Source organism: Amycolatopsis vastitatis (assembly GCF_002234595.1).
GTDB lineage: Bacteria > Actinomycetota > Actinomycetes > Mycobacteriales > Pseudonocardiaceae > Amycolatopsis > Amycolatopsis vastitatis.
This window is the reverse complement of sequence record NZ_NMUL01000031.1, coordinates 1-56289: the sequence shown is the minus strand read 5'-3', so window position 1 is coordinate 56289 and position 56289 is coordinate 1. Positions and strand designations below refer to the sequence as shown.

General features: G+C 71.3%; 57 protein-coding genes (1 of these 57 only partly in view). 30 read left to right on the top strand and 27 right to left on the bottom strand.

The window, feature by feature from the left end; translation table 11 throughout:
* Together ilvA and ybiA are read left to right on the top strand one after the other, a co-directional pair.
* Positions 1-40 carry the 3' portion of a threonine ammonia-lyase IlvA gene (gene ilvA / locus CF165_RS28615; protein ID WP_093950691.1) on the top strand. It extends 1217 nt beyond the left edge of the window, so 40 of the gene's 1257 nt are visible here — the last part of the coding sequence; the start codon falls outside the window, past its left edge; its stop codon occupies positions 38-40.
* 20 nt (positions 41-60) lie between these two features.
* Entirely contained in the window at positions 61-627 is a 567-nt protein-coding gene (gene ybiA, locus CF165_RS28610) for a riboflavin biosynthesis intermediates N-glycosidase (protein ID WP_093950690.1), read from the top strand.
* Between the two features lie 17 nt (positions 628-644).
* Here ybiA and CF165_RS28605 read toward each other — a convergent pair whose 3' ends face one another.
* Positions 645-1040, bottom strand: a complete 396-nt coding sequence (locus CF165_RS28605; RefSeq protein ID WP_240521840.1) for a DUF6234 family protein — start codon at positions 1038-1040, stop codon at positions 645-647.
* A gap of 141 nt (positions 1041-1181) precedes the next feature.
* Positions 1182-1937, bottom strand: coding sequence for an acyltransferase (locus CF165_RS28600; protein ID WP_003058890.1), 756 nt, complete (start codon positions 1935-1937; stop codon positions 1182-1184).
* A 52-nt stretch (positions 1938-1989) separates the two neighbouring features.
* On the opposite strand from CF165_RS28600, the gene CF165_RS28595 reads away from it, so the two are divergent.
* Together CF165_RS28595 and CF165_RS28590 are read left to right on the top strand one after the other, a co-directional pair.
* Positions 1990-2952, top strand: a complete 963-nt coding sequence (locus CF165_RS28595) for a nucleoside hydrolase (RefSeq protein ID WP_093950689.1) — start codon at positions 1990-1992, stop codon at positions 2950-2952.
* A 65-nt stretch (positions 2953-3017) separates the two neighbouring features.
* On the top strand, positions 3018-4100 hold the full coding sequence (locus tag CF165_RS28590) for a C40 family peptidase (protein WP_093950882.1): 1083 nt from the start codon (positions 3018-3020) through the stop codon (positions 4098-4100).
* Between the two features lie 6 nt (positions 4101-4106).
* Here CF165_RS28590 and CF165_RS28585 read toward each other — a convergent pair whose 3' ends face one another.
* The gene (locus CF165_RS28585; protein ID WP_093950688.1) at positions 4107-5252 is read right to left on the bottom strand and encodes an FAD-dependent oxidoreductase; all 1146 of its coding nucleotides are present in this window, start codon (positions 5250-5252) and stop codon (positions 4107-4109) included.
* Positions 5253-5319: 67 nt separating this feature from the next.
* On the opposite strand from CF165_RS28585, the gene CF165_RS28580 reads away from it, so the two are divergent.
* Entirely contained in the window at positions 5320-5997 is a 678-nt protein-coding gene (locus CF165_RS28580) for a TetR/AcrR family transcriptional regulator (protein ID WP_158226845.1), read from the top strand.
* 36 nt (positions 5998-6033) lie between these two features.
* Here CF165_RS28580 and CF165_RS28575 read toward each other — a convergent pair whose 3' ends face one another.
* Positions 6034-6948, bottom strand: coding sequence for an oxidoreductase (locus tag CF165_RS28575; protein ID WP_093950686.1), 915 nt, complete (start codon positions 6946-6948; stop codon positions 6034-6036).
* A gap of 91 nt (positions 6949-7039) precedes the next feature.
* Entirely contained in the window at positions 7040-7408 is a 369-nt protein-coding gene (locus tag CF165_RS28570) for a VOC family protein (RefSeq protein WP_093950685.1), read from the bottom strand.
* A gap of 82 nt (positions 7409-7490) precedes the next feature.
* Between CF165_RS28570 and CF165_RS28565 the strand changes: the two genes are divergently transcribed.
* Positions 7491-8120 (top strand): winged helix-turn-helix transcriptional regulator, encoded by a 630-nt coding sequence (locus tag CF165_RS28565; RefSeq protein WP_093950684.1) that lies wholly within the window; start codon positions 7491-7493, stop codon positions 8118-8120.
* A gap of 4 nt (positions 8121-8124) precedes the next feature.
* On the opposite strand, the gene CF165_RS28560 is transcribed toward CF165_RS28565, so the two are convergent.
* Positions 8125-8976, bottom strand: coding sequence for an SDR family oxidoreductase (locus tag CF165_RS28560; RefSeq protein ID WP_093950683.1), 852 nt, complete (start codon positions 8974-8976; stop codon positions 8125-8127).
* 78 nt (positions 8977-9054) lie between these two features.
* On the opposite strand from CF165_RS28560, the gene CF165_RS28555 reads away from it, so the two are divergent.
* Complete coding sequence (locus CF165_RS28555; RefSeq protein ID WP_093950682.1) at positions 9055-9855, top strand: helix-turn-helix transcriptional regulator; 801 nt, start codon at positions 9055-9057, stop codon at positions 9853-9855.
* Here the strand turns inward: CF165_RS28555 and CF165_RS28550 are convergent.
* Positions 9845-10999 (bottom strand): MFS transporter, encoded by a 1155-nt coding sequence (locus tag CF165_RS28550; protein WP_093950681.1) that lies wholly within the window; start codon positions 10997-10999, stop codon positions 9845-9847. The genes CF165_RS28555 and CF165_RS28550 overlap by 11 nt on opposite strands.
* Positions 11000-11116: 117 nt before the next feature.
* Here CF165_RS28550 and CF165_RS28545 point away from each other — a divergent pair, with 117 nt between their 5' ends.
* The 3 genes from CF165_RS28545 to CF165_RS28535 all read left to right on the top strand — a co-directional run bounded on the left by CF165_RS28545 (position 11117) and on the right by CF165_RS28535 (position 14008).
* Positions 11117-11893, top strand: coding sequence for a maleylpyruvate isomerase family mycothiol-dependent enzyme (locus tag CF165_RS28545; protein ID WP_093950680.1), 777 nt, complete (start codon positions 11117-11119; stop codon positions 11891-11893).
* An 80-nt stretch (positions 11894-11973) separates the two neighbouring features.
* On the top strand, positions 11974-12546 hold the full coding sequence (locus CF165_RS28540) for a PadR family transcriptional regulator (RefSeq protein ID WP_093950679.1): 573 nt from the start codon (positions 11974-11976) through the stop codon (positions 12544-12546).
* Positions 12547-12556: 10 nt separating this feature from the next.
* Positions 12557-14008: an FAD-dependent monooxygenase gene (locus CF165_RS28535; protein ID WP_093950678.1), complete on the top strand. Its 1452-nt coding sequence runs from the start codon at positions 12557-12559 to the stop codon at positions 14006-14008.
* Between the two features lie 769 nt (positions 14009-14777).
* Here the strand turns inward: CF165_RS28535 and CF165_RS28530 are convergent.
* A complete protein-coding gene (locus tag CF165_RS28530; RefSeq protein ID WP_093950677.1) occupies positions 14778-15296 on the bottom strand; it encodes a GNAT family N-acetyltransferase in 519 nt (172 codons plus the stop codon).
* A 10-nt stretch (positions 15297-15306) separates the two neighbouring features.
* Positions 15307-16194 carry a TetR/AcrR family transcriptional regulator C-terminal domain-containing protein gene (locus CF165_RS28525; RefSeq protein ID WP_093950676.1) on the bottom strand — a complete coding sequence of 296 codons (888 nt, stop codon included), beginning with the start codon at positions 16192-16194 and terminating at the stop codon, positions 15307-15309.
* A gap of 144 nt (positions 16195-16338) precedes the next feature.
* On the opposite strand from CF165_RS28525, the gene CF165_RS28520 reads away from it, so the two are divergent.
* Both CF165_RS28520 and CF165_RS28515 read left to right on the top strand, forming a co-directional pair.
* Positions 16339-17010 (top strand): DUF2306 domain-containing protein, encoded by a 672-nt coding sequence (locus tag CF165_RS28520; RefSeq protein ID WP_167441591.1) that lies wholly within the window; start codon positions 16339-16341, stop codon positions 17008-17010.
* Positions 17011-17114: 104 nt separating this feature from the next.
* Complete coding sequence (locus tag CF165_RS28515; protein WP_093950675.1) at positions 17115-18080, top strand: chitinase; 966 nt, start codon at positions 17115-17117, stop codon at positions 18078-18080.
* Between the two features lies 1 nt (position 18081).
* Here the strand turns inward: CF165_RS28515 and CF165_RS28510 are convergent, their stop codons facing one another.
* The 7 genes from CF165_RS28510 to CF165_RS28480 all read right to left on the bottom strand — a co-directional run bounded on the left by CF165_RS28510 (position 18082) and on the right by CF165_RS28480 (position 24007).
* Complete coding sequence (locus CF165_RS28510; protein ID WP_093950674.1) at positions 18082-18912, bottom strand: LysR family transcriptional regulator; 831 nt, start codon at positions 18910-18912, stop codon at positions 18082-18084.
* Between the two features lie 16 nt (positions 18913-18928).
* On the bottom strand, positions 18929-19306 hold the full coding sequence (locus tag CF165_RS28505) for a DUF427 domain-containing protein (protein WP_093950673.1): 378 nt from the start codon (positions 19304-19306) through the stop codon (positions 18929-18931).
* Between the two features lie 62 nt (positions 19307-19368).
* Positions 19369-20133, bottom strand: coding sequence for an HAD family acid phosphatase (locus CF165_RS28500; protein ID WP_093950672.1), 765 nt, complete (start codon positions 20131-20133; stop codon positions 19369-19371).
* A gap of 80 nt (positions 20134-20213) precedes the next feature.
* Positions 20214-21380: a THUMP-like domain-containing protein gene (locus CF165_RS28495; RefSeq protein ID WP_093950671.1), complete on the bottom strand. Its 1167-nt coding sequence runs from the start codon at positions 21378-21380 to the stop codon at positions 20214-20216.
* Between the two features lies 1 nt (position 21381).
* Entirely contained in the window at positions 21382-22347 is a 966-nt protein-coding gene (locus CF165_RS28490) for a class I SAM-dependent methyltransferase (protein WP_093950670.1), read from the bottom strand.
* 4 nt (positions 22348-22351) lie between these two features.
* Positions 22352-23131: an enoyl-CoA hydratase/isomerase family protein gene (locus CF165_RS28485; RefSeq protein ID WP_093950669.1), complete on the bottom strand. Its 780-nt coding sequence runs from the start codon at positions 23129-23131 to the stop codon at positions 22352-22354.
* A 54-nt stretch (positions 23132-23185) separates the two neighbouring features.
* Entirely contained in the window at positions 23186-24007 is an 822-nt protein-coding gene (locus CF165_RS28480; RefSeq protein WP_167441590.1) for an ABC transporter ATP-binding protein, read from the bottom strand.
* 318 nt (positions 24008-24325) lie between these two features.
* Here CF165_RS28480 and CF165_RS28475 point away from each other — a divergent pair, with 318 nt between their 5' ends.
* Together CF165_RS28475 and CF165_RS28470 are read left to right on the top strand one after the other, a co-directional pair.
* Complete coding sequence (locus CF165_RS28475; RefSeq protein ID WP_093950668.1) at positions 24326-24871, top strand: cysteine dioxygenase; 546 nt, start codon at positions 24326-24328, stop codon at positions 24869-24871.
* A complete protein-coding gene (locus tag CF165_RS28470) occupies positions 24868-25263 on the top strand; it encodes a rhodanese-like domain-containing protein (protein ID WP_093950667.1) in 396 nt (131 codons plus the stop codon). Before CF165_RS28475 ends, CF165_RS28470 begins: the two co-directional genes overlap by 4 nt.
* On the opposite strand, the gene CF165_RS28465 is transcribed toward CF165_RS28470, so the two are convergent.
* Together CF165_RS28465 and glgP are read right to left on the bottom strand one after the other, a co-directional pair.
* Complete coding sequence (locus tag CF165_RS28465) at positions 25260-26246, bottom strand: LLM class F420-dependent oxidoreductase (RefSeq protein WP_093950666.1); 987 nt, start codon at positions 26244-26246, stop codon at positions 25260-25262. The genes CF165_RS28470 and CF165_RS28465 overlap by 4 nt on opposite strands.
* Before the next feature lie 64 nt (positions 26247-26310).
* Positions 26311-28839 (bottom strand): alpha-glucan family phosphorylase, encoded by a 2529-nt coding sequence (gene glgP / locus CF165_RS28460; RefSeq protein ID WP_093950665.1) that lies wholly within the window; start codon positions 28837-28839, stop codon positions 26311-26313.
* A gap of 133 nt (positions 28840-28972) precedes the next feature.
* Here glgP and CF165_RS28455 point away from each other — a divergent pair, with 133 nt between their 5' ends.
* Positions 28973-30415, top strand: a complete 1443-nt coding sequence (locus CF165_RS28455) for a neutral zinc metallopeptidase (RefSeq protein WP_093950664.1) — start codon at positions 28973-28975, stop codon at positions 30413-30415.
* 43 nt (positions 30416-30458) lie between these two features.
* Here the strand turns inward: CF165_RS28455 and CF165_RS28450 are convergent, their stop codons facing one another.
* The gene (locus CF165_RS28450) at positions 30459-31124 is read right to left on the bottom strand and encodes a DUF4097 family beta strand repeat-containing protein (RefSeq protein WP_093950663.1); all 666 of its coding nucleotides are present in this window, start codon (positions 31122-31124) and stop codon (positions 30459-30461) included.
* Between the two features lie 155 nt (positions 31125-31279).
* A complete protein-coding gene (locus CF165_RS28445) occupies positions 31280-32251 on the bottom strand; it encodes a tetratricopeptide repeat protein (RefSeq protein ID WP_093950662.1) in 972 nt (323 codons plus the stop codon).
* 101 nt (positions 32252-32352) lie between these two features.
* On the opposite strand from CF165_RS28445, the gene CF165_RS28440 reads away from it, so the two are divergent.
* Positions 32353-32760 carry a Cif family virulence factor gene (locus CF165_RS28440; RefSeq protein ID WP_093950661.1) on the top strand — a complete coding sequence of 136 codons (408 nt, stop codon included), beginning with the start codon at positions 32353-32355 and terminating at the stop codon, positions 32758-32760.
* 83 nt (positions 32761-32843) lie between these two features.
* Here CF165_RS28440 and CF165_RS28435 read toward each other — a convergent pair whose 3' ends face one another.
* The gene (locus tag CF165_RS28435; protein WP_205661000.1) at positions 32844-33656 is read right to left on the bottom strand and encodes a transposase family protein; all 813 of its coding nucleotides are present in this window, start codon (positions 33654-33656) and stop codon (positions 32844-32846) included.
* 293 nt (positions 33657-33949) lie between these two features.
* Positions 33950-34252, bottom strand: a complete 303-nt coding sequence (locus CF165_RS28430; RefSeq protein WP_093950659.1) for a thiamine-binding protein — start codon at positions 34250-34252, stop codon at positions 33950-33952.
* Between the two features lie 78 nt (positions 34253-34330).
* Here CF165_RS28430 and CF165_RS28425 point away from each other — a divergent pair, with 78 nt between their 5' ends.
* Positions 34331-34831, top strand: a complete 501-nt coding sequence (locus CF165_RS28425; protein WP_093950658.1) for a MarR family winged helix-turn-helix transcriptional regulator — start codon at positions 34331-34333, stop codon at positions 34829-34831.
* A gap of 81 nt (positions 34832-34912) precedes the next feature.
* Here CF165_RS28425 and CF165_RS28420 read toward each other — a convergent pair whose 3' ends face one another.
* The 3 genes from CF165_RS28420 to CF165_RS28410 form a co-directional block, all read right to left on the bottom strand.
* Positions 34913-35278, bottom strand: coding sequence for a DUF3817 domain-containing protein (locus tag CF165_RS28420; protein ID WP_093950657.1), 366 nt, complete (start codon positions 35276-35278; stop codon positions 34913-34915).
* Between the two features lie 212 nt (positions 35279-35490).
* The gene (locus CF165_RS28415; RefSeq protein WP_093950656.1) at positions 35491-37884 is read right to left on the bottom strand and encodes a GH92 family glycosyl hydrolase; all 2394 of its coding nucleotides are present in this window, start codon (positions 37882-37884) and stop codon (positions 35491-35493) included.
* 66 nt (positions 37885-37950) lie between these two features.
* Positions 37951-41175 (bottom strand): GH92 family glycosyl hydrolase, encoded by a 3225-nt coding sequence (locus CF165_RS28410; protein WP_093950879.1) that lies wholly within the window; start codon positions 41173-41175, stop codon positions 37951-37953.
* Positions 41176-41489: 314 nt separating this feature from the next.
* Here CF165_RS28410 and CF165_RS28405 point away from each other — a divergent pair, with 314 nt between their 5' ends.
* The 12 genes from CF165_RS28405 (at position 41490) to CF165_RS28350 (ending at position 53309) form a co-directional block, all read left to right on the top strand.
* Positions 41490-42473, top strand: a complete 984-nt coding sequence (locus tag CF165_RS28405) for a LacI family DNA-binding transcriptional regulator (RefSeq protein ID WP_093950655.1) — start codon at positions 41490-41492, stop codon at positions 42471-42473.
* Entirely contained in the window at positions 42470-43507 is a 1038-nt protein-coding gene (locus CF165_RS28400; protein ID WP_093950654.1) for a class I mannose-6-phosphate isomerase, read from the top strand. The genes CF165_RS28405 and CF165_RS28400 overlap by 4 nt, the downstream gene beginning before the upstream one ends.
* On the top strand, positions 43504-44268 hold the full coding sequence (locus tag CF165_RS28395) for an ATP-binding cassette domain-containing protein (RefSeq protein WP_093950653.1): 765 nt from the start codon (positions 43504-43506) through the stop codon (positions 44266-44268). The genes CF165_RS28400 and CF165_RS28395 overlap by 4 nt, the downstream gene beginning before the upstream one ends.
* A complete protein-coding gene (locus tag CF165_RS28390; RefSeq protein ID WP_093950652.1) occupies positions 44265-45317 on the top strand; it encodes an ABC transporter permease in 1053 nt (350 codons plus the stop codon). Before CF165_RS28395 ends, CF165_RS28390 begins: the two co-directional genes overlap by 4 nt.
* Before the next feature lie 30 nt (positions 45318-45347).
* Positions 45348-46343, top strand: a complete 996-nt coding sequence (locus CF165_RS28385) for an ABC transporter substrate-binding protein (RefSeq protein ID WP_093950651.1) — start codon at positions 45348-45350, stop codon at positions 46341-46343.
* A 198-nt stretch (positions 46344-46541) separates the two neighbouring features.
* Complete coding sequence (locus tag CF165_RS28380) at positions 46542-47243, top strand: hypothetical protein (protein ID WP_093950650.1); 702 nt, start codon at positions 46542-46544, stop codon at positions 47241-47243.
* A 40-nt stretch (positions 47244-47283) separates the two neighbouring features.
* On the top strand, positions 47284-48330 hold the full coding sequence (locus tag CF165_RS28375) for a sensor histidine kinase (protein ID WP_093950649.1): 1047 nt from the start codon (positions 47284-47286) through the stop codon (positions 48328-48330).
* Positions 48327-49082, top strand: coding sequence for a LytR/AlgR family response regulator transcription factor (locus tag CF165_RS28370; protein ID WP_093950648.1), 756 nt, complete (start codon positions 48327-48329; stop codon positions 49080-49082). Before CF165_RS28375 ends, CF165_RS28370 begins: the two co-directional genes overlap by 4 nt.
* Positions 49079-49429: a hypothetical protein gene (locus CF165_RS28365; protein WP_093950647.1), complete on the top strand. Its 351-nt coding sequence runs from the start codon at positions 49079-49081 to the stop codon at positions 49427-49429. Before CF165_RS28370 ends, CF165_RS28365 begins: the two co-directional genes overlap by 4 nt.
* A gap of 130 nt (positions 49430-49559) precedes the next feature.
* The gene (locus CF165_RS28360; RefSeq protein WP_093950646.1) at positions 49560-51284 is read left to right on the top strand and encodes a sodium/solute symporter; all 1725 of its coding nucleotides are present in this window, start codon (positions 49560-49562) and stop codon (positions 51282-51284) included.
* A 70-nt stretch (positions 51285-51354) separates the two neighbouring features.
* Positions 51355-51702, top strand: coding sequence for a DUF485 domain-containing protein (locus CF165_RS28355; RefSeq protein WP_093950645.1), 348 nt, complete (start codon positions 51355-51357; stop codon positions 51700-51702).
* A complete protein-coding gene (locus CF165_RS28350; protein ID WP_093950644.1) occupies positions 51699-53309 on the top strand; it encodes a monocarboxylic acid transporter in 1611 nt (536 codons plus the stop codon). The genes CF165_RS28355 and CF165_RS28350 overlap by 4 nt, the downstream gene beginning before the upstream one ends.
* Before the next feature lie 66 nt (positions 53310-53375).
* On the opposite strand, the gene CF165_RS28345 is transcribed toward CF165_RS28350, so the two are convergent.
* Positions 53376-54113 (bottom strand): isocitrate lyase/PEP mutase family protein, encoded by a 738-nt coding sequence (locus CF165_RS28345; RefSeq protein ID WP_093950643.1) that lies wholly within the window; start codon positions 54111-54113, stop codon positions 53376-53378.
* A complete protein-coding gene (locus CF165_RS28340) occupies positions 54110-54571 on the bottom strand; it encodes a carboxymuconolactone decarboxylase family protein (RefSeq protein ID WP_167441589.1) in 462 nt (153 codons plus the stop codon). The genes CF165_RS28345 and CF165_RS28340 overlap by 4 nt, the downstream gene beginning before the upstream one ends.
* A gap of 46 nt (positions 54572-54617) precedes the next feature.
* Between CF165_RS28340 and pdxR the strand changes: the two genes are divergently transcribed.
* Entirely contained in the window at positions 54618-56000 is a 1383-nt protein-coding gene (gene pdxR, locus CF165_RS28335) for a MocR-like pyridoxine biosynthesis transcription factor PdxR (RefSeq protein WP_093950641.1), read from the top strand.
* The last annotated feature ends 289 nt before the right edge of the window (positions 56001-56289 follow it).

Here is a 56289-nt window from a genome sequence, read left to right as displayed (position 1 = left end):
GATCGAGCCCGGCAGCCCCCTGTTCCACTTCCTGCTGTGACGGCGTGGTCCACTAGGCGGATGGTGAAGGTCGACGGGGTCCGCAGTGTCGAGGCGTTGCGCGAAAAAGTCCACGAGGGTGCGGAGCCCGAGTACCTGCTGTTCTACGGGCACACGCCCTCGAAGTCCGGGCGGGTGACGGCGAGCTGCCTGAGCCAGTGGTGGGTCGACCCGTTCGAAGCCGCCGGTCTCGTCTACCCGACCGCCGAGCACTACATGATGGCCGGCAAGGCGTCGCTGTTCGGTGACCACGAGAAAGCCGAGCTGATCCGGCAGACCCCCGACCCGAAGACCGCGAAGGTGCTCGGGCGTGAGGTCGACGGGTTCGACGCCGCCACCTGGGAGCGGCACCGGTTCGACATCGTCGTCGACGGCAACCTGGCCAAATTCCGGCAACACCGCGACCTGCGCCGGTTCCTGCTCGGCACCGGCGACGCCGTGCTCGTCGAGGCGTCCAAGAAGGACCTCGTCTGGGGCAGCGGGCTCGCCCGCGAAGAGAAGAACGCGACCAAGCCGGACTACTGGCGCGGGCTGAACCTGCTCGGCTTCGCGCTGATGGAAGTCCGCGAGCAGCTGCGCGTCCGGTAGCAGCAGCGGCCCGGAAGTCAGGGACAGTCGGAGTCGCCGCCGCTCCGCTCGACGCAGTGCGTCGGCTCCGGCGGCGGTGGCGGATGGGGACGGGTCTGGGCCCACCGGACCGCCGCCACCACGGCGACCACGACGACGCAGGTCCCGTAGAACCAGGTCCAGCGCCATCGCCGCGTGACCGCGGAAACGACCACGCCGAGGACCGGGATGCCCGCGCCGAGCCAGGACGCCCACTCGAAGGTGCCGCTCGCCGCGGCGGGATTGCCGGGTCCCAGTCCCATGCCGTCCGCCGTCAGCGCGCCCCGGACGAACATCAGCGGGACGACGACCAGCCACGTCAACGCCCCCAGGGCGAGGAGGGCGGCCACGGCCACGTCGCGGAAGTCACGCCACACGGTCAGCCGCCCGCGCATTCGCCGCCGCCAGCGTGCTCGACCCAGTGGCGCGTGGTCGCCGCGACGACCACGCCCGGCAGCAGGCCACGGCGCACAGCGCGAGCGCGGCCGGCGTCAGGACGGTCCGGTTCTCCCCCACCGGGCCAGTATCGCCGACCGCTACTGCTCGCCGAGGGTCTTTTGGAGTGCCTTGTTCGCCTTCCGCGCCATGTCCGCGACAGCCTCGCGACGTGCGGCGTCGGCGGCGTAGTCGTCCTCACGGTTGCGGACCACCCGGGCCGGCGCGCCGACCGCGATCGAGTAGTCCGGAATGTCACCACGGACGACCGCGTGCGCGCCCAGCACGCTGCCGCGGCCGATGCGGGTGCCCTTCAGCACGCTGACCTTGGTGCCGAGCCAGGTGTCCGGCCCGATCCGCACCGGCGACTTCACGATGCCCTGGTCCTTGATCGGCACGTGGATGTCCGAAATGACGTGATCGAAGTCACAGATGTAGACCCAGTCGGCGACAAGCGTGGCCGCGCCGAGCTCGATGTCGAGGTAGCAGTTGATGACGTTCTGGCGGCCGAACACGGACTTGTCGCCGATCCGCAGCGAGCCCTCGTGGCAGCGGATCGCGTTGCCGTCGCCGATGTGGACCCAGCGGCCGATCTCCAGCCGCCCGTAGCCGGGGCGGCAGTGGATCTCGACGTCCTTGCCGAGGAAGAGCATGCCCCGCAGGATGATGTGCGGGTTGGCGAGCCGGAACTTGAGCAGCCGGTAGTACCGGACCAGGTACCAGGGCGTGTACGCGCGGTTGCGCAGCACCCAGCGCAGCGAGTCGGCGGTCAGGAACTTGGCCTGCCGCGGGTCTTGCCGGGCACGGCGCCAGGCCCGCACCCGCGACAGCGCGGGCGCACCCCACATCGACGTCATGCCCGTGACCGTAACCTGTGTGCGGGACGGGTTCGCAGGCAAGGGGAGCTGGATGGGCACGAAGCTGATCATCGACACCGACCCAGGCGTCGACGACGCGCTGGCGATCGCGCTGGCGGCGCTGTCCCCGGACGTCGACCTGCTGGGCGTGACGTCGGTTTTCGGCAACGTCCCGCTGGAGCGCACGACGTCCAACGCGCAGCGCCTGCTGGAGCTGTTCGGCCGCGCCGACGTGCCCGTGGCGGCCGGGGCCGCGCGGCCGCTGGTGTACTCCAAGCCGCGTGACGCGAAAGCGGTCCACGGCGGTGACGGCCTGTCGGGCCACTCCTACACGCTGCCCGAGGCGACGCGGCCCCAGGACGAGCGCGACGCCGTCCGCCTGATGCTGGACCTGCTGGAGTCCTCGGACGATCCGGTGACCATCGCCCCGATCGGGCCGTTGACGAACATCGCCGCGCTGCTCGCGGCGCACCCGGGCGCGGCGGCGAAGATCGCGCGGCTGGTGATCATGGGCGGCGGGGTGACGTTCGGCAACAGCACGACCGCCGCGGAGTTCAACATCTGGAGCGACCCCGAAGCGGCGCGCCGCGTGCTGGTCGAGGAGGACGTGCCGGTCGTGCTGGTGCCGCTGGACCTCACCCACCGCTGCGCCGTCGACGGCGAGTGGCTGGCGAAGCTGGCCGCGTCGGGCCCGGTCGGCGCCACGCTCGAAGGACTGACGTCGACCTACCGGCAGCACTACACGCGCGTGTTCGGCGAAGACCGCATGGTCATGCACGACGCGGTCGCGGTCGCCGAGGCGATCTCGCCGGGCATCCTGCGCACCGAGACCTACCGCGTCGACGTCGACTGCGGGCTGGGCCCGGCCCGCGGGCAGACCCTGGTCGACCGGCGGCGGCTCGGCGAAGACGATCCGCAGTTCGTGCCCGGCCGGCCGATCGAAGTGGCCGTGGACACCGATCTCGACGGCCTGCGCGGCTTCGTCCTCGACCGGCTGACCGGGGCCGCCCGGTGAGCGAGGAGCCCGAGGCCGCCCCGGAAGAGACGGCCGGAGAACCCCGTCGCCGCAAGCCCGTCGTCGTGGTCGCCGCGGTGGTCGTCGTCGCGGCCGCGCTGGTGACCGGCGTCCTGCTCGCGCCGAAGCAGCAGGAGACCACGAACGCCGCCGCGACGGTCACCTCGGCGCCGCCGAAGCCGTCGTCGAGCGCGCCACGGACCTCGCCGCAGACCTCGGCGCCGCCGAAGGTGCCGGAAGCGAGCGAGTTCGACGCCTGGGCGTCCAAGACCAGCCAGTGGCTCGACGTCCCGCTGCGCGCGATGGTCGGCTACGCGAAGGCGACGACGAAACTGGGCAAGGACGTCCCCGGCTGCCACCTTTCGTGGGTCACGCTGGCCGCGGTCGGAAAGGTGACCACGGACCACGGCCGTGCGCGCGGCGGCCAGTTCGGCACCACCGGCGTGCTGGACAAGCCGCTCGGCACCATCGAGGTGCGCGACTTCTACAACAAGGTCGTCTCGACGGCGAACGCGGCCGGGCCGATGCAGCTGTCCCCGGCGATCTGGGGCAAGTACCAGGCGAGCGCGTCGGGCGGGAAGCCCGATGTGCAGAACATCGACGACGCGGCCCTGACCACCGGCCGCGCGCTCTGCGCCGACGGCCACGACCTGTCCCAGGGCCAGGTGTGGTGGAACTCGGTCAGCACGCTGCAGCCGGCGCCGCTGTTCCTGCACCGCACGCTGGCCACGGTGAACGTGTACGGCACGGTCGGCCAGGGCTCGGCGGCGCCGAACGCGGCGGTGCTGAGCGCGGTGAACTTCGCCATCGACAAGATCGGGCTCCCCTACATCTGGGGCGGCAACGGCACCGGCGGCAACGACCCGGGCTTCGACTGCTCGGGCTTGACGACGGCGGCGTACGCGAGCGCCGGCGTCAAGCTGATGCGCACGGCCGACACGCAGTTCCGGAGCGTGCCGCACGTGACCGACCCGCAGCTGGGCGACCTGATCTTCTACGGCGAGCCGTCGACGAAGATCCACCACGTCGGTCTCTACATCGGCAACCAGCAGATGATCGACGCCCCGCAGACCGGCCAGGCGGTGCAGGTCCACTCGTACCGCCGTGACGGCGACGACTACGCGGGAGCTGGCCGCCCGACGCAATAGCGTCGTTCAGGCCTCTTGCCGGAAGGACGCGAACCGGTCGACGAGGCGGGTGACCGGGTCGGGGCCGAACATCAGCTCCAGCGAGGCGGCCGACTCGGCGGCCGAGTCCTCGCTGCGGGGGAAGAGCGCTTGTTCGTAGGCGGCCAGCGCCGTCTCGGTGTCGCCGGGGTGGGCGGCGATGGCCTGGGCCAGCTCGGCGCCGTCGAGCATGGCGAGGTTGGCGCCTTCGCCGGCGAACGGCGACATGAGGTGGGCGGCGTCGCCCAGCAGGGTGACGCCGGGGACGCGGTCCCAGCGGTGCCCGACCGGGAGCGCGTTGACGCGGCGCGGCACCAGTGCGCCGTCGGCGTCGGTCAGCAGCGTGTGGAAGCGGTCGTGCCAGCCGGCGAAGTGGGTCAGCAGCGCGGCCTTCGCCGCCGCGGTGTCGGTGAAGTCGATGCTGTCCAGGTAGTCCTCTTCGGCACGCAAGCCGGCGTAGACGTGCAGGCTGCCGTCGGTTTCGCGGTGGGCGAGGATCCCCCGTTCGCCGTCCAGGGCGATGAAGAAGCCGCCGCCGATGAGGTCGGCGCTGCCGGGGTGGCGGGTGTCCGCGTCGAGCAGGTCGGCCTCGACGAAGGAGATGCCGGTGTAGGCGGGGTGGGCGGCCGAGACGAGTGGCCGGATTCGCGACCACGCGCCGTCGGCGCCGACGAGCAGGTCGGTGGTGATGGTGCGGCCGTCGGCGAAGGTGACCTCGTGGCGGCCCTCGCCCAGCGGCCTGGCCTCGGTGGCTTGGGCGCCCCAGCGGATCGCGTCGTCCGGGAGGGCGTCCAGAAAGAGGTCACGCAACTGGCCACGGTCGACTTCGGGGCGCCCGCCGGTGGTGTCGTCCGCTTCCTGCAGGGCGACGTTCGCGTCGCGGTCCAGCAGGCGCAGCGCCTCCCCGCCGGGGTGGATGATCGCGCGGAACGGCTCGTCCAGGCCCGCGGCGCGCAGGGCGAGCCGGCCGGAGTCCTCGTGGATGTCGAGCATGCCGCCCTGCGTGCGGACGTGCCGGCCCGCTTCCCGCTCGAACACCGCCGCCTCGATGCCGCGGGTGTGCAGGACCCGCGCGAGGGCCAGGCCGCCCAGGCCGGCGCCGATGATCGCGATCGGGTGATGGGGGGTTCTCATGGAGCATCTCCTTGCGTACGTTGTACCTGTTGAGTACAACGTACGCGCAGCGTACGATCTGCGGCAAATGGTCGCCTGGAATCGTGTTGAAGAAGCCACGCGGGATACGCGCACCCCGCTGTCCTACGAGCGCATCGCCCAAGCGGGGATCCGCATCGCGGACGCCGAGGGGCTCGACGCGGTGACCATGCGCCGGGTCGCCAAAGACCTCGGCGCGGGCACCATGTCCCTGTACCGGTACGTCGACCACCGCGACGACCTCCTCGCCCTCATGTCCGACCTGGTCAGCGCGGAGGCCATCGCGCCGCCACCCACCGGCGAGTGGCGCACCGACCTGTCCGAAATCGCCCACACCCTGCGCCGCGTCACCCTGCGGCACCCGTGGATGGCCGGCCGGATCCTCCGCGCGACGAGCTTCGGCCCCCACACCCTCGCCATGGCCGAATCGACGCTGACGCTGATCGACGGCCACGGCCTGTCCATGCCGCAGCTGCTCGACATCTGGCGCACCATCGTGACCTTCGTCCGCGGGTTCGCCCTCGCCGAATCCGTCAGGGCGGCAGCAGAGCCCGCGCCGCTGGACGACACCGCCGGCGACTACGTGCGGTCCGCGCTCGACAGCGGCAGATACCCCCTGGTCAGCAGATGGTTCACCAACACCGGGCCATCCGAAAGCCCGGACGAGGCCTTCGAACGACGCCTGTCCTATGTCCTGGACGGCATCAGCGCGAACTTCCCCCTCTGAGGTTCACCAGTCCCCGGCGGCCGGATTCCCCGTGGTTCACCGCTCCGGGGCCGCCCGGTGAACGGCGTCGAGCCGGGACAGTTCGTCCGCGGTGAGCCGGAGAGCGCCGGCCGCGACGTTGTCCTCCAGGTGGTCCGGGCTTCCGGTCCCCGGGATGACGAGGACGTGCGGTCCTCGCCGCAGCGCCCAGGCGAGCCGCACCCGCACCGGGCTCGCCCCGTGGTCCCGGGCGATGGCGAGTACTTCCTCGTGCTCGTCGCCGCCGGTCCCCGCCTCGCGCCCGGCGCCGGCGATCGCGAAGAAGGGCACGAACGCGACACCCTGCTCGCCGCAGGTGTCGACGAACGCGTCCTGTCCCCTGCGGTAAGCGAAGCCGTACGCGTTCTGCACGCACACCACGGGCGCGACGGTCTGCGCTTGCGCGAGGTGCTCCGGCCGCGCGTTGGAGATGCCGAGGTGCCGGATCAGGCCCGCGTCCCGCAGCCCGGCCAGCACCCCGAAGTGCTCGGTGATCGAACCGAGCCCGGCGACGCGCAGGTTGACCAGGTCGAGGTGGTCGCGGCCGAGCTGACGCAGGTTCTCTTCGACCTGCCCGCGCAGCTGCTCCGGGGTGGCCAGGGGCAACCACTCACCGGAGGGATCACGGGATGGTCCTACCTTTGTCGCGATGACCAGGCCGGCCGGGTACGGCGCCAGCGCGCGGTTGATCAGCTCGTTGGCCGACCGCAGCCGGGAGAAGTAGAACGCTGCCGTGTCGATGTGGTCGACACCGAGCTCGACGGCCCGGCGCAGCACGGCGATCGCCTGCTCGCGGTCGCGCGGGACGGCGCCGGGCGCGAACGCCTGGCCGTATTGCGGCAAGCGCATCGCGCCGAAGCCGATGCGGTTGACCGTCAGGTCGCCGAGTGTCCAGGTGCCGGCGGCCGCCGCCCCGAGCAGGTCCGAAGTCATGATCGAAGTCTGGCACGCGGCAGCCGGGGTGGTGCCCCGCCCAGGCGGCAGGGTTGCTCCGCGTCTGCGCGGCCGAGCAGCGCCCGCGCGCCTAGGCCGGGCCCGCCAGTCCCACCAGGTTTCCGTCGGGGTCGGCGAAGTGGGCGACCACCAGGTCCCGGCCCGCCACGCGGTCCGGGCCCATCCGGCGAGTACCGCCGAGCCGCTCGGCCTCCGCCAACGCCGCCGCGACGTCCGGGACGCCCACGTAGAACACGACGTGGCTCTCGTGTTTCGCACCGCCGCCGACGCCGCCCGGGATGCCGCCGGTTTCCACGAACCCGTAGCCGCCGGGCTCGGACACCTGGTCCGACACCGGCCCGGACGTGTCGAACTCCCAGCCGAACAGCTCGCCGTAGTACCCGCGCAGCCGCGTCGGGTCGGTCCCGATGATCTCGAAGTGCACAACCGGTCGGCTCATGACGTTCCTTCCGTCGGATCGAGTCACCCACCGTACGCCGATCAAGTTGTTAAAAACAACCTTACAGTGGTAATTTGAAACCATGCCGACGAGCCGGAGCTACGAGGACGCCTGCACCATCGCGCGCGCGCTGGACGTCGTCGGCGAACGGTGGGCGCTGCTCGTGGTGCGCGAGCTGCTGCTCGGGCCGCAGCGGTTCTCCGACGTCCGGCGCGCGCTGCCGGGCGCGAGCTCGAACCTGGTCACCGACCGGCTCCGGGAGCTCGAGGGCCACGGCGTCGTCGCCCGCCGGAAGCTGCCACCGCCGGCGGGCTCGACGGTCTACGAACTGACCGGGTGGGGCCGCGAGCTGGAGCCGGTCGTGCTCGCCCTCGGCGCGTGGGGCGGCCGCGTCCCGCTCCCCCGGTCCGCGCACCTCGGCACCACGTCCGTGCTGCTGTTCCTCCGCGGTGCCGCCCGGCCGCGCGGCACCGCCTGCTACCGCGTCGAACTGGACGCTCGCGTGTGGACGATCCGGACCGAACCGGGCCGGCTCACCGTCGAGCCGGGCGAACCGGCCGCCCCGGACGCCGCGATCCGGACCGACCCGCCGACGTTGAACGCCCTGCTGGAAACGCCGTCGGACCTCGACGCCGCGATCGGCGACGGCCGGGTCGAGATCGACGGCGACCGGAAAGCCGTCCGGCGGCTCCTGCGCGAGCGCGAGAGCTGACCGCTCAGGCGAAGTCCGCCGCGTGGTCGGCAGCCCACCCGGCGAAACCCCGGGCCGGGCGGCCGGTGACTTCGCGGACCGTCTCCGTCGTCGGCTGAGGCCGGTCGACAAGCGCGGCCAGCCGCCGGATCCGCGCTTCGACGACGTCGGCCGCACCCACGCGACCGAGGCCGCGGGCCGCGAACAGCGCGGTCAGCTCGCGGCGGTAGTCGTCGAGATCCTGCCTCTCGACGCGGACCTCGCGCCCGGCCGCCCGGCCGATCAGCGCGGCCTGGTGCCGCACAGTGGACGACTCCGGCCCGGTCAGCGTGTACTCCGCACCGACATGGCCGGACGACGTCAGCGCGCACGCGGCGACGGCGGCGATGTCCGCCTCGTGGATCAGCGCCGCGTGCGAGTCCGGGAACGGGTCGCGCACCACGCCCGTCGCGCGGATCGGCTGCGCCCACACCAGCCGGTTGGCCGCGAAACCGCCTGGGCGCAGGAACGTCCACGGGATTCCCGAATCGCGCACCGCCTGTTCGGCTTCGCCGTGGGCGCGGGCGATGGCGTCGTCGGCTCCGGGATCGGCGCCCGCGGCCGACAGCACGACGACGTGCGCCAGGCTGCCCGCCCGGGCGAGGAACCCGCCCAGACCGGCGGTTCCCGCGTAGAGGAACGCCGCCGACACGCCGTTCAGGGCCGCGTCCCAGTTCCCGGGCCGGGCCAGGTCGGCCGCGACCACCTCGACACCGGCGGGCATCCGGGCGCGGCCCGGCTCCCGGCCGGCGGCGCGCACTTCGTGTCCGGCATCGAGCAGTTGTCCCACCAGCGCGCGAGCGATCGTCCCGCGGGCGCCGGTCACCAGAATCGTCATGCGCCCAGGCTCGTCCGGCGCGGACGGCGCGGGGTAGGCACTGGCGGTACCACCCCGCCACGGGGTGATGATGGGATCATGGACCGGATCGAGCTGGGCGGGTTCCTGCGCAGCCGGCGGGCCCGGCTGCGCCCCGCCGACGTCGGCCTGGCTCCCGGCGGCCGTCGGCAAACGCCCGGGTTGCGGCGCACCGAAGTGGCGCTGCTGGCCGGGATTTCCGTCGACTACTACGTGCGGCTCGAACAGGGCCGGGGCCCACGGCCGTCGGAGCAGGTCCTCGGCGCGCTCGGGCGTGCGCTGCGGCTGACCGCCGACGAGCACGCCTACCTCCGGCGGCTGGCCGGTCCGGTGGCCGTGCCGGCGCCACGGCCGGTGCCCGGGAACGTCCTGCGCCTGCTGGACCGCCTCGACGACGTGCCGGCGATGGTGATCGACGCGCGCTACGACCTGCTGGCCTGGAACCGGATGCTGGTCGCGCTGATCGGCGACCCGGCGGCGCTCCCGGCCCCGGACCGCAACCGGCTGCGCCGGCTGTTCGACACCGGCGACACGATCACCGGCAACCGGCTCGAACTGGCCCGGCTGTGCGTCGCCGACCTGCGTGCGGGCGGGCGGTACCCGGCCGATCCGGCGGTCCGATCGCTCGTCGACGAACTTCTGGCGGAGAGCCCGGAGTTCGCCCGGCTGTGGGCGGAACGGGAGGTCGTCGTCCAGCGGACGCTGACCAAGCGGACCGTCCACCCGGTCGCGGGCCCGCTGGAGCTCGACTGCGAAATCCTCGCCGTCCCGGGCCACGAGCACCGGCTCCTCGTCTACACGGCGGCGCCGGGCACCTCGTCGGCCGAGGGCCTGCGCCGGCTTCGGGCTCTCACCGCGTGAGCGCCGCTTCGCGCACCCGCAGCGAAGGTGCGAGGAACAGGATCCCGAAAGTGACCACGGCCGCCGACGACAACGCCCAGTGCAGGCCGACGCGGGTGGCGAGTGCCCCGACCAGCACCGGTTCGACCAGGAAGCCCAGGTACCCGCAGGCCGCGACGGCGGCGACCGCCCGGCCCGGCGCGTCCGCCTGCTTCCGGCTCGCCACGCTCCATGCGATCGGCACGATCCCGGCCACGCCGAGCCCGGCCACCGCGAAGCCGAACACCCCCGCGACCGGCCACGGCACGGCGAGGACCACGGTGAAGCCCAGTACCGCGACGATGGTCGCGACGCGGACGAACCGCACCGCGCCCGTCCGCGCCACGACACGGTCGGCGACCAGGCGGACCGCGATCATCGTCACGGAGAAGGCGAAGTAGCCGAGCGAGGCGAGCGCGGGCGTCGCACCGGTGACGTCGGCGAGGTACACCGCGCTCCAGCTGTTGACCGCGCCTTCCGCGACGAACCCGCAGAACGCGATCGCGCCCAGCGGCACCAGCGCCCGGCTCGGCCACGCGAACGCCGCGTCGCCCTGGCCGCGGTCGGCGCCGTCGAGGAACCGGGTCCGCGCCGCCCACAGCGCGAGCGCGAGCAGAATCGCGCCGGCGACCGGGAAGTGCACGGACACCGGAACGTGCGCGGCCTCCATCAGCGCGTCGACGCCTGAGCCGGCGAGGCCGCCGATGTTCCAGAAAGCGTGGAAGCCGGCGAAGATCGGGCGCCCGTAGCCGTCCTCGACGCGGGCCGCGTGCGCGTTCATCGCGACGTCGAGCAGGCTGTTGCCCACCCCGAGCACGACGAGCGCGGCGACGAACACCGGCGCCGCCCACGCGAACGCGACCAGCGGCAGCCCGGCGCACAGGACGACGGCGCCCAGCACGACGGCCGCGCGGCTGCCGATCCGGGCGAGCAGCGCCCCCGCGCCCAGCAGCGCCAGCACCGACCCGGCGGCGAGGCCGAACAGCCCGGTCGCCAGTTCGCCCGTGCTCAGCCCGAGCTGCCCCTGCACCGCCGGGACCCGGGCCAGCCAGGTCGCGAACGCCGCACCGCACACCGCGAACACGACCGAAACGCCCACCCGGGCTCGTTTCAGTTCCCCAGTCACCCGGCCACTCTACGGATCATCCGCCACCCCGCGGTGACCGTCGAGGTCCCGCGAGGTGACCTTCGGGGCAGACGATCACGCCCCCACGGACCCCGCCGGAACACCTACGGTGGCCTGGTGAACCCCTTGAGCCACGACCGGCTGGCCGTCGCCCTCGTCCACGAAGCGGAGCGGTTCGGGACGGCGATCGCGGGCGCCGATCCGGAGCTGCGCGTCCCGAACTGTCCCGAGTGGACACTGCGCGACCTGGCCTGCCACGTCGGGCTGGCGTACCACAAGGCCGCCGCGATCGTCGCGAGCCGGCCCACCGGCTATGTGCCGTTCGACGCCGTCACCGTCGACGACCCGCCCGGGTTCGAAGCGCTCGGCGGCTGGCTCCGCGACGGCGCGGAACGGCTCGTCGCCGCGGTGACCGAGGTCGGCCCCGAGACGCCGACGTCGACCTGGACGCCCGACCGGCGCGCCGGGTTCTGGACGCGGCGCCTGACCCACGAAACGGTCGTCCACCGCGCGGACGCGGCCTTCACCACGGGCACCCCGTACGACGTCGACGCCGAGCTCGCCGCGGACGGGATCTCCGAGGGCCTCGACCTGGTGGCCGTCTTCTCGCGGTTCCAGCACCCGGCGCTGGACCGGACGCCGCTGCGGGGAACCGGCGAGACCTTGCTGTTCCAGGCCACCGAACCCGGGTTCGGGTGGGTGGCCCGGCGGACGCCGTCGGCGGTCGAGGTGAGCCACGAACCCGCCGATGCCCAGGCCGACGTCGTCGTCGAAGGCCGCGCGGCCGACCTGCTCCTCGCGCTGTCCCGGCGCCTCGCCGCGGACGACCCACGGCTGACCGTGTCCGGCGACGCGGCCCTTTTCCACCATTGGCAGAAGAACACACGCTTCTAGGCGGATCTGCTGCGCACCTGCGTCGAACACCTGGCTTGACGGACGTCGTATAGTCGGTTCCGACTAATAGGGAGCGACTAGTGCCGCGCAAGATCCGCAACACCCTCGCCCTGGCCCTGCTCGGCCTGCTGCTGGAACGCCCGATGCACCCGTACGAAATGGCGTCCACGCTGCGCGAGCGGTACAAGGACTCGACGTTCAAGATCAACCCCGGCTCGCTCTACGACACGGTGGAGTCGCTGGCGAAGCACCGCTGGATCGAGCCCGTCGAAACGGTCCGGGAAGGCAACCGGCCGGAACGGACCGTCTACGCCCACACCGAACTCGGCCGCCAGGAGTTCGTCGCCTGGCTCGACGAACTGGTCCGCGAGCCGGTGGCGGAGTACCCGAAGTTCGTCGCGGCCGTGAGCTACCTCGGCGCGCTCGGCCCGGAACGCGCCGCCGACGCACTGGAGGAACGCGCGCGTCACCTCGCCGAACGCATCGACGGCGCGGACACGGCGCTGGCCGGGACCGTCGGCAAGGGGGCGCCTCGGCTGTTCATGATCGAGGTCGAGTTCGTCCGGCACGCCTGGCGGGCCGAACTCGACTGGGCCCGCCGGACCGCCGCCGAAATCCGGTCCGGCTCCCTGCCCTGGCCCGAACACTTCTGAGGGGAAGCCCATGCCCGAAACCGACGTCCTCATCGCCGGCGCCGGCCCCGCCGGCCTGCTGCTCGCCGCGGAGCTCGCGCTGGCCGGCGTCCGCACCACGATCGTCGAACGCCACCCCGAGCGCCCGCCGTACTGCCGCGGTTTCAACCTGAATGCGCGCTCGCTGGACCTGCTGGCCCGCCGAGGGCTGGCCGAAGGACTGGTCGCGGAGGGCCACCGGGTGCCGCACGCGCCGGTCACCGGCCTGCCCGGGCCGTTGCTGCTCGCGGACGCGGCGACGGACCACCCGTTCTCCCTGGGCATCCCGCAGACCCGCGTGGAGGAGGTCCTGGAGGCGCGGGCCCTCGCCCTCGGCGCCGAAATCCTGCGCGGGCACGAACTGCGGTCGTTCACCCAGGACGACGACGGAGTCACATCCGAGGTCCACAATGGACGATTCCGGTCCCGGTACCTCGCGGGGTGCGACGGCGGGCGCAGCACGGTGCGCAAGCAGGCGGGCATCGCCTTCCCCGGCGTCGACGCGCGCTGGTTCGCGCTGCTCGGCGACGTCGAATGCGAACTGCCCTACGGGCCTTCGGCGGGGCCGGACGGCCGAAGCGTGTTCGTCATCCCGCGGCCCGGGTACGTCCGGATCGTCGTCCGGGAGGACGACCCGCCGTCGGACAAGGACACGCCGGTCACGCTGGACCGCCTCCAGGCGCAGGTGGACGCCGTGCTGGGCCGGCACGTCGAACTGCGGGCCCCCCGCTGGCTGAGCCGGTTCGGCGACGCGGCACGGCTGGCCTCCCGGTATCGCGCCGGACGCGTCCTGCTCGCGGGCGACGCGGCGCACATCCACCCGCCGGCGGGGGCGATCGGCGTGAACGTCGCCCTCGATGACGCGTTCAACCTCGGCTGGAAGCTCGCGGCGACGGTACTCGGAACGGCGCCGCCGGGCCTCCTCGACACCTATCACGAGGAGCGGCACGCGGCGGGCGAGCGGATCCTCGCGAACACGCGGGCCCAGGTGGCGCTCGAGGAGGCCGGCGCGGAGCCGTGGGCCGACCTGATGCGCCGCGTCGCCGCGCACCCGGCGGGCAACCGCGCGCTCGCCGAGATCATCACCGGGCTGGACGCCTGCTACGAGCCGGGCGGGCACCCGTGGCTGGGCCGCTTGGCACCGGACGTGCCGTTGACGGTCTCCGGGACGGAAACGCACCTGGCCGCGCTGCTGCGTTCCGGGCGGCCGGTGCTGCTGGACCTGACGGGCGCATTCGCGTCATGGTCGACGGCGGTCGACGTGGTCACGGCGTCGAGTCCGTCCACTTCGGACATCGACGCGGTGCTGCTGCGACCGGACGGCCATGTCGCTTGGGTTGCGTCGTCTGGTTCCGGTGATGCGGGTCTGGCCGAGGCGGTGCGCCGGTGGATCGGGGATGTCCCGGTGCCGGACGTTTCCCTCCACGCCGCTGCGACGTCGTGACCTTGCGGCCGGTCACAACCGGCTCACTGTGGCCCCGCCTTCCCGGCAGAGTCGTGCCCCCGGACTCCGGAAACGCACGTCCGCTTGGCGTGTGGCGGCCGCTGGGATGTCATGAACGAGTCGTTCATGACGTCCGACGACAGGAACGAGTCGTTCATGACACCCAGCGCATCGCCCGGCTCGGCCCCTTGGCCGCCGGTCGTCGAGCGCGGCCGTGGTTCCGAAGGTCGTGAATGAGTCATTCAGGACCTCCGCACGTCCTGAATGACTCATTCACGACACCGGCGAGCAGCTCGAAGCACCCGCTTCCACCACCGGAACACCGCAGCAGTAACCGACTTTGCCGAAGCCCCGCCCCGAGAACATCCCCCACCGCTCCCAGGCAGGGTTCCGGCAAAGTCGTAGCGCCTCCTTTCAGGTGCCTCACCGGCGTGAGAGCACGTGGATGGCATGACCGGCGCCCCACCCAGACCCCTCCCCGCAACCCCGATACGAAGCCAGAACACGGACGGTAGTGCCGGGTCAAGGCACGCTTTCCCGCCTTGACGCGGTACTGCCGTCCGTAGTCACGATCCGGCTTCGGGGTGGTGGGCCAACGAGTGTTTTGCGGACTTCGCCGAAGCCCCGCCCGGAGAACCTCCCCCACCGCTCCCAGGGGGGGCGTCCCCAAGTCCAGTCTATCGGCGGGCTCCGACAAACCCGGGAAAAACCGTCGACGGCGGCCCGGTTGTCCACATCTCCGCTCGCCTGTGGACAACCCGGAAACGGGTCAGCTCGGGCGGTTCAGGACCGCTCGCTGCTCGACCCGGCCGTCCAGGGTGAACTTGCTGTGCGGGGTGAAGCCGAGCTTCTCCACCACTCGGGCCGACGCCTTGTTCGCCGGTTCGTACACCGCCAGCAGCCGGTCTGCCCAGCCCGCCTCGAAGGCTTTGTCGCGGACCGCCGTCGTCGCTTCCGTCGCGTAACCGCGGCCCCAGCCCGATGCGGCTATCCACCAGCCCATTTCCACCGCCGGGAAGCCGAGGCCCGACTCCGTCGCGCTGCGGCGGACCAGGGACACCACGCCGTCGAACGAGCCCGGTGCCGTTGATACCGCGAACCAGCCGAAGCCGTGCTCAGCCCAGTGCGTGAGCGTCGCCTGGTGCTTGGCGAGCGTGTACTCGCGGGTCCACGGCTCGCCCGTGCCCACGTACCGGACCGTCTCCGGGAACTGGGCCATCGCGAACAGGTCGTCGAAGAAGTCTTCGGACCACGCGTGCAGCGTGAGCCGTTCCGTCGTGATCAGCACCGCGGCCAGTCTAGTGTTCGCCCAGCAGCACGGCGATTCCGTCGAGCTGGCGGCGCAGGCCGAACTCGAAGGCCTCGTCGAGGCCGACGTCCTCGAGGCCGGTCAGCACCTCCGCGAGCACCGGGAACCGGCCCGATTCCAGGTAACCGGCGAGCAGGGCCATGTCCGACGCCAGCCGCTGGTCGCCCGTGATGCCGGTGTCCTGCTCGGCCTGCACCTCGAACGCGTTGCTCACCGCCAGCCCGCCGACCCAGCCGTTGAGCGTCATGACCACCTGCAGCTTCACCCGCCGCTTCAGCCCGGTGCCGGCCAGCGCGCGCAACGACCAGTCGACCAGCCGCAGCCCGGCCGCCAGCACCGGCGCGCGGACCAGCGAATTGAGCAGGATCGGCGCGAGCCACGGGTGGCGCCGGTAGGCCCGCCACTGCGCGCGGGCGGCCAGCTCGAGCCGCGGCCGCCACCGCGCCGGGCCCGGTTCCGGCAGCTCCGCCTCGCCGAGCGCCACGTCGGCCATCAGCCGGAGCAGCTCATCCTTGTCGGGGACGTGCCGGTACAGCGCCATCGGGCCGACGCCCAGCTCGGCGGCGAGCCGTCGCATCGACAGCGCGGCGAGGCCTTCGGCGTCGGCGAGCGCGATGGCCGCGCGCACCAGGCTGTCCCGGCCGAGCGGCGGCTTGACCGGCGTCCGGTCGGCGACGACCGTGCCGCTGCCCGGCACCGCGCGCACCCAGCCCTGCTCGCCCAGCGCGGACAGCGCTTTCGCCGCCGTCGCCATCGCGACGCCGAACTCGCGCACCAGCGCGCGGGTCGACGGCACGCGGTCACCCGGGCGCAGCTCCCCCGCGGTGATCCGGCGACGCAGGTCCGCCGCGATCCGCAAGTACGGCGCTTCGGCCACGAACCCCCCTCCATCCGTACTAGAACGGTTGACCGGCGGACCTAGAACGGTTTCAGGGTACTCCCCCATTACGCCCCGAATGGATTGTCGACCGACGGTCACCGTTCATACGGTGCGGATACACCGTACGAACGAGGGGGAATCGTGACGACGATCGAACAGCACACGAAGCCGTGGTGGCGACGCCCCTGGGTCTTCCCGCTGGGGCTGCTCGTCACGGTGTTCCTGGTGTATTCGCTCCCGCCCTACCTCGGGCTGGACCCGGCTCGCTCCCGGATCCCGGGCCCCACCGCTTGGTACTACCCGGTGCTGGTCACGCACATCGGCTTCGCGACGATCGCGATGGTCACCTGCGCCCTGCAGATCTGGCCGTGGCTGCGGCAGAAACACCCGGCACTGCACCGCCGCACCGGGCGCGTCTACGTGTTCGCCGGCGCGATCCCGGCGTCGATCGCGGGGTTCACCGTCGCGCTCGCGGCACCGTTCGGACCGGTCGGCGCCGTGTCGAACGTCCTGCTCGCGACGCTCTGGTTCGGCTGCACCGTGCAGGGCTACCGGATGGCGCGGGCCCGCCGGTTCGGCGACCACCGCCGCTGGATGGTCCGCAGCTTCGCTCTCTGCATGTCGATCATCAGCAACCGGATCTGGGGCGTGGTGTGGGCGCTCGTCCTCGCCCCGCAGGTTGACACCACCTTCGGCGGCAGCGAACTGGCGATGGGCCAGGCGATCGCCGGGATCACCACGTGGACCGGCTGGGTCGTCCCGCTTCTGGTGGCCGAGTGGTGGCTGACGCGGAGCCGGGGACGCCGGGCCTGAGCAGGTTCCCGGTCAGCGGGGTACCCCGATCGGCCTATGGTCCGGACCATATTAATGGTCTATACCAATCATGACCGGAACTCCTTCGTCGTGGAGGTTTCCCCATGCGTCTCCGTTCCCTGCTGGCCGCACTGGCCGGCGTCACCCTGCTGAGCGCCGGGCTCGCCACCCCGGCCGGCGCCGCGGCCGGCTCGCCGATCCCGGTCGGGCCCTACGTCGACATGGGCGCCTGGCCGACGCCCAGCCTGTCGGCGATGTCCGCCGCGAGCGGCGTCAAGGGCTTCACGCTCGCGTTCGTCAACTCCTACGGCTGCAAGGCCAGCTGGTTCGGCGCCTACGACCCGCGCACGGCGTGGCAGAAGGACGAAATCACCAAGATCCGCAACGCCGGCGGCGACGTCAAGATCTCCTTCGGCGGCGCGTCCGGCATCGAGCTGGCCCAGGCGTGCAGCACGTCCGCGCAGGTCGCGGCCGAGTACGACGCCGTCGTCAAGGCGTACGGCCTGAAGTACGCCGACTTCGACATCGAAGGGGCGGCCGTCGCCGACCCGACGTCGATCGCGCGCCGGTCCCAGGCCTTGAAGACGCTGCAAAACAACAACCCGGGCTTGAAGATCTCGCTGACGCTGCCGGTGCTGCCGAACGGCCTCGACGCGAACGGGCTCAACGTCGTCAAGGCGGCCAAGAACGCCGGCGTGAACCTCGACCTGGTGAACATCATGGCCATGGACTACTACCAGGGCGCCGGCGACCAGGGCGCGAAGGCGATCTCGGCGGCGAAGGCGACGCAGGCGCAGCTGAAGTCGCTGTACGGGCTGAGCGACGCGGCGGCGTGGAAGAAGGTCGGCGTGACCCCGATGATCGGCGTCAACGACTCGCAGAACGAGATCTTCTACCAGAAGGACGCGAAGGCGCTGGTCGCCTTCGCCAAAACCGTCCACCTGGGCATGCTGTCGTTCTGGGAGCAGGGCCGCGACGCCAACGCCTGCACCGGCGCGCTCTACAAGTGCACCAACGTGCCGCAGGCGAAGTACGAGTTCGCGAAGATCTTCGCCGGCTACACCGGGTGAGTCACCACCGGGCGGCGTCCGCGAGCAGTGCGTCCCGCACCGCCGCCGGGCCCGCCCGGCACGGCTCGGTCCGCGTCACGGCGAAGAGCGTGTTGATCGGCGGCTCCTCGGGCTCCAGCAGCGCGACCAGCTCGCCGGACGCCAGCTCGTCCGCGCACAGGTACCGCGGGAGGACGCTGACGCCGAACCCGGCCAGCACGCACGTCAGGACGGCGCGCAGGTCCGGGACGACGACCGCGGGACCCGACGGCGGGCGCCCTCCGAGCACCGCGCGCCAGTAGCGGCGGATGATCGGGAGGTCTTCGGCATAGGCCACGAGCGGCGCCGTCCGGGGGTCGCCGTCGAAGCCGCGGCGGGCGACCAGGACGAACTCCTCGTCGGTCAACGGCGTCGCCGTGAACCCGCGGCCGCGGGGCCGGATCGTGGAGACCACCAGGTCGAACCGCCGCTGGGCGAGGCCCGTGAGCAGGTCGTCGGCCAGTCCGAACGTCACTCGCAGCTTCAGCCCGGAAGCGACCAACCCGCTCAACGCGGGCAGCACCCGCACGGTGGTCAGCTCGGCCGGACCGGCCAGGTGCACCGGCACCGCGAACGGGTCCGCCGGACCCGGCGCGACCTCGGACAGCGCGTCCACGTGCGGCGCCACCCGGGCGGCCAGCTCGTCGGCCGCCGGGGTCGGCGTGACACCCCGGGCGCGGCGGACGAACAGCTGCCGCCCGAGCTGGTCCTCCAGGGCCCTGACCTGCGCGGTCACCGTCGGCTGGGACAACCCCAGCGCCGGCGCCGCGCCGGTCAGCGAGCCTGCCCGGTGCACGGCCAGGAACGTCCTCAGCAGGTCGAGGTCCAGCTCAGTCCTCGACCAGCTCGATGGAGTCCACGACGTTCGGGTAGAACGCCACGTGGTCCTTGATCGGCGCGACCGCGTCGTACGGCTTCTCGTACGTCCAGACCGCGTTCTCGGCCTTCACGTCACCGACGTTGAGGCTGTAGTAGCCGGCCTCGCCCTTGTACGGGCAGTACGTCTCGTGGTCGGTCCGCTCCAGCACGCCCGCGTCGACGTCCGCCAGCGGGATGTACTGGACCGCCGGGTAGGTGGATTCCTGCAGGGTGAACGCGTTGCGGCTGTCCGCGACGACGCGCCCGCCGGCCTTGACCACCACACGCGCCTTCGTCGGCTCGACGGTGATCGGGTGGTCCGGGCCCGGCTGCAGAACCTGCTTCGCCATGTCAGCTCCCTAAGAGTCCTGTGTTCTGGTTGCAGCACGCCGGGAGCGGCGGTTATTCCGGCTCAGGGCAGGTAGTACATCGGGTTCGGCAGCTTCACCGGGCGCAGCGCGTAGCCGCCTTCGAGGTCGCTGAACTGGTCACCGAGGTTGAGCACGATCTTCGCGCCGGTCGCCTCGATGTGCGCCCGCGTGCCCGACTTGTACTGGACGGTGGTGCAGGTCAGCCCGCACGGCAGGTAGTCCGGCGCGACGGTCTTCGGCTTGAAGAACGCGCCGGCCGGGGCCGGGTAGCCCTCGTTGGCGAGGTTCTTCAGCGACTGCGGCCCCTGGAACTCGTTGCGGCCGGTCAGGAAGTACACCTTGACGCCGCGCTGCGCCGCCCAGTTGGCCAGCTCAAGCACCGGCTTGCTCGCCACGAACGTGCCGTTGTCGATGGCCTGCTGCTGCTTGACCGGGTCGAAGCCGAAGTCGTTGTCGGCCTCCCAGCCGTAGGTGATCTCGGAGGTGTCGTCGACGTCCAGCACGACCGCGGGGTTCTTCACCCGGCCGAGCTGCTGCTGCAGGAAGCGCTTCGCGTCCGAGACGATCCGGTCGGTGTCCTTCACGAACCGGCTGGTGTCGGAGTAGTGGTGCTTGCCCGCGGCGTCGAGGTAGTCGCCGTAGTACGCCTTGACGTCGAGCTTGACCTGGCCGATGTTGGCCGGCTCCTTCGAGCGCGCGGCGGTCGATTCGTCCGAGCCGGCCAGCGCGGTGGCTCCCGAGGCGACGGTGGCGCCGATGGCCGCGGCGGCGGCGAGCTTGACGAGACCTGACCATTTTCCGGACACGGCGACCCTCCAGTGAATCTTGGCGACCGGGGGAACCTACGTCACGTTCACCCGGAGTTCCACCCCTCGAAAGTTTCTGTTCATGTGATCCGTTCGGCGTGGCACAGGAACGCCACCGGCGACCGTCCGATCCGCGTCAGCACCACCGAGGCTTCCGTGGCGCCGCGGGGTTTCAACCGCCGCCGCAGCGCGTCGGGGTCGACGTCCAGGCCACGCACGAGGATTTCCAGCCGTCCGACGTCGTGTCGCTTGAGGACGGCCTTCAGCGCCTTCTCGCTGTAGGGCCCCTGCTCCAGGACCCGGAAGGCCCGCACGCCCGGCGGCGGCGTGTCCCCGGTCAGGTACGCGATGCGCTCGTCCAGCTGCCACAACCCGTGCCGCGCCGCGTAGTGACGCACCAGCCCGGCGCGGACGACGGCGCCGTCGGGGTCGACGATCCACTCCCCCGGCTCGCGCGCGGGCAGGTCGTCCGGTTCGGCGTCGGTGACCGTCCACTGTGTTCCGTTCGAACGCAGGACCGTGGCGCGCCGGGTGACGCCGTCGCCGAGGCCGCGCCAGAGGCACGACTCGCGCACCTGGCCGTCCAGGGACACCAGTTCGACCTCGTCCGCCCAGGGTGTGAGCGCGAAGTCGAGGCCGGGCGCGCACTTGATCGCCAGCGGACGTCCGGGGTAGGCCCCCACCAGCCCGTCCAGGGGCGGGGCGAAGTCGGCGGGTTTCCACGCCCGGCGGCCGGCGGAGTCCCGGCGGGCCGGATCGGCGACGACAACCGCGGAACGGCTGGCCGGACGCAGGGCGTCGGCCCGTGCGAGCCCGAACGCGACACCCGCGGCGAGCCCGTTGTGGCGGGCCATTTCCAGCCGCACCGGGTCCACATCGGACCCGAGCGTGCGCCGCGCCACCTGTGCGATCTCCACGAGGTCCGCGCCGACCGAGCACGTGACGTCGTGGACGTCGAGACCGGCCAGGCGCGCCGCCCGGTGCCGCGCCACGATCGACGCGCTCGCCTGCTGGAGCGCGTCGGAGGTGAACAGCCAGTCCACACCGGACAGCTTGCCGACGGCTTTCCGGCGCAGCAGCACGGTTTCCAAGACGGCGGCCGCGCGCTCCTCGCCCACGAGACGGCGGACGGCAGCCACGGACGCGATCGGGTCGGTCAGCGGCAGGGCCGAGACCTCGGCGAGCGCCGCCGTACCCGCGTCGGAGCGCAGGTAGGCGACGTCGTCGAGGCTGAACGAATAGCCCAATTCAGGACGGCCGCTTGGTCCCGGTGATCATGACGTTGTAGAAAAGCTCGCGCGGCAGGATCTTGGACAGGACCTTCTTGTCCACGGCGGACAGCCGTAGCCACAGGTGGTAGGCGAACAGCCGCCAGCGCACGGTGAGCTTCTCGGCCGGTACCGCGGCCTCGAACGTCCGGATCGGCCAGCCCGCGAGCGCGGCGGCGAACTCCTCGGTGACCGCGCGGACGTCCTGGGCGCCGGCCCCGCGGGCCCACGACTCCAGCTCCGACGGGTCGAAGGTGTGGATGTCGACGACGGCCTCGAGCGCGGCGGCGCGCGACGACTCGTCGAGCTCCTCCTGCGGCCGCCGCCAGCCGCTCAGCGCGGGCAGCTTCGTCACGCGGGTCGTCAGGAACCAGGTGAACTGGCCGAGCTTGCGCGCGTAGAAGTCGCCCACCTTCGTCGGCTCGCCGGCGAAGACGAACCGGCCGCCCGGCTTGAGCACGCGCAGCACCTCGCGGAACGCCGCCTGGACGTCCGGGATGTGGTGCAGCACCGCATGCCCGACGACCAGGTCGAACGTGTTGTCGTCGTAGGGGATGCGCTCGGCGTCGGCGACCCGGCCGTCGACGTCGAGGCCGAGCTTCTCGGCGTTGCGCAGCGCGACCTGGACCATGCCGGGCGAGAGGTCGGTGACCGAGCCCTTCTTGGCGACGCCGCCCTGCATCAGGTTCAGCAGGAAGAAACCGGTGCCGCTGCCCAGCTCCATCGCGTGCTGGTAGGGCTGGCCGTCCTCGCCCGCGACGGCGTTGAACACGTCGGTGGCGTAGGAGATGCAGCGCTCGTCGTACGAGATCGACCACTTCTCGTCGTAGGTGCCGGCTTCCCAGTCGTGGTAGAGCACGTTCGCCAGCTTGGGGTCGGCGTAGGCGGCCTGGACCTCTTCGGCGGTGGCGTGCGGGTTCGGCGCCGGGTCGTTCACGTCGGTCAAGGCGTCATTTCCCTTCGAAGGTGGCCTTGCCGGGCCCGTTTTCGATGAACGACTTCATGCCGTTCTGCTGGTCTTGGGTCGCCCAGAGGGCGGCGAACAGGTGCGACTCGAGCTTGAGCGCGTTCGGGAGGTCCATGTCGAGACCGCCGTCGATGGCCGCCTTCGCCGCGCGAAGTGCCACGGCCGGACCGTTCGCGAACTGGGACGCCCACTTGTGGGCCGCCGCGTAGACGTCGTCGGGCGCGACGACCTGGTCCACGATCCCCAGCTGCAAGGCCTCTTCGGCCTTGACGAACCGTCCGGTGTAGACGATGTCCTTGGTCTTGCTCGGCCCGATCAGCCGGGCCAGGCGCTGGGTGCCGCCCGCGCCGGGGATGACGCCGAGCTGGATCTCCGGCTGGCCGACCTTGACGTTGTCGCCGGCGACCCGCCAGTCCGCGGTCAGGGCCAGTTCGAGGCCGCCACCGAGGGCGTACCCGGTGATGGCCGCGACGACCGGCTTCGGGATGTTCGCGATGGCCGCGAGGGTGCCGGTGAGGTTCGCGCCGAACTTGGCGATCTCCGGGTAGGTGCGGGTTGCCATCTCCTTGATGTCCGCGCCGCCCGCGAAGGTCTTCTCGCCGCCGTAGAGGATCACCGCGCGGACGTCGTCGCGCTCGGTCGCCTCCTTCGCCAGCTCGGCGAGCTCAGCGGTGACCTGGGCGTTCAGGGCGTTGACCGGCGGCCGGTCGAGCCGGACCGTGCCGACCCCGTCCTTGACCTCGAGGGTTACGAACTCTCCCACGCCACTCCTCCTCGTTGAACAGGTGCCAGCAGGCTACCGGCCGGTAAGGACAGCCTAGCGACGGCGGGCGAAGAACCGGTCCCCGGAGCGCTCCAGCACCAGGTCCTGGTCGAACGTCTTCGACAGGTTTTCGCTGGTGATGACGTCGTCGACGAGCCCGGACACCACCGCGTGGCCGTCGCGCAGGAGCAGCGCGTGGGTGAACCCCGGCGGGATCTCCTCGACGTGGTGGGTGACCAGCACGAGCGCCGGCGCGTCCGGGTCGAGGGCCAGTTCGGACAGCCGCGCGACGAGGTCCTCGCGGCCACCCAGGTCGAGACCGGCGGCGGGCTCGTCGAGCAGCAGCATCTCGGGGTCGGTCATCAGCGACCGGGCGATCAGCGCGCGCTTGCGCTCGCCTTCGGACAGCGTGCCGAAGGTGCGCTCGGCGAGCTGCCCGATGCCCATCGCTTCGAGCAGCTCGGTCGCGCGGCCGGTGTCGAGGGTGTCGTATTCCTCACGCCAGCGGCCGAGCACCGCGTACCCGGCGCTGACCACGACGTCCTTGACCAGCTCGTCGCCCGGCACGCGCTGGGCGATGGCGGCCGAGGTGAAGCCGATGCGGGGGCGCAGGTCGAAGATGTTGACCCGGCCGATCCGCTCGCCGAGCAGGTCGACCTCGCCGGTGGTCGGGTGCAGTTCGGCCGCGGCGAGGCGCAGCAGGGTGGTCTTGCCCGCGCCGTTCGGGCCGAGCACCACCCAGCGCTCGTCCAGTTCCACGGTCCAGTCGAGGCCGGCGAGGAGGTCGTTGGTCCCCCGGCGGACGCCGACACCGGCCATCCGGACCACGAGGTCGTCAAGTTCGCTGGGCTGGATCGGCTCGCTCACGAGGCCCATTCTGTCTTCCGTCGCGCGCGCGTGCGCACCCGCCCGGGTGAGACCGCGAACGGGCAGGTCGGAGGCGTTCCACGAGGTGGAACGGCCCGGTCTCCGGCAGCGGGCTGTGGCACTATCGGCCGCATGTCCGCCGACGCTCCCACGACCCCGGTGACCCGGGGCTCGTTCTGGCGCCGTCGCGCGATCGACCTGCTCCTCGTCGCTTCGGCCGGGTGTACGCGGGCGCGGCTCCGCTGATCCCTCGCGTCCCGATGTGACGCGTGCGGTGCCGCGCTGCCCCGGCGTCCCGATCACTCCACGTCGCGAGGAGCACCCGAGTTGACCACGTCCATCGTCCGGCCGTCCGTCGAAATCCACCCCCAGCTGACCGACCCGCTGCTCCCCGAGCTGCTGCACCCTTCGCGGCTGCTCTGGACCCCGCGTGAGCTGGCCGACCTGACCACCACCGTCACCACCGAGCTGACCTCGGGCCTGCGGGGCATCCTGCGGTTCGACGAGGATCGCCGCTGGTGGGCCCGGCTGGCCCTGACCGACGGCGTCGAGCTGTGGCTGCTGTCGTGGCTGCCCGGCCAGCACACGAAGCCGCACGACCACGGGGGCGCGTCCGGCTCGTTCACCGTCCTGCACGGCGAGCTCGGCGAGGAGTACCGCTACCCGGGCGGCCCGATCCGGCGCCGCACGCACGTGGCCGGCGAAGGCATCGGCTTCGGCGCGGGCCGCGCCCACCAGGTCACCGGGATCGGCGACCAGCCCGCGGCGAGCGTCCACGCGTACTCGCCGCCGCTGGTGGCGACGCGGGAATACGCCTCGCTCGCCGACGTTCCGGCGGAGATCCCGCCGCTGCCCGCTATCGTCCACGGATGAGCGCGATCGATGCCGTCTTGGAGCAGGCCCGGTCCGGCTTGGACCGGGCCGGGCCTTCGCGGGCACAAGAGCTGCAGAAGGCGGGCGCGCTGCTCGTCGACATCCGGCCGTTCGCGAACCGGCAGGCCGAGGGCGAGATCCCGGGGGCGGTGATCGTCGAGCGGATCCACCTGGAGTGGCGGCTCGCGCCGGACAGCGAGTGGCGGCTGCCCGGGGTGACGGCCGATTCGACGGTCGTCGTGCTGTGCAACGAGGGCTACTCGTCGAGTCTCGCGGCGGCGGACCTGCAACGGCTGGGACTGCGCAACGCGACGGACCTCGAAGGCGGGTTCCGCGCCTGGGCTGCCGCCGGCCTGCCTGTGCAGACCGGCGGCAGCCCCGCGGTGCCTTAGGCCAGCGCCGGGGCGACCCGGGACGCGAACAGGTCGATGCCCGAGCGGTCGTACGCGGCTTCAGGGAAGTTGAAGATCGCGTAGGACATGCCCAGCTCGCCCATCGCGGCGAGCTTTTCGGTGACCTGCTCGGGTGTGCCGGTCGTCGGGCTGTTCACGAAGACGCCGTGCCAGCGCTCGGCGGCGTCCGCCGGAGCGTACTTCTCGAGGTGGGACTTCAGCCAGGCCAGCTTGTCCTGGACGTCCTTTTCGGTCTCGCCCAGCACGACGTTGTGGTTGGCCGAGCGCACGATCGCGTCGAAGTCGGTGCCGACGTCCTTGCAGTGCGCGGCGAGGATCTCCGACTTGCGGGTGAAGGTCTCCGGGTCGCCGGCGAAGTTCGTGTACTTCGCGTACTTCGCGGCGATCCGGAGCGTCTTCTTCTCGCCGCCGCCGGCGATCCACAGCGGGAGGCCGCCTTCCTGCGGCGGCAGCGGACGAAGGATGGCTCCGTCGGTCTTGTAGTGCTTGCCGTCCAAAGTGGACGTCCCGGTGGTCCAGAGGTCGCGCATGATCCGCACGCCCTCGTCGAGCTGCCCCAGCCGCTCACCGGCACCCGGGAAGCCGTAGCCGTAGGCGCGCCACTCGTGCTCGTACCAGCCGGCGCCGATGCCCATCTCGACGCGGCCGCCGGAGATGGTGTCCGCGGTCGCGGCGACCTTCGCGAGGTAGGCCGGGTTGCGGTACCCCATGCAGGTGCACATCTGCCCGAGCCGCACGGTCTCCGTCGCGGCGGCGAACGCCGAGATCAGCGACCAGGCCTCGTGCGTGGCTTCCTCGGTCGGGACCGGCACGGTGTGGAAGTGGTCGTAGACCCAGATCGATTCGAAGGGCCCGGCCTCCGCGTGTTTCGCGAGGCCGAGCATGGTCTTCCAGTGGTCCGCGGGATCGATGCCGGCGAGGTCGAGCCGCCAGCCCTGCGGGACGAACATTCCGAAGCGCATGCGGCCAACCTAACGCCGCCCGGCCCGCCGTGCGCAGCGATTTCCGGGCTGGAGCAGCTCCAGGTCAGGCCAGGACGACGCGCGCCAGCTCCGCCGGCGCCGCCAGCAGGCCGTGCTTCGGGAGCACCCGGACCGTGTAGCCGACCGATCCCGGCCGCGGGAGCTTCAGGCGGGCCGCGAACGCGCCGATGCCGTCGGCGGTCATCGGGACCGTCACCGTGTCGCGCAGCTCGTCGTCGTCGCCGACGCGGCCGACCACCGCCTGGATGTCCACTTCGGACGGATCGAGGCCCGCCAGGTCGATCCGCGCCCTGATCGTCACCTCGGTGCCGACGACCAGGCGCTCGGACGCCTCGACCAGCAGCTCCGAGTCGAAGATCCGCAGCCGCGGCCACGACACCTCGAGCTTGGTGCGGTAGTCCGCCAGGGACAGGGCGCCGCGGTAGCCGTCGCCGGTCGCCGCCGCGACCGTCCGGGATGCCGGGAGGTAGCCGTTGTCGACGTACTCGCGGACCATCCGGGACGCCTGCACGCGCGGGCCCAGCGTCTCCAGCGTGTGCCACACCATCGACAGCCAGCCCGTCGGGACGCCGCCGTCCGAGCGGTCGTAGAACAGCGGCGCGATCTGCTGGCCGAGCAGCTCGTACAGCGCCGCGGCCTCGAGGTCGTCGCGGCGCAGCGGGTCGGTGACGCCGTCGGCGGTCGGGATCGCCCAGCCGTTGCTGCCGTCGTAGCACTCGTCCCACCAGCCGTCGCGGATCGACAGGTTCAGCCCGCCGTTCAGCGCCGACTTCATCCCCGACGTCCCGCACGCCTCCAGCGGCCGCACCGGGTTGTTCAGCCAGACGTCGCAGCCGCGGTAGAGGTACCGCGCCATCGACATGTCGTAGTCGGGCAGGAACACGATCCGGTGCCGGACGTCCGCGCCGTCGACGAACCGGACGATCTGCTGGATCAGCTGCTTGCCGTTCTCGTCGGCCGGGTGGGACTTGCCGGCCACGACGACCTGGATCGGCCGGTCCTCGTGCAGCAGCAGCGTCCGCAGGCGGTCCGGGTCGCGCAGCATCAGCGTCAGCCGCTTGTACGTCGGGACGCGGCGGGCGAACCCGACGGTCAGCACGTCCGGGTCGAACACGGAGTCCACCCAGCCCAGCTCCAGCGGCGACGCGCCACGCTGCAGCCAGGCCGCGCGCACCCGGCGCCGCACCTCGTGGACCAGCTTCTCGCGCAGCTCGCGCCGCAGCTCCCACAGCTGGGCGTCGGAAACGCCGTCGCGCAGCGGGCCCTCGCCGACGTCGAGGCCCCACTCGCGCCCCAGCAGCGTGCTCAGCTCGCGCGCCACCCACGTCGGGCCGTGGACGCCGTTCGTGACCGACGAGATCGGCACCTCGTCGTGGTCGAACCCGGGCCACAGCCGGGAGAACATCTTCCGCGTGACGCGTCCGTGCAGCTGGGACACGCCGTTCGCGCGCTGCGCCAGCCGCAGGCCCATGTGCGCCATGTTGAACAAGCCGGGGTTGTCCTCGGCGCCGAGCGCGAGCACGCGCCGCGGGTCGATGTCCGGTACCAGGCGTCCGTCGTTGAAGTACCGCTGCACCAGGTCCACCGGGAACCGGTCGATGCCCGCGCTGACCGGGGTGTGCGTGGTGAACACCGTGCCGGCCCGGACCGCGGGCATGGCCTCGTCGAACGCGAGCCCATCGGCCTGGACGATCTCGCGCGCCCGTTCCAGCCCGAGGAAGCCCGCGTGTCCCTCGTTCGTGTGAAACACCATCGGCTGCGGGTGGCCGGTCAGCTCGCAGTACTTCCGGACCGCGCGAAACCCGCCGATCCCGGCCAGGATCTCCTGCCGCAGCCGGTGGTCGGCGTCGCCGCCGTAGAGCCGGTCGGTGACGCCGCGCAGGTCTTCGTCGTTGGCCTCGGTGTCGGTGTCGAGCAGCAGCAGCGGCACCCGCCCGACGCGGGCTTGCCAGATCTGCGCGCACAGCTCGCGCCCGCCCGGCATCGCGACGCCGATCAGCACCGGCCGCCCGCCCACGGTCAGCAGCTCGAGGGGGAACGCGTTCGGGTCGATCACCGGGTAGTGCTCGACCTGCCAGCCGTCGAGCGACAGCGACTGCCGGAAGTAGCCGTTGCGGTAGAGCAGCCCGACGCCGATCATCGGCACGCCCAGGTCGGACGCGGCCTTGAGGTGGTCGCCGGCCAGCACGCCGAGGCCGCCGGAGTAGTTCGGCAGCGCTTCGGTGACGCCGAACTCCATCGAGAAGTAGGCGACCGCGGACGGCAGTTCGGGGTCCTCGCGGCGCTGGTACCAGCGCGGCTCGGACAGGTACTTCTCCAGGTCTTCGGCCGCGGCACGGGCGCGCGCGAGGAAGTCGTCGTCGACGGCGAGCTCGTCCAGCCGGGCGGGCGGCAGCTCGGTGAGCATCCGCAGCGGGTCGCGCACGGCGTTGAACAGCTCGGCGTCCATCGACGCGAACAGGTCGCGCGTAGGCGGGTGCCATGTCCAGCGCAGGTTGGTGGCCAGCGCGCCCAGTCCGGACAGGGACTCCGGGAGGCTGGCGCGGACGGTGAACCGGCGGACTGCACGCATGGGAAGCGACGATATCGGGCCGGGGCCCGCCCTGCGCAGGGAGTAGTTCGGGGATAACGCGCACACCGCCCGAAGGCCCTGGGTAGGGTCCTGCCGTCGGGTACGGGTGGGCACGAGAGCGAGTGAACGAGAGATGATCCCAGGGGGACGACGGCGCGCGCTGGTCGCGTTGCTTACTGTTGCGGCGGTTGCGGCCGTGGCCGTGAGCGGGTGCGACGGCAAGGGCGGTTCCGGGAGCGGGCCGGTGAAGGACACCGGCGCCGGATCCGTCGCCGGGCTGCCGGTGACGCACTTCGAGAGCGGCCTCAAGCCGGACGCGCCGACGCCGAAGATCGACGTCCGCAACGCCGCGGGCACCGAGGACGACAAGCTCGCCACCGCCGCGATCGACGACGTCCAGACGTACTGGGGCGAGCGGCTGCCCGCCGACTTCGGGCAGCAGTTCGAGCCGGTGAAGTCGCTGCTGTCCTACGACTCGCAGACCGACACCGAACAAACCGGCTGCGGCAGCGTGAAGAAGCTCGTCAACGCGTTCTACTGCGCCTCCGACGACTCGGTGGCCTGGGACCGCGGCGTGCTGCTGCCGATGCTGCGCCAGCGGTTCGGCCCGGTGTCCGTGGTCGTCGTGCTGGCGCACGAGTTCGGCCACGCCGTCCAGTACCGGCTCGGCGACAAGGCCGGGTTGACCAAGAGCACCCCGACCGTGGTCAAGGAGCAGCAGGCCGACTGCTTCGCCGGCGGCTACTTCCGCTGGGTCGCCGAGGACAAGAGCAAGTACTACCGGGTGTCGACGTCCGAAGGCCTGAACCAGGTGATGGCGGCGATGTTCCTGATCCGCGACCAAGCGGGCACCAGCGGCGCCGACCGCGGCGCGCACGGCACGGCGTTCGACCGCACCTACGCGTTCCAGGCCGGGTTCGAGAAGGGCCCGAAGGAGTGCGCGGGGATGACCACCGAGAACGTCCAGGCGCGGCTCACCGAGCGGCCGTTCGACAAGGGTGACAAGGGCAAGGGCGACGCGAAGTTCGACGGCAAGACCGTCGACCTGCTGAAGAAGAGCCTCGACGAGGCGTTCAAGCGGGCCGGGGTGGCCGGGCCGGAGATCACCGACGGCGGCAGCTGCCGGACCACGCCGCCCGCGTCGTACTGCCCGGACGACAACTCCGTGAGCATCGACATGGCCAAGCTGGCCCAGCTCGCCCAGCCGATCGACCGCGCGGCCGAGATGAAGGGCGAGGACCCGGGTGGCATGGGTGACTTCGCCGCGTTCGCCGAGGTCGCTTCGCGGTACGCGCTGGGCATCCAGAAGGGCGTCGGCGCGTCGATCGACAACGCCAACGCGGGCCTGCGCACCGCCTGCCTGGTGGGGGCGTGGGCGGCGTTCACCAACCGCCCGGGCGACCTGCGCCTCTCGGCGGGTGACCTCGACGAGGCCATCGCGGACCTCCTGCAGCCGGAGAGCCTCGTGTCGGCGGACGTCAACGGGAAACGCCCGGACAGCGGTTTCGACCGGGTCGAATCGCTGCGCCGCGGTTACCTCGAAGGTTCGTCGGTCTGCTCGAAGCAGTACGCCTGAACCGGAGCGAAGGCCCTGACCACGGCCAGGGCCTTCGCGCTGTTCAGAGGCTGTGGGCGGTGATGTCGCCGACGCTGGTGCTCGCGTGGATGGCGAGCTGGGCGGTGCCGCCGGCGTTCCGGAGCGAGTTGCGGATCCGGCCGTGGGACGTGCCCGCGTCCAGGGACGCCGAGACTCCCGCGGCGGCGCCGACCTCGACGTCGCCGGCGTCGGTGCGCAGCACGACCGCGCCGCTGACCGCCTCGGCGACCCGGATGTCGCCCTTGCGGGTGCGGATCTCCGCGGGACCGGTCAGCCGGGCGATCGAGACGTCGCCGGCGGCCGTGGTGAGGCGGGCGCCCGCGGTCTCGTCGAGGGTGATCGCCCCGTGGTCGCTCTCGACGACGACGTCGCCGAGCCGTCCGGCGGTCCGGAGTTCGGCACTGGCCGCCTTGACCTCGACGCGGGAGCCGGCGGGCAGGTGGACCGTCACATCGATGGTCCCGGAGGGGCCGAAGTACTGGTTCTTCGCCGAGGCCTCGACCCGCAGGACGCCGTCGCGGTATTCGACCGTCGTCTGCTCCGCCACCTTCACGTCGCGGCTCTTCGAGGCGTCCGCGGGGACGATCTCGACGGTGGTGTCGGCCCGGTCGGCGGCGACCAGGTGGAGGCGTCCCGCGGGGACGGCGACGACGGCGGAGATGGGGGCGGGAGTGGCGAACGTGGACATGGTGGTGACCTCCTGGACTGTGGTCCCCGGGTGGGAACCGGTCTGCTGGAAACCACCTTCGTGCGCCCGGCTGACACCGCCCGGTCACCGGGCTGACGCGGCCCCTGACACGCGAAACGGCCCCCACCCGAGGGCGGGGGCCGTGGGCCCGGGCTCTAGAAGAGGGCGCTGGCCAGGTCGCGGCGGGCCTTCATCACGCGCTCGTCGGCCGGGTCGAAGAGGTCGAACAACGCCACCAGGTGCTCGCGGACCTTGTTGCGGTCCTCGCCCGCCGTGCGGCGGACCACGTCGATCAGGCGCTTGAACCCGGCTTCCACCTGGTTCTCCGCGATCTCCAGGTCGGCCGCGTCGAGCTGGGCGGTCAGGTCGGACGGGTCGGCGTCGGCCTTCGCCCGGGCGTCGGGGTCCGCCTTCTCCGCGCGGGCGGTGAACCTCACCTGGGCCAGTGCGTTCTTCGCCAGCTCGTTGGCCGGTTCGACGTCGAGGATGCGCTCGTACGCGGCCTGCGCGGCGGCGAAGTCCCCCCGCTCGAAGGCCTCTTCCGCTTCGGTGAAGCGCGGGTCCTCCGGCTCCTCTACCGGGCCGCCTGCCCCCTCCGCGTCGCGGATGCCCGGCAGCTTGTCGCGCAGCGCGTCCAGGAGCGAGTTGATCCACTTGCGGATCTCGGGCTCGGGCAGCGCGCCGGAGAACGCGTCGACCGGCTGGCCGCCGGCGATCGCGACGATCGTCGGGATGGACTGGGCACCGAACAGCTGCGCGATCCGCGGGTTGGCGTCGACGTCGACCTTCGCGACGACCCAGGCCCCGCCGGACTCGGCGGCCATCCGCTCCAGCACCGGGGACAGCTGCTTGCACGGGCCGCACCACTCGGCCCAGAGGTCGACGACCACCAGCTGGTGCAGGGACCGCTCCACGACCTCGGCCTGGAAGGTCGCCTCGGTGACGTCGATCACGGCCTCGCCCGACGGCGGCGGTCCGTCGCCCGAGGGGGCGGGCCCGCCCGCGGGCGGGGCCGGCTGCTTGCGCGCCGCTTCGGCGCGGGCCTTGAGCGCGGACAAGTCGACCGCGCCGGACAGGGCGGCGGACAGGGCCGCTGACTTCGCTGCAGATCCGCGTGGTTGGGTCACGGTTCCATCCTGGCACGGGCGCAGGAGGCATTTCACGGGTGCCTGTCCCGAGCGGCGGCGCCCGCTTGGCAGGACGGCGCCGCTGAGGCAGGCTCGGCCGGGTGCACATCCGGCGTGACGTGAAGGTCGGCCTGTCGATCGCGGCCGCCGCCGTCTGGATCGGCGCCGTGACGCTGCTCATCGTCCACGAACCCGACCCGGGGGCGGCCTCCCCCGCCGAGCTGCGCGACCGGCTCACCGCGGCGCTCGGCGCCCACGACTCCGACGCGTTCGCCGGCCTGCTCGACTACCCCGGCTCGGGCGGCGACGACTTCGCGAAGGACTACGTCGGCGTGCTGGCCGGCCACGGCGTCCACGACGTGCACGTCGAGCTGGGCCCGGACGCGGCCGCACCGACCCGCGCGACGATCGCGGGCACCCTCGCCGACGGCAAGCCGTTCAGCTACCCCCTGGCGGTGACGAGCGAAGACGGCCGCTGGACGATCGCCCTCACCCCGCCTCTCCCCTGACCGCCCCTGACCAGAGCGCCCCAATGGGGTTGTTTCATCGTGGTTTGTGCTGCTCAGGCCGGGTTGACCGAGCGTGGTAGTAGTCAGCCTGCGGTGGACTGGACAGTGCCGCGGATGCTCTGCTCATGCTGGGTCAACACGAGCAGAGCCCGCAACAGAGTCGTGGCATGGCGGGGATGACAGCGGAGCTTGGTCAGGATCCGCCAGGATTTGAGGGCGGCGAAGCCGCCCTCCACCGCGCACCGCATCGCGCTGAAAGCCGCATTGGCCTGCTGCTGTCCCTCGGTCAACGGCCGTTTCGCCTCGGCCTTGTACGGGGTGAGCACGACCTGCTCACACGACCTGCCGCACCCTGGGCAGTCACGACTCTCGCGGACGTCTTTGTGCCAGCCGTGAAAGCCCTTGTCCCCGGCCGGGGACAGATCATGCTCGTGCAGCCGCTCCCGTAGCCCCAGCCGCCGCGACGCGGTGATGTCGGCGGTCTTGCCCGGCAGCGCCGCCGACACCCAGACCAGCCGGCCGTCCTCGCCGGTCAGGGCCAGCACGAGCAGCCCGTGGTGTTTGTGTTTGCCGCTGTAATTGGCTCGGTTGGCTTTTCCGCTGCGGCGGCGGGTCCGGATCAGGGTTCCGTCGATCAGCACCACCGCCGAACCCCGGGCGAGCAGCCGCCGCAGGACCCGGTCCAGCCGACGGGCGCGGGCGGCGAGCAACCCGATGACTTCCAGCACCCACCGGCGCACCGTGCTGGCCGAGACCCCGTGACCACCGCCGATGTCGGCCAGGCGCTGGTCGTGGCGCAGCACCGCCAGCACCACCAGTGCCTGCTCGGCGGGGGTGGCTTTGCGCCACCGCGACCGCACCTGTCGTCGGTGGGTGCGGATCAGGTCGGCGACCATCTGCAGGGTCTGACGCGAGAGGGGAAGGGTGACCTGGTAAGAAATGGGGTTGAAGCCCTCGGCGGGTTGTTGACTCACATCTCGATCTTGCCGAGGGCTTCACTCATGCCCGGGTCACCACGCCGGTCCGGCAGCGCTTCATTGCCAGGTCAGTCAAACAGCCCGGCCAGGCTGCTCTCACCAGCACAAACCACGATGAAAAATGCCCAATGTGGCGTTGGTTGCGTCCAACGCACCGAACGCCACATTGGGTGCGTCCAACGCACCGAACGCCACATTGGGGCGTTTGAGACTCAGGCGTCGCGGAGGTGGGCTTCGATCCGGTCCACCTTCGCCTCGAGCTGGCCTTCGAAGCCGGGGCGGATGTCGGCCTTCAGGACCAGGCCGACGCGGGCCGAGCCTTCGCCCGCGGCCTCGACCGCGCGCTTCACGACGTCCATGATTTGGTCCCACTCGCCTTCGATGTTCGTGAACATCGCGTTGGTCGAGTTGGGCAGCCCGGACTCGCGGACCACCTTCACCGCGCGCGCGACGGCTTCGCTCACGCCGCCGTCGGGATCCCCGCCGGACGGGCTGATACTGAACGCGACGATCATGCTCGGAAGTCCCTTCTTCGGTGTTCTTTCCGCCGGTCGTGCGACACCCGCCGGTACCCGCTGGTAACTTCGCGTGTCATGAACCGTCCGCTGCCGTTCGACCCGATCGCCCGCGCGGCCCGGCTGTGGGAGGACCGCATCGGGCCCTCCGGGACCATGGCCGCGGTGACCGGGGTGATGCGGGTCCAGCAGATCATCCAGTCCGCGGTGGACGGCGCGCTCAAGCCGCACGGCCTGACCTTCGCCCGGTACGAAGCCCTGGTGCTGCTCACCTTCGCCCGCAGCGCCAGCCTGCCGATGCGGGTGATGGGCGAGCGGCTCCAGCTGCACCCCACCAGTGTCACCAACATAGTCGACCGGCTGGAGCGCGACGGGCTCGTGAAGCGCGTCCCGCACCCGACGGACCGCCGCACGACGCTCGTGGAGATCACCGGCGAAGGCCGGACGCGCCGCGAGGCCGCGACCGAAGCCGTCACCGCGATCGACTTCGGGCTGAGCGGGCTGACCGAGCGGCAGACCGAGCAGCTGACGGACCTGCTGACGAAGGTGCGCCGCGCCGCGGGGGACTTCACCGAGTAAGCGGTCCGCTGCGGATCGTCCACAGGGGAGCAACAAAAAAGGCCCGCGCCGGAAGCGCGGGCCTTTCTCACGGCTTGGGAATCAGGCGGCGACGGGTTCCTTGACCTGGAACAGGCCGACACCGCCGTGGGACAGCCGCTGCGGGCCGTCGAGCTTGCCGTTGCGCAGCGCCCACTTCTCGAACAGCCAGGTGAACAGCGGCGGGATGCTCGCGAGCAGCGCCAGGACCAGCGTCTTCGGGCGCCAGCCGAGCGGTTTCGCCACGGACAGGGAGACGACCAGGTAGAGGACGAAGATCACGCCGTGCACCATGCCGAGGACGGGGACGCCGCCCTCGTGAGAGGAGTGGACGACGTACTTGAGGAACATCCCGACCAGCAGCCCCGCCCACGAAAGGGCTTCGGCTACCGCGGCCACGCGGAACACTAGAGCGGCCTTGCTGGACACTTCTTCCTCCTGTGGGGTCTCACCACGTTGTTCATGGCATAAGAAAACGCCCGACGCACCGTCCAAGGCGGACTGCCTGTGGACGTCAACGGCGCTGTCGGACGTGCTGATACCAGTGTGAGGCGTGACGGCCCTCACGGGAACACCGGGGCCCGTGACGATGCTCACGGCCGCGGTCCACTGTGGTCTGGACCACGGCCGTGAGCGTACGTCTACCCCGCGCAGGGCGAAGCCGGAGCGGACGACGGTGACGTCCCCCACGTCACCGTGGCGTCCCCGGTGAGGGAGAACTGCAGCGTGGCGCCGTGTTTCAGCTGATCGAAGCCGACGTACACGCGGTCACTCGGCTTCGAGCCGACCTTCAGGCCCGAGACGTACTGCAGCTTCGAACCGTCCGCGCCCGGCGCCTGGATCGTGACGTCGCGCCCGTTCTCCAGGTGCAGGACGGATTTCGCGAATCGCGGTGCGTTGAGCACGAAGTTCCCAGTCCCCGGGACGGCGGGGTAGAGGCCGAGGGCACTGAAGACGTACCAGGCCGACATGGTGCCGAGGTCGTCGTTCCCGGTGACGCCGTTGGGCGCGTTGGTGAACAGCGTGTGCGCCGCCCGCACGACCGTCGACGTCTTCGACGGCTGTCCGGTGAGCGCGTACATCCACGGCGAGTGCAGGTCGGGTTCGTTGTTGGGGTTGTAGCGGAACTGGTCGTAGTAGTCGTACGGGCCGACGACCCAGTTCTCGCGCACCGCCGTCGCCGGGTTCTTCACCAGTTCGTCGTAGGCGAAGAAGTCGTCGAGGCGCTTCCCGGTGGCCGCCGGGCCACCCATCCGCCGCATCAGGCCGGGCACGTCCTGCTGGACGAGCCACTGGTACTGCCAGGCCGTGCCTTCGTGGAAGCCGTCCTGGCTCTGCGGGCTGTACGGCTTGTCGGCGGGTGAGAACCACGCGCCGCCGAGGACCTTCGGGCGGAAGAAGCCGGTGAAGCCGCGGTCGGTCAGGCTTTCGTCCCACAACGTCCGGTACGTCCGGCCCTTCGCGGCCAGCGCCGCCGCGTCGTCCTTCTTGCCGAGCGCGGCTGCCATGACCGACAGCGAACAGTCACCGAGCGCGTACTCCAGGGTGGCCGACGCGCCGTGGTTCGGGTCGGTGTCCTGGCCCTTCTTCGGGAAGTCGGGGTCGTACTGGACGAACCCGTCCTGCTGGTAGCTCGCGTTGCCTGAGCGGCCCTGGAACGGCGACGCCGCCGGCGGGATCTCGCGCGAGTTCTGCAGCAGGGCCTGGTACGCGTGCATTTCTTCGCCCGACAGCGCGCCGAAGCGCCAGAGGTCGACCAGGAACGGCGTGACCGGGTCGCCGGTCATCGTGTTCGTCTCCTGGCTCGCGTACGCCCACCGCGGCAGCCAGCCGCCCTGGTCGTGGATGGCGAGGATGCTCTTCGCGATGTCGCGCGCCCGATCTGGCCGCAGCAGCGCCAGCAGCTGGTTCTGCGAGCGGTAGGTGTCCCACAGCGAGAAGAAGTCGTAGTACGTCCAGCCGACCGCGCGGTGGATCTTCTTGTCGAAGCCGTAGTAGCGGCCGTCGGCGTCGTTGGCCGTCAACGGCTGCAGCAGCGCGTGGTAGAGCGAGGTGTAGAAGACCGTGCGATCGTCGGGCGTCCCACCTTTGATGTCCACAGTGGACAACTCACGACGCCAGGTGCGCTGGACATCGGACTTGGCCGCGTCGAACGACCGGATGCGCTCGGCCGCCAGGTTCACGCGGGGTCCGGCCGCGTCCACCTGGGAGATCGCCGTGGTCGCCGTGACCTGGCCGCCACCCGCGAAGGTCAGCCACGCGCCGCGCAGGCCCGCACCACCTTCGGACGAGCGGGAGCCGGGCGTGCCACCGGTCGGCGACCACGTGCCGAACGTCTTGAACGGCTTGTCGAACTTCGTGGTGAAGTACGTCGTGTAGGGCTTGCCGCCGCAGAACGCCTGCGACTCCACGGTTCCTTCGACGGTCCGGTCGTCGACGACCCGGATGCTGCTGCCGGTCACCGGTTCCTTGTCGTTGGCCTGACCGACGTTGACGAAGACGTTGGCATCACCGGGTTTCGTGAAGGTGTACCGCTCGACACCCGCGCGGGTCGCCGCCGTCGTCTCGACGTCGACGCCGCCGTAGCCGGTCAGGTGGACCTTGTAGTAGCCGGGTTTGCCGACTTCGCCGTCGTGGGTGAACGGCGCGGCGTACTGCTTCTGGTCGAAGGTGGCCGCTTTCGCGGTGTCGAACGCCTTGCCGGGGCCCACTTCCCCGGTCGTCGGCAGGGTCGAGACCAGGCCGCCCTGCTCCCAGCAGCCCGCGCCGGACAGGAAGAAGTGCCCGAACCCGCGGATCGCGGTGTCGGTGTAGCGGTAGCCGGCGTAGTGCGAGGTGATCGGGCTGACCTGCGTCATCCCGAACGGCGCCGAGGCACCCGGGAACGTGTTCCCCTCGTCCTGCGTGCCGATGAACGTGTTGACAGTGTCTATTGCGGCAAGGGCGTCCCCTCCGGACGCGGACGCGACCGCGGGACTCACCCCCGTCGCCACCACGGCGAGCGTCAGCGCGCCCACCAGGATCTTGTTGTTCAAAACAGCCTCCGGAGAACAGGAAAGGCCGCCCGCGCGGAACGCGGGCGGCCTTTCAGTTTTTGATCGTCACGAACCGACGGCGATCGCGAACACGTGCAGGGCGCCGCCGCTGACGTTGCCCGGCAGGGTCACGCTCGCCACGGTCTTGCCCGCGTCGAGGGTGATCGGGTTGGTGCCGAACACCATCGTGCGGATCTGCTGCGGGTCGCCGCCCGAGGCGTTGCGGTACGGCGTGGACAGCACGATCCGGTTGCCGAACGCCGGCTGCGCGTTGCCGCCGCCGAGGGTCCAGTCGGAGAACCCGATGGTGGCGGTGGACTTGCTGCCGTCGGTGTAGGTGACCGTCAGCGTGCCGGACGCGTTGCCGTTCGACGCCGAGCCGAGCAGCGCGAGCCGTCCCGAGCCGGAGACGTTGACCGTCTGGCCCGAAGCGACCACGTTGTCCGGGTCGCCGGCCGGGAACGACGGCCAGGTGAACTTCAGGCCGTCACTGGTGACCGTGGCGCCCGGGGCGGCCCCGGCCGCGGCCAGGGCGTCGGCCGAGTAGCTCCAGCCGCCGCCGTCGAAGTTCGCCGCGGCGGGCTTCGCGTCGGGCGAGATCCCGGCGTTGTTCACCGTGGCGAGCCAGCTGTTCGGCTGCGCCACGAGCACGGTCAGCACGGCCTGCGAAGAGGCCACGCCGGGTGCCGAGAACGTCACCGGGATGCGGCGGGCGCCGTCGGCCAGCCCGGCCGGGACGCTGACCGTCAGCTCCACCTGGGCCTTGCCCGCGGCGGGCACCGCGATGCCGCCGGACGCCGGGGCCAGCGTGATCCCGTCGGCGCTGCCCGCCGAGTACGTCCAGGTCCGGGCCGTACCCGAGAGGTCCTGGACGCCCACCGAGACCTTGGACGTCGACCCCGCCGGCGTCACCGCGCGAGCCGGGTTGACGAACGACAGGCTCGGCTTCTCCTGGTCGCGGAAGGACGGCGGGGCGTCGGCCGGCGCGCTGCCCCACGCGGTCGGGGTCGCCGACAGCGTGTAGTCCAGGGTGCCGCCGGTGGACACCAACGCCTCCGGCATCCACGCCTTGGCCGCGTCTCCGCCGTTGACCTTCAGGCCCGCGATGTAGTCGCCGGTCCCGGAGGTCGTGACGGTGATCTTCTTGCCCGCGCCGGTGGTCAGCACGGCCTTCGGGAAGAGCGGCGTGTTGAGCACGAACTCGGCGCGGCCCGGGATCTCCGGGTAGATGCCGAGCGCGGCCCAGACGTACCACGACGACATCTGACCGAGGTCGTCGTTGCCGATCAGCCCTTCGGGACGCGGGTTGTACAGCTCGTTCATCGAACGCCGGACGATCGACTGCGTCTTGGCCGGCGCGCCCGCGTAGGAGTACACCCACGGGGCGTTCGAGTTCGGCTCGTTGCCCATGAACGCGTACGGCAGCTGCGTGCCCGCGTTGAGCTGCGTGAAGAAGGTGTCCAGACGCGACTGGGTCGCGGTGTTGCCGCCGAACGCGGTGACCAGGCCACCGAGGTCGTAGGGCACCATCCAGTCGTACTGGGCGCCGTTGCCCTCGACCCAGCCCTCGGAGCTGGCCGGGTTGTAGGTGCCGGCGAAGGAGCCGTCGGCGTTGCGCGGCTGCAGGTGGCCGGTGCCCGGGTTGTAGAGGTTCTGCCAGTACTGCGCCCGCTTCATGAACGTCGTGTACGTCGCGGAGTCGCCGAGCCGCTTGGCGAACTGGGCGATGGCGAAGTCCGCGCTGGTGTACTCGAGGGTGTCGGCACCGGCGCCCGGGACGTACCCGAGGGTCTGGTAGTCCTCCAGCCCCGGCCGCTCGGTGTAGCCCTGCGTCGGCTGGGTGGCACCCTTGATCATGAGCAGCAACGCCTTCTGGGCGTCGAAGTCACGCGCGCCGAACGCGTACGCGCTGGACACGATGATGTGGTACGGGTCGCCGTTCATCACGCCGGTGTAGTCGTTGGCGACCGTCCAGCGGTCCCACGAGCCGCCCTGCTCGGCGTAGGCCATCATCGACCGGACGATGTCGGAGGTCTCCTTCGGCGCGATCGTCGCCAGCAGCGGGGTCTCGGAACGGTAGATGTCCCAGCCGGAGAAGTTCGTGTACATCGCGTGGGCCTTGTCGGCCTTGTGGATGCGGCCGTCGAAGCCGGGGTACTGACCGTCCACGTCGGAGAAGACGTTCGGCTGGATCAGCGAGTGGTACAGCGAGGTGTAGAACGTCGTCAGGTGCTCGTCGGAGCCGCCGGTGACGGCGATCTTGCCGAGCTGGTCGTTCCACGCCTTCCGCGCGGCCGCGGCCACCGTGTCGAACGGCTTCTTGGCGTTCTCGGCCTTGAGGTTCGCCTTCGCGCCGTCGATGGACACAAAGGACAGTCCCACCTGGACGTTCACCTGCGCGCCGTTGAGGTTCGCGAAGGTCACGTACCCGCCGCTGCCCGGGCCGGACACGGTGGTGTCCTGCGTCTTCGCCTTGGCCGGACGCGCGATCGACGCGCCGACGCCGTTCGGCTGCGCGACCTTCGCCTTGGCACCGCCGGTTTCGGCGGCCTTGTTCGGCGTCACGGCACCGTTCTTCCACGTGCCGATCGACTCGAACGGCGTGTCGAACTTTGCCGAGAAGTAGACGCGGTAGCTGTTGCGCGCCCCGCAGAACCGGCCGCTCGTCGCCCAGCCGCTGATGGTGTCCTTGCCGATGGTGATCGACGCGTCGTCGGTGCCGTTGACCGAGCCGGACGTGTTGACCAGCAACGTCGAGGACGCGCCCGCCGGGTAGGTCAGCCGCGCCGAACCGGTGCGCTGGGTCGCGCTCAGCTCGACCTTCGCGCCGCTGTCGAGGGTGACGTCGTAGGCGCCCGCCGTCGCGTGTTCGTTCGCGTGCGAGAACTTCGACGTGTAGTGCCCGGGGTCGGTCGCCGGGGAGGTGGTGACCTCGCCGACGTACGGGATGAACGGGATGTCTTCATACGTCGAGCAGCCCGCGCCCGAAAGGTGCGTCAGGCTGAACCCGGTCAGCGCGTTGTCGTCGTAGAAGTAGCCCCCGGGCTGGGACTTCACCGTGTCCGGGCTCCACTGGACCATGCCGAACGGCACCACCGCCCCCGGGAACGTGTTGCCGGCACCGCCCCCGGTGCCGTGGTCGGCGCCGCCGGGCCGGGTGCCCACGAAGGGGTTGACCCACTTCGCGTAGTCGGTACTCGCGGCTGCCGCGGCGGGCACAGCGGGAGCCACCGCTGCCGCCACCGCCAATGTCAGAAGACCTACTCCGGCTCTCCAGCGCGCTCGCGCCATCGCCATCGCCTCTCCACCTCGTCCAGCGCGACCGAAACGGTGAAATGACAACCTTGTCGCGCAGTCGGTCGAACCGGGTCACCTTGGGCAGCGGCTCACCAAGCCGTCAAGGGTGTGGTCAAGACCTGTCCACTTCCGGACAGGGTGCTCAGCCGTCTGTCCTACGACTCCGGTAGCCGAATCGGCACAATCCGCGTCCAGGGCGTTGACAAGCACCGGGGACGTGGCGTTCAATCCCCGTCACTATGACAACGTTGTCTCCTCTCGGCCGTGACCGGGACGGCAGCACGCGCACCGCGAGCAGGCGGGCCACGATGAGCGACGTGGCCCGGCTGGCGGGCGTGAGCATCAAGACCGTGTCCCGTGTGGTCAACGACGAACCGGCCGTGCACCCGGACACCGCCGAGCGGGTCATGGCGGCCATCGAACAACTGGGGTTCCGGCGGAACCTGGGCGCGCGCAACCTGCGCCGCGGGTCGACCACCGGCACCATCGGGCTGATCGTCGAGGACGTCGGCAACCCCTTCTACTCCGAGCTGAACCGCGCGGTCGAACGCATCGCGACGTCGTTCGGGCGCCAGGTGCTCACCGGCTCGTCCGAGGAGAACTCCGACCGCGAGCGCGAGCTCGTGCTGGAGTTCTGCGCGCGGCGGGTCGACGGCATCCTCGTCGTGCCGGCCGGTCTGCAGCACGGCTACCTGGTGCCGGAGATGCGCGCGGGCACGCCGGTGGTGTTCATCGACCGCCCGGCGGGCGACATCGTGGCCGACACCGTCCTGGTGGACAACCTCGGCGGCACCATCGAAGCCGTCACGCACCTGGCGACGCACGGGCACCGGCGGATCGCGTTCCTCGGCGACAGCCCGGACATCTTCACCGCGGCCGAGCGCCTGCGCGGGTTCCGCGAAGGCTGCGTGCGCAACGGCATCTCCTACGACGAGTCCCTGGTCTCGATGGGGACACCGACGCCGGAGTCGATCGGCCACGCCGTCAAGCGGCTGCTGCACGGCCCGGACCCGGCCACCGCGGTGATCGCCGGCAACAACCGGATCGCCGTGCACCTGCTGCGCGCGCTGGCCCACGCCGAGCAGCGCCCGGCGATGGTGGGCTTCGACGACTTCGAGCTGGCGGACCTGCTGAACCCCCCGGTCACCGTGGTCGCGCACGACGTGAGCGCACTGGGCCACGCCGCGGCCGAGCTGCTCTTCGCCCGCGTCCAAGGAGACCAGTCCCCGCCCAGAAAGGTAGTCCTGCCCGTGCATCTCGTCGCCCGCGGTTCCGGTGAGGCCGCCCCGTGACCCTCGAACCGATCCGGCTTCCCGCCAACCAGCCGCCGCAGTTCTACCGCGGGGGCGACGCCATTGCGGCATTGCGGGGCGCGCCCGCCGAGACGAAGTTCGGCCCGGAGGACTGGGTCGCGTCGGCGACCACCCTGTTCGGCCAGGAGACCAACGGGCTGACCCGGCTGCCGGACGGCGTCTGGCTGCGCGACGCCGTCGAGGCGAACGCGAACGGCTGGCTCGGCGCGAAGCACGTCGAGGCGCTCGGGACGTCGACCGGGCTGCTGGTGAAGCTGCTCGACGCGGGCCAGCGGCTGCCCGTGCACTTCCACCCGGACGACGCGTTCGCGAAGCGGCATTTCGACTCGCACTTCGGCAAGACCGAGGCGTGGATCGTGGTCGGCACCTACGGCGACGACCCGCGGGTCTACCCGGGGTTCAAGGAGACGCTGTCGAAGGCGACGGTGTCCGAGTGGACGCGCGAGCAGGACGTGCCGTCGATGCTGGGCGCGTTGAACAGCATTCCGGTGTCCCCCGGCGACACCGTCTACATCCCGGCCGGGCTGCCGCACGCGATCGGCGAAGGCGTGTTCGTCGTCGAACTCCAGCAGCCGACGGACTTCTCGCTCACGATCGAGTGGCGGGACTTCCTCGCGTCGCCGGAGAAGGGCCACCTCGGGATCGGCTTCGACACCGCGATCGAGGCCCTCGACACCTCCGGCTGGGACGTAGAACGTCTCGAGACCATCATCAAGCGCACCGCGGCCGACCCCGCGGCCACGGTGGACCTCCTGGCCGGCGGATCGGAGCGCTTCTTCCGAGCCGAGCAGCTGCGCACCGACACGACGACAACGTTGTCACTCGACCCGTCGTTCGCGGTCCTGGTCGTTCTGGACGGCGAAGGCACCTTGCGCACCGAGCACGGCGGCGAACACGCGCTGGCGAAGGGCGACACCTACGTCGTCCCGTTCGACGCCGGCCAGACCGAGCTGTCCGGCACCGCGACGGTGATCCGCTGCCGCCCGCCGGCGCCGGAAGAGAGGCACCGATGAGCGAAATCCTCCTGGACGCGGTCGACCTGACCAAGCACTACGGGTCCGTCGAAGCCCTGCGTGGCGCGTCGTTCCAGGCGCGCGCCGGCGAAGTGACGGCGCTGATCGGCGACAACGGCGCCGGGAAGTCCACTTTGGTCAAATGCCTCTCCGGCGCGGAGCAGCCGACGTCCGGGAAGATCCTGCTCGACGGCACCGAGGTGCACGTCGACTCGCCGACCACCGCGCGGCGCCTGGGCATCGAGACGGTGTACCAGGACCTCGCCGTCGCGCCCGAGCTCGACCCGGCCGCGAACCTGTTCCTCGGCCGCGAGATCCACCGCAAGGGCATCCTCGGCAAGCTCGGCATGCTCGACAAGAACGAGATGCGGCGCCAGGCCATCGAAGAGTTCCAGCGGCTCGGCGTGACGCTGCAGAGCACCGACGTCCCGATCGGCTCGCTGTCCGGCGGCCAGCGCCAGAGCGTCGCGGTCGCGCGTTCGGTCGTGTGGGCGTCGAAGGTCGTGTTCATGGACGAGCCGACCGCGGCCCTCGGTGTGGTGCAGCGCGAGCGCGTGCTCGACGTCATCAAGAAGGTGCGCGACAAGGGCATCGCCGTCGTGCTCATCAGCCACAACATGCCCGAGGTGCTGTCGGTCGCCGACCGCGTCGAGGTGCTGCGGCTCGGCAAGCGCGTCGCCCGGTTCACCGGGTCCGACACGAAACTCGAGGACCTCGTCGCCGCGATGACCGGCGCGCTCGTGCAGGAGGAGGCGGCGTGAACGTGTCGACGCACGAGAAGAGCGACATCCAGGAATCCCCCGACGCCGGGTTCGGCAAGCGGTCGCTGGGCAAGCGCCTGGTGGAGGCCAACACGTTCTGGATCGGACTGGTCCTGGTGGGCCTGATCGTGCTGTTCAGCGTGATCGCGCCGGACACCTTCCCGACGCTGTTCACCTTCCAGACGCTGTTCATCGAGTCCTCGGTCCTGCTGATCCTCTCGGTCGGCATGACGTTCGTGATCATCACCGCGGGCATCGACCTCTCGGTCGGCTCGGTGCTGATCCTCTCCGGCATGGCCGGCGGCAAGACGATGGAGGCGCTGTCCGGCGGCGACGCGTCGAAGGCGGGCTGGGGCGTGATCGTCGTCGGGCTCGTCGTCGCCGTGGTCACCGGCACGATCTGGGGCCTGATCAACGGCGCCCTCGTCGCGCTGGCGAAGCTACCGCCGCTGATCGTCACGCTCGGCACGATGGGGGCGTCGCTGGCCACGGCGTACCTGTTCAACGGCGGCTCGGACCTGCGCACCGTGCCGGCCGCGCTCACCCAGACGCTCGGCTACGGCACGTCCTTCGGTGTGGTGCCCAACCTGGTGATCGTGGCGATCGTGATCACCGTGATCGGGGCCTGGCTGCTGCGGACGACGAAGTTCGGCCGGTACACCTTCGCCGTGGGCTCGAACGCCGAGGGCGCGCGACGGGTGGGCATCGGCGTCACCGCCCACCTGCTGAAGGTGTACACGCTCACCGGCTTCCTGGCCGGGCTCGCCGGGTTCCTTTCGCTGGCCTACTACAACTCGACGACCATCTCCGGGCACACCACCGACAACCTCAACGCCATCACCGCGGTCGTGATGGGCGGGACGAGCCTCTTCGGCGGCGTCGGCACGATCCTGGGCACGGTGATCGGGGTGTTCATCCCCGCCGTGCTGCGCAAGGGCTTCAACATCATCCACGTCCAGGACTTCTGGCAGCTGTTCATCGTCAGCTGGGTCCTGATCGCCGCGGTCTGGTTCGACCAGCAGCGCCGCCGTCGCCGCAACTCCCGCTGAGTTCCCCCGAGTACGAAGAGGTGCTTACGAATGAAGCTGACCAAGACTCTCACCGCCATGGGTGCCGTGGTCTCCGCCGCCGCCCTGCTCACCGCGTGCGGCTCCGGCACGGTCGGGCAGACCGGGTCCGGTGACTCCGCCAAGCCGGTCGGCGGCAAGAAGCTGGCGCTGATCCCGGGCGTGCAGGCCGAGCCGTTCTACATCTCGCTGCAGTGCGGGGCGGAGGCCGAGGCGAAGAAGCTCGGCTACGAACTGACCACGCAGGCGCCGCAGAAGTTCGACGCGCCCCTGCAGACCCAGCTGGTCAACGCCCTCGGCTCGAACCCGCCGGCGGCGCTGCTGATCGCCCCGACCGACGACACGGCGATGCTCGCGCCGATCCAGCAGGTGAAGTCGCGGGGCTCGAAGATCGTCGAGGTCGACACCGCGCTGAAGGACACGAGTGTCGCCGTGTCGTCCATCTCGTCCGACAACGCCGCGGGCGGCAAGCTCGCCGCGCAGACGATGGCGAAGCTCGCGGCCGGCAAGAGCGGCTCGGTCCTGGTGCTCGACACGATCGCGGGCACGTCGACGACCGCCGCGCGCGCCAAGGGCTTCGAGGAAGAACTGAAGAACACGCCGAACCTGAAGTCCATCGGCGTCCAGTTCACCCAGAACGAGCCCGAGCAGGCCGCGGCCAAGGTGACGGCGGCCCTGTCGTCGACCCCGGACCTCATCGGCGTCTTCGCGACCAACCTCAACACCGGCGAGGGCGCGGCGACCGGCCTGCGCAACGCGGGCAAGGTCGGCGCGGTGAACCTGATCGGCTTCGACGCCAGCCCGTCCGAGGTCGAAGGCCTGAAGAACGGCCAGTACCAGGCGCTGATCGCCCAGGACCCGGCGTCGATCGGCACCCAGGGCGTCCAGCAGGCCGTCGCGGCGATCGAGGGCAAGCCGGTGACGCGGAACCTGACCGCGCAGCTGCACTCGATCACCAAGGCCGACATGGAGGCCAACTCTCAGTACTTCTACAAGCAGAGCTGCTGAGGTGTCCGTCAGAGTCCTGCGGGCGGTGCGAGCCGTCCCGCAGGGTTCTGACCAGCGGGTTCACCGCCAGTAAACGGACACTGCCGGTCACCGTGGTCAGAGAACCGCTCACCGCACTGCCCGTTCCCCCGGTCGAGTGCGCCGCGTCACACTCATCTGCACATGCATTGGCACATGCATGATCGCAGGGAGGGTGCGGTGAGGTACGAACGACCAGCTTGGCACCGGACGATCTTCGCCGTGGACGTCGAGGGCTACGGCGATCAGCGCAGGACGACACCCCACCGCCTGGCGTTGCGCGCGGGACTCTACCGCGCGCTGGACCGGGCGTTCGACGACGCCGGCGTCCCGTGGCGGGACTGCCGGCCCGACGACTGCGGCGACGGAGTCTTCGTCCTCGCCCCGCCGGAGATCCCGAAGGGGCTCTTCGTCGAGTTCCTGCCCGCCGCACTCGCCGTCGCACTGCACCGGCACAACCGGACGCACGACCCCGGGGCGCGGATCCGGCTGCGGATGGCGCTGCACGCGGGCGAGATCGCCTACGACGACCACGGCGTCACCGCCCCGGCCATCAACCACACGTTCCGGCTGCTGGAGGCGAAGCCGCTGAAGGAGGCGCTCAAGGCGTCGCGCGGCGTGCTCGCGCTGATCACGTCGGCGTGGTTCTTCGACGAGGTCGTCCGGCACAGCGACGGTCTCGACCCGGCGACCTTCCGGCCGGTGCCGGTGGCGGTGAAGGAGACCCGCACGACCGGCTGGATCTCGCTGCCGGACCGGCCGTACCCGGCGAACGCGAGCGTGCTGACCGGTGTCACCACGATCGAGCACTACCGCACCTGGCGCCGGTTCCGCCGCCACGCCCAGGTGCTGGCCGACCGGGAAGACGCCTCGTGGCCGTAGGATCGATCTCCGTGGACACGCCGCCGAGGGGAGGCCCACCGTGCACCTGCGCCCGGCGTCCCGCGCCGACCCGCTGCCGGTGCTCGCCGCCGCCCGCCGGATCACCGACGACCTGCGCGACGGCCTGTCCGGCACGCGCGCCCGCCGCGCCGCGCACCGCCTGCGCCGGCTGTTCGGCTTCCCCGGCCTCGGCCTCACCGACCTGTCCGGCGCGCTGCTCTGGTCCGGGCGGCCGGGGCCCGACGACGCCGTCGCGTCGGTGCTCGAAGGCGTGCTGCACACCGAGGAACCCGGGTCCGCACCGGACGTCCTCGGGCTGCCGCTGCACGTCCGCGACGAGCTCGCCGGGGCGCTGCTGGTCGTCGGGGACGTGCGCGACGCGGTCGCGGGCGAGGCCGCGGACCTCGTCGTCCAGGCCCTCGAACGAGCGCGCCTCGAGGCGTCGGCGGAACAGGCCGCGCAGGCCGAACTGCGGGCGCTGCGGGCGGAGATGTCCCCGCACTTCGTCTACAACGCGCTCACGGTCATCGCGTCGCTGGTGCGCTCGGACCCCGACCGGGCCCGCGATCTGATGCTCGACTTCGCCGACTACACCCGCTACAGCCTCGCCCGGCACGGCGAATACACCGTCGTCGCCGAGGAGTTCCGCGCGATCGAGACGTACCTGGCGCTGCAGAAGGCGGTGCTCGGCGAACGGCTGCGCGTCCAGGTGCGGGTCGCACCGGAGATCCTCGCCGTCGCCGTCCCGTACCTCGTGCTGGAACCCCTGGTGGAGAACGCGATCCGGCACGGCATCGAGCCGCGGTCGGGCACCGGGCAGGTCCAGGTGCACGGCCAGGCGGAAGGGAACGACTGCGTGATCTTCGTCGAGGACGACGGGGTCGGCATGGACCCGAAACGGGCGGCGGACCTCCTCGCCGGCCGCGTCGGCGAGGACGACCCGGCCGGTCTCGGACTGGCCAATGTGGACAGACGGCTGCGGGACGTCTACGGCGCCTGGTACGGCCTCACGGTCGAGACCGAGGTCGGCGCGGGCACCCGGGTCGTCGTGCGGGTGCCGCGGTTCCAGCCGGGGGTGCTGCCGTGACGGGGCTTCGCGTGCTCGCGGTCGACGACCTGCCACCCGCTCTGGACGAGCTCTGCCGCATGCTCGGCGAAGCGCCCGAAGTCGGTGAAGTCGTCGGCGCGGCCGACGCGCTGAAGGCGTTGAAGCTGCTTCAGGCCGACCGTTTCGACGCGGTGTTCCTGGACATCTCGATGCCCGGTCTGGACGGCTTGGAGCTGGCGTCGCTGCTGGCGAAGCTGAGCGAGCCGCCGGTGATCGTGTTCGTCACGGCGCACGACGGGCACGCGGTGACGGCGTACGGCATCGGCGCCGTCGACTACCTGCTCAAGCCGGTCCGCGCCGAACGGCTTTCGGCGGCGCTGGCGAAGGTGCTGCGGATGGCGACGCCGTCGTCGCGCCCGACCCCGGACGCGATGGCCGCGCTGCCGGTGGAGTCCGGCGGCCGGACGCGCTATGTCCGCCGCGACGACGTCCTGTTCGTGGAGGCTCACGGCGACTACGTCCGGCTGCACACCCGCGGCGGCGTCCACCTGGTGCGGATGCCGATCTCGCGGCTCGAGGAGTACTGGGAGGGCACCGGGTTCAGCCGGGTCCACCGCGGTTTCCTGCTGGCGGTCGGCGCGGTCCTGGAGCTGCGGAGCGACACGGCGGGCGGCCTGCTGGCCCACACCGAGGCCGGCGACGTCCCGGTCAGCCGCCGCCACGCCCGCGACCTGCGGGACAGGCTGCTGGAAGCCGCCCAGCGCGGCCAGCTCGGACCGGGCCCGCGATGAGCAAGATCCGCCGGGTCGCCGTGACCAGCCCGCAAACCCGGCTCGCCCACGCGCGACGCCGGTCACGCGGCCGCTGGCGGCAACCGCGCCTCCCCGCGAGCGACACCCAGCGCGCCACCGCGCTGTACCGCGCGCAACGCCGTCGCGGCGTCCCCGCGCTGGTGCTGATGTTCGCGCTGCTGCTCGGCCTGCCCGGGCTGTTCGCGGCGTTCCCCGGCCTGGACACCGTGCGGCTGCTGGGGATTCCGCTGTCGTGGCTGATGCTGGCGGTCCTGCCGTACCCGGCGATGGCCCTGCTGGCCCGCTGGCAGCTCCGCCGCGCCGAACGCCTCGAGGACGACCAGTGACCCGCGGCTCCCGATGGCCCCAAACGCCCCAATGTGGCGTTGGTTGCGTCCAACGCACCCAATGTGGCGTTGGTTGCGTCCAACGCACCCAACGCCACATTGGGGCGCATGAAACCGGCGGGGCGCGGTAGTGGGCGTCGCGCTCGCCGTCGCGCCGGTCGTGCTCGTGACGCTGCTCATCGGCGTCCGCGGGGTCGCCGCGATGCGCACGACGTCGGACTTCCTCGTGGCGTCCCGGCGGATCTCGCCGCTGGTGAACTCGGCCGCCGTCTCGGGCGAGTACCTGTCGGCCGCGTCGTTCCTCGGCGTCGCCGGGCTCGTCGTCAAGGACGGCATCGGCGCGCTCTGGTACCCGGTCGGCTTCACCGCCGGCTACATCGCGATGCTCGTGCTGGTCGCCGCGCCGATGCGGCGGTCGGGCGCGCTGACCGTCCCCGACTTCGCCGAAGCCCGGCTCAACTCCCCCGCGTTGCGCCGCCTCACCGCCGTCGTCGTGCTCGTGATCGGCACGATCTACGTCGTCCCGCAGTTCCGCACCGCCGGCCTGGTGCTCGCCGCGGTCGGCGGCACCCCGTACTGGGTCGGCGTGGTGCTGGCCGGCGCGGCGGTCAGCGTCACCCTGGCGCTGGGCGGCATGCGCGCGGCGACGTACGTGCAGGCGTTCCAGTTCGTGTTGAAGCTGCTGCTGTTCCTCGTCCCGGCGATCTGGCTGGTGCTGCAGGCCGGCGCGGTCAACCGGACCGACGCGCTCAACCCCGTCGAGTTCACCCACTTCGCCCGCGAGACACCGGTGCGGTTCGAGGTCGACGTCACCATGGAGATCCGCGAACCGACCCCCGTCCGCCGCAACGGCGTCGTCGAACTCCTCCAGCCGGGCGAATTCACCGCGCGCAGCCAGGACGAGGTCGTGTTCGGGACCGGTGCGGCCGTCCCGGCGGTCCGCGGCGGCGCGGCACTCGGCGGCCCCGACTGGCGGCGGCCGCTGCTCGACCTCGGCGACCAGGGCTACCCGCTGCTCGGCACCTGGGCCGTGCTCGTCGCGACCATGCTGGGCACGATGGGCCTGCCGCACGTCCTGATGCGCTTCCACACCAGCCCGGACGGCCGCGCCGCGCGCCGCACCGCAGCGATCACGGTCGCCCTGCTCGGCATCTTCTACCTCTTCCCCGGCGTCTACGGCGTCCTCGGCCGCGTGCTCCTCCCCGGGCTGTACCTCTCCGGCGCGACCGACACCGTGGTCGTCGCGCTGCCGTACCAAGTGGACAGTGGCTGGGCCGGCGGCCTGTTCACGGCACTGCTGACGGCCGGCGCGTTCGCCGCGTTCCTGGCGACGTCACTCGGCCTGCTGCTGGTGATGTCCGGCGCGATCGCCTACGACCTCGTGCCCGGCGAGCTGCGGCGGCTGCGGATCGCCGTGTTCGGTGTCGCCGGGGTGATGGTGCTGCTGGCGCTGCGCTCGGCCGAGCTCGACGCCGGCGTCCTGGTCACGTGGGGCTTCACCGTCGCCGCGTCGACGTTCTGCCCGCTGCTCGTGCTCGGTATCTGGTGGCCGCGCCTGACCGCGGCGGGCGGGATCGCCGGCGTGCTGACCGGGCTCGTCGCGTCATCGGGCTCGATCCTGTTCGCCCTCGCCGGGCCGTCGTTGCGAGGCTGGGTGGCGATCTTGGTGCAGCAACCGGCACCCTGGTCGGTACCGTTGGCGTTCGGCGTAATGGCGCTGGTCTCGTTGCGGGGCAGGCCGCCGGCCTGGTCGACGGCGGCGATGCTGCGCCTCCACCTGGACGAACCCCACTCGGCGGGACCGCCCGACCGTTCGTCAACCGTTCGTCGTCTGACCCGGCTGTTGAGCCGCTGATCCTTCACGCGAGCCTCACGCGTCCCTACGGTGTCGCAGGTCACTTTCCGCAAAGTCGCAGGGAGCAGCGATGAGCACGACGGACACCGGCGGGCCCCCGGACACGTCAGAAACCATCTGGGATCGCGCGCACGAAAGCACCGAGTTCCGTGAGCTGCGCAGCCGCCTGCGCCGGTTCGTCTTCCCGATGACGGCGGTCTTCCTCCTCTGGTACCTGCTGTACGTGCTCCTCGCGGACTACGCGCACGGTTTCATGAGCACGAAGGTGTTCGGCAACATCAACGTCGGCCTGATCTTCGGCCTGCTGCAGTTCGTCTCGACGTTCGTGATCACCGGCCTCTACGTCCGGTACGCCAACCGGAAGCTGGACCCGGTCGCCGAAAAGATCCGTGAGGACATCGAGAAGGAGCAGGCATGACCGCGACACTCGCCGCAGGCGTTGAGGGCAGCAACCCGCTCCTCAACATCCTGATCTTCGCCGCCTTCGTGCTCATCACCCTGGTGATCGTGTTCCGGGCCAGCCGCAACACGAAGACGGCGTCGGACTACTACGCCGCCGGCCGCGCGTTCACCGGCCCGCAGAACGGCATCGCGATCTCGGGTGACTACCTTTCGGCGGCGTCGTTCCTCGGCATCGCCGGCGCGATCGCCATCAACGGCTACGACGGCTTCCTCTACTCCATCGGCTTCCTGGTCGCCTGGCTCGTCGCGCTGCTGCTGGTCGCGGAACTGCTGCGCAACACCGGCAAGTTCACCATGGGCGACGTCCTCGCGTTCCGGATGAAGCAGCGCCCGGTGCGGGCCGCGGCCGCGACGTCGACGCTGATCGTGTCGTTCTTCTACCTGCTCGCGCAGATGGCGGGCGCGGGCGGTCTCGTCGCGCTGCTGCTCGGCGTCGAAGGCAAGGGCGCGCAGGCACTGGTGATCGCCGTGGTCGGCGTGATCATGATCGCCTACGTGCTGATCGGCGGCATGAAGGGCACCACCTGGGTGCAGATCATCAAGGCCGGGCTGCTCATCGTCGGCGCGCTCGTGATCACGCTCTGGGTGCTCGGCAAGTACGGCTTCAACTTCTCCCAGCTGCTGCAGGCCGCGGTCGACAAGGCGGGCAAGGCCGGGCAGACGTTGCTCGGCCCGGGCAAGCAGTACGGCACCAACGGGACCTCGAAGCTGGACTTCCTCTCCCTCGGCATCGCGCTGGTGCTGGGGACGGCGGGCCTGCCGCACGTGCTGATGCGCTTCTACACGGTGCCCACGGCCCGCGACGCACGCCGCTCGGTGGTCTGGGCGATCGTGCTGATCGGCGTGTTCTACCTGTTCACGCTGGTCCTCGGCTACGGCGCCGGCGCGCTCGTCGGGCCGGACACGATCAAGAAGGCACCGGGCGGGGTCAACTCCGCCGCTCCGCTGCTCGCGCTCGAACTGGGCGGGCCGGTGCTGCTGGGCCTGATCTCCGCGGTCGCGTTCGCGACCATCCTCGCGGTGGTCGCCGGCCTGACGATCACGGCGTCGGCGTCCTTCGCCCACGACGTCTACGCGAACGTGGTCAAGCGGGGCAAGACGTCGCCGGACTCGGAGGTCAAGGTCGCCCGGATCACCGCGGTGGTGATCGGCGCCCTCGCCATCGGCGGCGGCATCCTGGCCAATGGGCAGAACGTGGCGTTCCTGGTCGCGCTGGCCTTCGCCGTCGCGGCGTCGGCGAACCTGCCGACGATCCTCTACTCGCTGTTCTGGAAGCGGTTCAACACCCAGGGCGCGCTGTGGTCGATCTACGGCGGCCTGGCCATCACGATCGTGCTGATCGTCTTCTCGCCCGCGGTGTCGGGCAAGAGCACGTCGATGATCAAGAGCGCGGACTTCGCCTGGTTCCCCCTGAGCAACCCGGGCATCGTCTCGATCCCCGCCGCGTTCATCCTGGGCTGGCTGGGCACGGTCCTGTCCAAGGAGCACGACGAGAAGAAGTACGCCGAGATGGAGGTCCGCTCCCTGACCGGCGCGGGCGCCGAGAAGGCGGTCGTCCACTAACCTCCACCGACCCCGAAGGCCGTCGCGAGGGTGTTCCCGATCCCCTCGCGACGGCCTTCGGCCATTTCAGTACGGCAGCTTGCCCTTGGCGACGCCGGTGACGGCCGCCTCGAACTGCTTCCGCAGGTACTGCCACAGCCCGCCACCCAGCGAAATCCTCGCCACCCCCAGTTCGGCGAGGCCTTCGAGGCCCGGGCTGCCCGGCCAGGCGGCCGTGTTGACCGCCCCTCCGGTCCCCCGCACGAACTCCGCGATCAGCTCCGGCGTGCGCAGGTGAATCGGGTAGACGCAGTCGGCGCCCGCTTCGAGGTAGGCCTTCGCCCGGGCGACGCCTGCTTCGAGCGCCTCTTTCGGATCCACGCCGCGGAAGGAGTCGACGCGGGCGTTGATCACCAGGCCGTCGCCCGCCGCCTCGCGCAGGGCGGCGATCCGGGCCGCCTGCTCGCCGACCGGCCGGACGTCGCCGGTGGCGTGGTCGGTGTCCTCGAAGTTGCAGCCGACCGCACCGGCGTCGAGCAGCCGGCCCGCCAGTTCAGCGCCGGAGAGGCCGTAGCCCGACTCCGCGTCGACGGTGACCGGAACGCCGACCGCCTTCGCGATCCGCGCGGCGGCAGCGAACATCTCGTCGGCGGGCGCCGCTTCACCGTCGGGGAACCCGAGCGCGGCCGCGACGGCGACCGAGCTGGTCGCCACCGCCGGGAACCCGGCGGCCTCGACGAGCTTCGCGGTGTCGGCGTCCCAGACGTTGGGCAGCACCAGCGGCTTGCCGGGGACGTGCAGCGCCTTGAGCGCGGCGGCGGTCACTCGTCCCGCTTCGGCAGCGGCGTGTGGCTGGTGATGGTCATCCGGTTCCAGCTGTTGATCGCGATGATCTCCCACGCGACCGCGCGGTACTGGTCCTCGGTGAACACCTTCGCCGCCTGCTCGTAGACGTCGTCGGGCACGGTCTGCGTCGCGGACAGCTTGGTCATCGCCTCGGTGAGGGCCAGGGCGGCCTGCTCCTGCTCGGTGAACAGGTCGGTCTCGCGCCAGCCGTCGAGCACGAACAGCCGCCGCGGCGACTCACCCAGCTCGAGCGCGTCACGGGAGTGCATGTCGAGGCAGTACGCGCAGCCGTTGATCTGCGACGCGCGCGTCTTCACCAGTTCCAGGAGTTTCGGGTCGAGCCCCGCGTTGGCCCCGGCTTTGTTCACCTCGGCCTGCAGGCCGGCCATCGCCTGGTAGAGCTCGGGCGCGCCCCCGAGTCCGATTCGCTTGGTCATGCCGTCCACGCTAGCGGCGACTGGACCACAGGTATGGTCCAGTCACATGACTGATTCGTGGTCCAGTTCGGGGCTCGACGTCCACCTCGGCTGGCAGCCCTCGACGGGCCGCAGCGGCCTCGCGGCGGCGATCCGCGCGGCCATCCGCGAGGGCCGGTGGCAGCCGGGCGCGGCGGTGCCGTCGACCCGCGCGCTGGCGCACGACCTGGGCGTCGCCCGCGGAACGGTCACCCGCGTGTACGCCGACCTCGCCGCCGAGGGCTACCTGCGCACGGCCCAGGGCGCGCCGACCCGGGTGGCGACGGCGGGCTCACTCCCCCAGTCCGCGCCCCGGCAGGCGCCGCGCGACCCGGCGCCGCGCTGGGACCTGCGGCCGGGCCGCCCGGACCTGACGGCGTTCCCCCGCCAGGCCTGGATCACCGCGACCCGGCGGGCTCTGCTGCGGACCCCGGCGGCGGCGTTCGGCTACGAGTCGGAACTGGGCGCACCGGAGCTGCGGGACACCCTCGCCGGCTACCTCGCCCGCGCCCGCGGGGTGGTCGCCGACCCGGCGCGGATCGTGGTGTGCCACGGGTATTCGCACGCCGTCGCGGTGGTGTCGCGGGCGCTGTCCGGCCTGGGCGTCGGCGAGATGGCGTTCGAAAACCCTTCCCTGGCCACGTACCGGTCGATCGCGGCGGCGCAGGGACCGCGGGTCGTCGGCGTCCCGGTCGACGAGCACGGGATGGACGTGTCCGCTTTGGACAGTCCGGCGGCGGTCGTGACGGCGGCGCACCAGTACCCCACCGGCGTCACCCTGGCCCCGCCCCGGCGGGCGGCACTGGCCCGCTGGGCGAGCGAATCGGGCGCGGTGGTGCTGGAAGACGACTACGACGGCGAGTTCCGCTTCGACCGCCAGCAGGTCGGGGCGCTGCAGGCGCTGGCGCCGGAGCGGGTGGTGTACGCGGGCACGGCGAGCAAGACCCTGGCCCCGGCGCTGCGGCTGGCGTGGCTGGTGCTGCCGCGGACCCTGGTGGAGCCGGTCCGCGCGGCGATGGCCGACAGCGGTTCGCGCCCGGCGTTGCTCAACCAGCTGGCACTGGCCGAGCTGATCGACTCGGGTGCCTACGACCAGCACATCCGCCGCAGCCGCGCGGAATACCGCTCCCGCCGCGCTCGGCTCCTGGCGGCCTTGCCGGACTCGGTCCGGCCGTACGGCATCGCGGCGGGCCTGCACCTGCTGCTGATGCTGCCCCCGGACGGCCCCTCGGAGGCAACGGCCCTGGCGGCCTGCCGCCGCCGCTCGATCGGCATCGAAGGCCTGGGCAGCTACTGGATGACCCCGGACGGCCCGGGCGGCCTGATCGTCGGCTACGCGGCAACCCCGAAACACGCCTTCGCCGGCGCAACCCAGCACCTGGTGGAAGCCCTCTGGGAAATCACCGCCTGACCCCAAACACGCGAATCCCGCCCTCAATCACGCAAGTTCCGCCCCCACCCACACAAGTTCCGCCCTCAAACACGCGAGTTCCAGCCCCATCACGCGAGTTCCGGCCCCAAATCACACGAGCCGACCATCCCGGGTACACGAGCCGACCTTCCAGGCACGCGAGTCGACCCTCCAAGCACGCGAGTCGACCCTCCAAGCACGTGTGATGCCCTTCCAATCACACGTGTGGGGTTGCCCCTTGGGGCCGGACACCTTGATTCCAGACGGTGGTCTGGAGGGAGGATGTCCT

Excerpts from the sequence above, each read along its gene's own strand:
- ybiA (WP_093950690.1), top strand. The coding sequence starts at position 61 with ATGGTGAAGGTCGACGGGGTCCGCAGTGTCGAGGCGTTGCGCGAAAAA.
- CF165_RS28605 (WP_240521840.1), bottom strand. The coding sequence starts at position 1,040 with ATGCGCGGGCGGCTGACCGTGTGGCGTGACTTCCGCGACGTGGCCGTG.
- CF165_RS28600 (WP_003058890.1), bottom strand. The coding sequence starts at position 1,937 with ATGACGTCGATGTGGGGTGCGCCCGCGCTGTCGCGGGTGCGGGCCTGG.
- CF165_RS28595 (WP_093950689.1), top strand. The coding sequence starts at position 1,990 with ATGGGCACGAAGCTGATCATCGACACCGACCCAGGCGTCGACGACGCG.
- CF165_RS28585 (WP_093950688.1), bottom strand. The coding sequence starts at position 5,252 with ATGAGAACCCCCCATCACCCGATCGCGATCATCGGCGCCGGCCTGGGC.
- CF165_RS28580 (WP_158226845.1), top strand. The coding sequence starts at position 5,320 with ATGGTCGCCTGGAATCGTGTTGAAGAAGCCACGCGGGATACGCGCACC.
- CF165_RS28575 (WP_093950686.1), bottom strand. The coding sequence starts at position 6,948 with ATGACTTCGGACCTGCTCGGGGCGGCGGCCGCCGGCACCTGGACACTC.
- CF165_RS28570 (WP_093950685.1), bottom strand. The coding sequence starts at position 7,408 with ATGAGCCGACCGGTTGTGCACTTCGAGATCATCGGGACCGACCCGACG.
- CF165_RS28565 (WP_093950684.1), top strand. The coding sequence starts at position 7,491 with ATGCCGACGAGCCGGAGCTACGAGGACGCCTGCACCATCGCGCGCGCG.
- CF165_RS28560 (WP_093950683.1), bottom strand. The coding sequence starts at position 8,976 with ATGACGATTCTGGTGACCGGCGCCCGCGGGACGATCGCTCGCGCGCTG.
- CF165_RS28555 (WP_093950682.1), top strand. The coding sequence starts at position 9,055 with ATGGACCGGATCGAGCTGGGCGGGTTCCTGCGCAGCCGGCGGGCCCGG.
- CF165_RS28535 (WP_093950678.1), top strand. The coding sequence starts at position 12,557 with ATGCCCGAAACCGACGTCCTCATCGCCGGCGCCGGCCCCGCCGGCCTG.
- CF165_RS28515 (WP_093950675.1), top strand. The coding sequence starts at position 17,115 with ATGCGTCTCCGTTCCCTGCTGGCCGCACTGGCCGGCGTCACCCTGCTG.
- CF165_RS28505 (WP_093950673.1), bottom strand. The coding sequence starts at position 19,306 with ATGGCGAAGCAGGTTCTGCAGCCGGGCCCGGACCACCCGATCACCGTC.
- CF165_RS28480 (WP_167441590.1), bottom strand. The coding sequence starts at position 24,007 with ATGGGCCTCGTGAGCGAGCCGATCCAGCCCAGCGAACTTGACGACCTC.
- CF165_RS28470 (WP_093950667.1), top strand. The coding sequence starts at position 24,868 with ATGAGCGCGATCGATGCCGTCTTGGAGCAGGCCCGGTCCGGCTTGGAC.
- CF165_RS28465 (WP_093950666.1), bottom strand. The coding sequence starts at position 26,246 with ATGCGCTTCGGAATGTTCGTCCCGCAGGGCTGGCGGCTCGACCTCGCC.
- glgP (WP_093950665.1), bottom strand. The coding sequence starts at position 28,839 with ATGCGTGCAGTCCGCCGGTTCACCGTCCGCGCCAGCCTCCCGGAGTCC.
- CF165_RS28455 (WP_093950664.1), top strand. The coding sequence starts at position 28,973 with ATGATCCCAGGGGGACGACGGCGCGCGCTGGTCGCGTTGCTTACTGTT.
- CF165_RS28450 (WP_093950663.1), bottom strand. The coding sequence starts at position 31,124 with ATGTCCACGTTCGCCACTCCCGCCCCCATCTCCGCCGTCGTCGCCGTC.
- CF165_RS28435 (WP_205661000.1), bottom strand. The coding sequence starts at position 33,656 with ATGGTCGCCGACCTGATCCGCACCCACCGACGACAGGTGCGGTCGCGG.
- CF165_RS28430 (WP_093950659.1), bottom strand. The coding sequence starts at position 34,252 with ATGATCGTCGCGTTCAGTATCAGCCCGTCCGGCGGGGATCCCGACGGC.
- CF165_RS28425 (WP_093950658.1), top strand. The coding sequence starts at position 34,331 with ATGAACCGTCCGCTGCCGTTCGACCCGATCGCCCGCGCGGCCCGGCTG.
- CF165_RS28410 (WP_093950879.1), bottom strand. The coding sequence starts at position 41,175 with ATGGCGCGAGCGCGCTGGAGAGCCGGAGTAGGTCTTCTGACATTGGCG.
- CF165_RS28405 (WP_093950655.1), top strand. The coding sequence starts at position 41,490 with ATGAGCGACGTGGCCCGGCTGGCGGGCGTGAGCATCAAGACCGTGTCC.
- CF165_RS28395 (WP_093950653.1), top strand. The coding sequence starts at position 43,504 with ATGAGCGAAATCCTCCTGGACGCGGTCGACCTGACCAAGCACTACGGG.
- CF165_RS28385 (WP_093950651.1), top strand. The coding sequence starts at position 45,348 with ATGAAGCTGACCAAGACTCTCACCGCCATGGGTGCCGTGGTCTCCGCC.
- CF165_RS28365 (WP_093950647.1), top strand. The coding sequence starts at position 49,079 with ATGAGCAAGATCCGCCGGGTCGCCGTGACCAGCCCGCAAACCCGGCTC.
- CF165_RS28355 (WP_093950645.1), top strand. The coding sequence starts at position 51,355 with ATGAGCACGACGGACACCGGCGGGCCCCCGGACACGTCAGAAACCATC.
- CF165_RS28350 (WP_093950644.1), top strand. The coding sequence starts at position 51,699 with ATGACCGCGACACTCGCCGCAGGCGTTGAGGGCAGCAACCCGCTCCTC.
- CF165_RS28340 (WP_167441589.1), bottom strand. The coding sequence starts at position 54,571 with ATGACCAAGCGAATCGGACTCGGGGGCGCGCCCGAGCTCTACCAGGCG.
- pdxR (WP_093950641.1), top strand. The coding sequence starts at position 54,618 with ATGACTGATTCGTGGTCCAGTTCGGGGCTCGACGTCCACCTCGGCTGG.